Source organism: Novosphingobium sp. 63-713, from assembly GCF_001898925.1.
Lineage (GTDB): Bacteria > Pseudomonadota > Alphaproteobacteria > Sphingomonadales > Sphingomonadaceae > Novosphingobium.
Genome location: NZ_MKVS01000048.1, coordinates 173015 through 223827 on the forward strand (window position 1 = coordinate 173015; position 50813 = coordinate 223827).

At 63.8% G+C, this 50813-nt stretch carries 39 protein-coding genes (1 of these 39 cut by a window edge); 16 read left to right on the top strand and 23 right to left on the bottom strand.

From position 1 onward, the window contains the following. Nucleotides 1–437 carry the start of an L-serine ammonia-lyase gene (locus BGP00_RS23165; RefSeq protein WP_292691870.1) on the bottom strand. The gene continues 931 nt to the left of window position 1, outside the view, so the window shows 437 of its 1368 coding nt (coding positions 1–437); its start codon is at nt 435–437; the stop codon falls past the left edge of the window. 131 nt (nt 438–568) lie between these two features. Between BGP00_RS23165 and BGP00_RS23170 the strand changes: the two genes are divergently transcribed. Continuing rightward, nucleotides 569–1897: an amidohydrolase gene (locus tag BGP00_RS23170; RefSeq protein WP_292691872.1), complete on the top strand. Its 1329-nt coding sequence runs from the start codon at nt 569–571 to the stop codon at nt 1895–1897. A gap of 1 nt (nt 1898) precedes the next feature. Here BGP00_RS23170 and BGP00_RS23175 read toward each other — a convergent pair whose 3' ends face one another. The 18 genes from BGP00_RS23175 to BGP00_RS23260 all read right to left on the bottom strand — a co-directional run bounded on the left by BGP00_RS23175 (nt 1899) and on the right by BGP00_RS23260 (nt 26975). Further along, nucleotides 1899–2522, bottom strand: coding sequence for an ATP-binding cassette domain-containing protein (locus BGP00_RS23175; protein WP_292691874.1), 624 nt, complete (start codon nt 2520–2522; stop codon nt 1899–1901). After that, a complete protein-coding gene (gene modB, locus BGP00_RS23180) occupies nt 2512–3216 on the bottom strand; it encodes a molybdate ABC transporter permease subunit (RefSeq protein WP_292691876.1) in 705 nt (234 codons plus the stop codon). The genes BGP00_RS23175 and modB overlap by 11 nt, the downstream gene beginning before the upstream one ends. Next, nucleotides 3197–3964, bottom strand: a complete 768-nt coding sequence (gene modA, locus BGP00_RS23185; protein WP_292691878.1) for a molybdate ABC transporter substrate-binding protein — start codon at nt 3962–3964, stop codon at nt 3197–3199. Before modA ends, modB begins: the two co-directional genes overlap by 20 nt. Before the next feature lie 58 nt (nt 3965–4022). After that, complete coding sequence (locus BGP00_RS23190; RefSeq protein ID WP_292691879.1) at nt 4023–6050, bottom strand: acyltransferase family protein; 2028 nt, start codon at nt 6048–6050, stop codon at nt 4023–4025. 52 nt (nt 6051–6102) lie between these two features. Further along, nucleotides 6103–6777 (bottom strand): response regulator transcription factor, encoded by a 675-nt coding sequence (locus BGP00_RS23195; protein WP_292691881.1) that lies wholly within the window; start codon nt 6775–6777, stop codon nt 6103–6105. Beyond that, complete coding sequence (locus tag BGP00_RS23200; RefSeq protein WP_292691883.1) at nt 6774–8171, bottom strand: DUF4118 domain-containing protein; 1398 nt, start codon at nt 8169–8171, stop codon at nt 6774–6776. Before BGP00_RS23200 ends, BGP00_RS23195 begins: the two co-directional genes overlap by 4 nt. Before the next feature lie 18 nt (nt 8172–8189). Further along, the gene (locus BGP00_RS23205) at nt 8190–10130 is read right to left on the bottom strand and encodes a potassium transporter Kup (protein WP_292691886.1); all 1941 of its coding nucleotides are present in this window, start codon (nt 10128–10130) and stop codon (nt 8190–8192) included. Between the two features lie 110 nt (nt 10131–10240). Further along, the gene (locus tag BGP00_RS23210) at nt 10241–11410 is read right to left on the bottom strand and encodes a urate hydroxylase PuuD (RefSeq protein ID WP_292691888.1); all 1170 of its coding nucleotides are present in this window, start codon (nt 11408–11410) and stop codon (nt 10241–10243) included. 99 nt (nt 11411–11509) lie between these two features. Continuing rightward, nucleotides 11510–12151, bottom strand: a complete 642-nt coding sequence (locus BGP00_RS23215; protein WP_292691890.1) for a heme-binding beta-barrel domain-containing protein — start codon at nt 12149–12151, stop codon at nt 11510–11512. Nucleotides 12152–12170: 19 nt separating this feature from the next. Further along, complete coding sequence (locus BGP00_RS23220) at nt 12171–12854, bottom strand: Fe2+-dependent dioxygenase (RefSeq protein ID WP_292691892.1); 684 nt, start codon at nt 12852–12854, stop codon at nt 12171–12173. A 1-nt stretch (nt 12855) separates the two neighbouring features. Then, complete coding sequence (locus BGP00_RS23225; RefSeq protein ID WP_292691894.1) at nt 12856–13929, bottom strand: alpha-hydroxy acid oxidase; 1074 nt, start codon at nt 13927–13929, stop codon at nt 12856–12858. A gap of 5 nt (nt 13930–13934) precedes the next feature. Further along, nucleotides 13935–15941, bottom strand: a complete 2007-nt coding sequence (locus tag BGP00_RS23230) for a M3 family metallopeptidase (RefSeq protein WP_292691896.1) — start codon at nt 15939–15941, stop codon at nt 13935–13937. 34 nt (nt 15942–15975) lie between these two features. Further along, a complete protein-coding gene (locus tag BGP00_RS23235; protein WP_292691898.1) occupies nt 15976–17052 on the bottom strand; it encodes a PLP-dependent cysteine synthase family protein in 1077 nt (358 codons plus the stop codon). A gap of 46 nt (nt 17053–17098) precedes the next feature. After that, nucleotides 17099–19147 carry a glycoside hydrolase family 97 protein gene (locus tag BGP00_RS23240; RefSeq protein ID WP_292691900.1) on the bottom strand — a complete coding sequence of 683 codons (2049 nt, stop codon included), beginning with the start codon at nt 19145–19147 and terminating at the stop codon, nt 17099–17101. A 29-nt stretch (nt 19148–19176) separates the two neighbouring features. After that, nucleotides 19177–20781, bottom strand: coding sequence for an alpha-amylase family glycosyl hydrolase (locus tag BGP00_RS23245; RefSeq protein ID WP_292691902.1), 1605 nt, complete (start codon nt 20779–20781; stop codon nt 19177–19179). 12 nt (nt 20782–20793) lie between these two features. Next, nucleotides 20794–22593: an alpha-amylase family glycosyl hydrolase gene (locus BGP00_RS23250; protein ID WP_292691904.1), complete on the bottom strand. Its 1800-nt coding sequence runs from the start codon at nt 22591–22593 to the stop codon at nt 20794–20796. Further along, a complete protein-coding gene (locus BGP00_RS23255; RefSeq protein ID WP_292691906.1) occupies nt 22590–24110 on the bottom strand; it encodes a tryptophan halogenase family protein in 1521 nt (506 codons plus the stop codon). The genes BGP00_RS23250 and BGP00_RS23255 overlap by 4 nt, the downstream gene beginning before the upstream one ends. 72 nt (nt 24111–24182) lie before the next feature. Continuing rightward, entirely contained in the window at nt 24183–26975 is a 2793-nt protein-coding gene (locus BGP00_RS23260; RefSeq protein WP_292691908.1) for a TonB-dependent receptor, read from the bottom strand. Nucleotides 26976–27214: 239 nt separating this feature from the next. Here BGP00_RS23260 and BGP00_RS23265 point away from each other — a divergent pair, with 239 nt between their 5' ends. The 3 genes from BGP00_RS23265 to BGP00_RS23275 all read left to right on the top strand — a co-directional run bounded on the left by BGP00_RS23265 (nt 27215) and on the right by BGP00_RS23275 (nt 31189). Next, nucleotides 27215–28249 (top strand): LacI family DNA-binding transcriptional regulator, encoded by a 1035-nt coding sequence (locus BGP00_RS23265; protein ID WP_292691910.1) that lies wholly within the window; start codon nt 27215–27217, stop codon nt 28247–28249. 196 nt (nt 28250–28445) lie between these two features. Then, nucleotides 28446–29930, top strand: coding sequence for an MFS transporter (locus tag BGP00_RS23270; RefSeq protein ID WP_292691912.1), 1485 nt, complete (start codon nt 28446–28448; stop codon nt 29928–29930). Nucleotides 29931–29986: 56 nt separating this feature from the next. Further along, the gene (locus tag BGP00_RS23275; RefSeq protein ID WP_292691914.1) at nt 29987–31189 is read left to right on the top strand and encodes a patatin-like phospholipase family protein; all 1203 of its coding nucleotides are present in this window, start codon (nt 29987–29989) and stop codon (nt 31187–31189) included. Nucleotides 31190–31324: 135 nt separating this feature from the next. On the opposite strand, the gene BGP00_RS23280 is transcribed toward BGP00_RS23275, so the two are convergent. Beyond that, entirely contained in the window at nt 31325–31696 is a 372-nt protein-coding gene (locus tag BGP00_RS23280; RefSeq protein ID WP_168602173.1) for a hypothetical protein, read from the bottom strand. 279 nt (nt 31697–31975) lie between these two features. Between BGP00_RS23280 and BGP00_RS23285 the strand changes: the two genes are divergently transcribed. From BGP00_RS23285 to BGP00_RS23295, 3 genes are read left to right on the top strand one after another with little or no spacing between them, the layout of a single operon-like run. Beyond that, nucleotides 31976–33892, top strand: coding sequence for a TadE/TadG family type IV pilus assembly protein (locus BGP00_RS23285; protein WP_292691916.1), 1917 nt, complete (start codon nt 31976–31978; stop codon nt 33890–33892). Beyond that, nucleotides 33892–34479, top strand: coding sequence for a TadE/TadG family type IV pilus assembly protein (locus BGP00_RS23290; RefSeq protein WP_292691918.1), 588 nt, complete (start codon nt 33892–33894; stop codon nt 34477–34479). The genes BGP00_RS23285 and BGP00_RS23290 overlap by 1 nt, the downstream gene beginning before the upstream one ends. After that, nucleotides 34476–35099, top strand: a complete 624-nt coding sequence (locus BGP00_RS23295; RefSeq protein ID WP_292691919.1) for a pilus assembly protein TadE — start codon at nt 34476–34478, stop codon at nt 35097–35099. Before BGP00_RS23290 ends, BGP00_RS23295 begins: the two co-directional genes overlap by 4 nt. A gap of 257 nt (nt 35100–35356) precedes the next feature. Here BGP00_RS23295 and BGP00_RS23300 read toward each other — a convergent pair whose 3' ends face one another. Next, a complete protein-coding gene (locus BGP00_RS23300; RefSeq protein ID WP_292691921.1) occupies nt 35357–36358 on the bottom strand; it encodes a LacI family DNA-binding transcriptional regulator in 1002 nt (333 codons plus the stop codon). 166 nt (nt 36359–36524) lie between these two features. Between BGP00_RS23300 and BGP00_RS23305 the strand changes: the two genes are divergently transcribed. From BGP00_RS23305 to BGP00_RS23345, 9 genes are all read left to right on the top strand, one after another. Further along, a complete protein-coding gene (locus BGP00_RS23305) occupies nt 36525–37211 on the top strand; it encodes a response regulator transcription factor (RefSeq protein WP_292691923.1) in 687 nt (228 codons plus the stop codon). Continuing rightward, the gene (locus BGP00_RS23310; protein ID WP_292691925.1) at nt 37199–38578 is read left to right on the top strand and encodes a HAMP domain-containing sensor histidine kinase; all 1380 of its coding nucleotides are present in this window, start codon (nt 37199–37201) and stop codon (nt 38576–38578) included. The genes BGP00_RS23305 and BGP00_RS23310 overlap by 13 nt, the downstream gene beginning before the upstream one ends. 228 nt (nt 38579–38806) lie before the next feature. Then, nucleotides 38807–41281 carry a TonB-dependent receptor gene (locus BGP00_RS23315; RefSeq protein WP_292691927.1) on the top strand — a complete coding sequence of 825 codons (2475 nt, stop codon included), beginning with the start codon at nt 38807–38809 and terminating at the stop codon, nt 41279–41281. A gap of 238 nt (nt 41282–41519) precedes the next feature. After that, on the top strand, nt 41520–43484 hold the full coding sequence (locus tag BGP00_RS23320) for an EAL domain-containing protein (RefSeq protein ID WP_292691929.1): 1965 nt from the start codon (nt 41520–41522) through the stop codon (nt 43482–43484). A gap of 90 nt (nt 43485–43574) precedes the next feature. Further along, a complete protein-coding gene (locus BGP00_RS23325; protein WP_292923475.1) occupies nt 43575–45047 on the top strand; it encodes a hypothetical protein in 1473 nt (490 codons plus the stop codon). 273 nt (nt 45048–45320) lie between these two features. Then, entirely contained in the window at nt 45321–47627 is a 2307-nt protein-coding gene (locus tag BGP00_RS23330) for a TonB-dependent receptor (RefSeq protein ID WP_292691932.1), read from the top strand. Between the two features lie 287 nt (nt 47628–47914). Continuing rightward, the gene (locus tag BGP00_RS23335; protein WP_292691934.1) at nt 47915–48676 is read left to right on the top strand and encodes a hypothetical protein; all 762 of its coding nucleotides are present in this window, start codon (nt 47915–47917) and stop codon (nt 48674–48676) included. A gap of 472 nt (nt 48677–49148) precedes the next feature. Beyond that, nucleotides 49149–49364, top strand: a complete 216-nt coding sequence (locus BGP00_RS23340; RefSeq protein WP_292691936.1) for a hypothetical protein — start codon at nt 49149–49151, stop codon at nt 49362–49364. Beyond that, nucleotides 49361–49822 (top strand): hypothetical protein, encoded by a 462-nt coding sequence (locus tag BGP00_RS23345; RefSeq protein WP_292691938.1) that lies wholly within the window; start codon nt 49361–49363, stop codon nt 49820–49822. Before BGP00_RS23340 ends, BGP00_RS23345 begins: the two co-directional genes overlap by 4 nt. A gap of 153 nt (nt 49823–49975) precedes the next feature. Here the strand turns inward: BGP00_RS23345 and BGP00_RS23350 are convergent, their stop codons facing one another. Next, nucleotides 49976–50278, bottom strand: coding sequence for a hypothetical protein (locus BGP00_RS23350; RefSeq protein ID WP_292691939.1), 303 nt, complete (start codon nt 50276–50278; stop codon nt 49976–49978). Nucleotides 50279–50356: 78 nt separating this feature from the next. Next, nucleotides 50357–50686: a hypothetical protein gene (locus tag BGP00_RS23355; protein WP_292925901.1), complete on the bottom strand. Its 330-nt coding sequence runs from the start codon at nt 50684–50686 to the stop codon at nt 50357–50359. Nucleotides 50687–50813 lie beyond the last annotated feature (127 nt).

The following is a 50813-nucleotide window of genomic DNA, read 5'->3' on the forward strand; positions in this document are numbered from 1 at the left end:
ATGGAGAAATAGGTGCGGGTCAGGACAGGCTCTCCGTCCGCATCAAAAGCGGCAAACCGGATGCCATTGGGATGAAACGGCAGGCTCTCGCGCCCCAGCCACAGAATATCGGCCCGCTCGTCAAAGGCGATATCCTGCACCCTGCCCAGCATCATCCGCCCGCTTTCCCGCACCTGCTGGATCAGCGCGACGGCGGCATCGGGATCGGCCTCCTCGGGCGCGATGCCATGCAGGCCGACGATGGTGGCCGTATCGGTCGCATGGCCCCGCCCAGTCAGCGCGAGGCTGGCATAAAGCGCCACCTCGACCCGAGCCACGCGGCCAATCCCCTCGCCCAGCGCCGTAACAAACCGACACGCCGCCGTCATCGGCCCCATCGTGTGGCTCGACGATGGCCCCACGCCGATCTTGAACAATTCGAATATGCTGACTGCCATCTGGCTTCTCTTCCCGCGTGCCTTGTTGCACGCTTTCCTGCCGCACCATGCCTTGCGCACAATACGCTCCTTGACGCAGCGCGGCCAGTAAAGCCTTATGCAACATAGCACATTCACCTCAGGAGATCCCGATGCGCCGCGCGATGCTGCTTTGCCTGCCCTTGATGATGGCTGCTTTTCCCGCCCTTGCCGCCCCGGTCAAGCCCGGCACCGCCGCCCGGATCGATGCCCAAACCACCAAGAACTGGCCCGAGTTGGAGGCGCTCTACAAGGATCTGCACAGCCACCCGGAGATCGGTTTTACCGAGACTCGCACGGCGGGCATCCTCTCGGAAAAGCTGCGCAAGCTGGGGTTTGAAGTGACCGAGCATGTCGGCAAGACCGGCCTCGTCGGCGTGTTGAAGAATGGCCCCGGCCCGGTGGTGATGGTGCGCGTGGAAATGGACGCGCTGCCGATGGAGGAAAAGACCGGCCTTGCCTGGGCCAGCAAGGCGCAGCAGACCGGGGCCGACGGCAAGACCACCTATGTCATGCACGCCTGCGGCCATGATATTCACATGGCATGGTGGCTGGGCACGGCGCAGGCGCTGGTGGCGATGAAGGATCAGTGGAAGGGCACGCTGATCATGATCGGCCAGCCTTCGGAGGAAATCGGCGAAGGCGCGCGCGCGATGATCGAGGATGGCCTCTTCACCCGCTTCCCCAAGCCCGATTACGCCTTTGCCGCCCATGTGGGCGCGGCCCGCGCGGGCGATGTCGATGTCAAGCAAGGCGTGGCCACGAGCAATTCCGATTCGGTGCGCATCATCTTTCATGGGCAGGGCGCGCATGGCTCGATGCCCAACATGAGCATCGACCCCATCGTCATGGGCGCCCGCTTTGTCGAGGACGTGCAGACCGTCATCAGCCGACAGAAGGACCCGCAGAAATTCGGCGTCGTCACCGTGGGCTATTTCCGTTCGGGGACCGTAGCCAACATCATCCCCGACACCGCCGAACTGGGCCTCTCGCTGCGCTCCTTTGACGATGAAACGCGCAAGCTGCTCAACACCGGCGTCGACATCACCGCCCAATCGGTGGCCGCCATGTCGCGCGCGCCCGCGCCCGGCATCACCCGCGGCCATGGCATTTCCAGCGTGGTCAATGACGAGGCGCTGGCCGCCAGCACCTATGCCGTGCTCTCCAAGGCGGGCCTGCCCGGCGCGGTCAAGCTGGAGCCGGCCTATAAGCCGGGCTGGACCGCCAGCGAGGATTATTCTGAATTCGTGATGGCGGGCGTGCCCAAATCGGTGTTCTTTTCCATCGGCGGCAGCGATCCGGCGATGCTGGAAAAGCTGAAAGCTGAAGGCAAGCCGGTGCCGGTCAACCACTCGCCCTTCTTCGCGCCCGTGGCCCAGCCCGCGATCCGCACAGGGGTCGAGGTGCTGACCCTCTCCGTGTTGTCGGTGGCCGGAAAGTAATTCAGTCCATCTCGACGATCTGGCCCGCGAGGCGCTCCACCTCGCGCCGGTCATGGCTGACATAGAGGATCGGCAGGGCCAGTTCGTCGCGGATGCGCTCGATCACGCGCATGATCTCCTCACGGCGGGCCGCATCCAGCGAGGACAGCGGCTCGTCCATCAACAGGAAACGCGCGCCCGAGAGCAAGGCGCGGCCGATCGCCACCCGCTGCGCCTCGCCCCCCGACAATCGGCGCGGGCGGGCAGATAGCAGCCCGGCAAGGCCAAGAAATTCCACCACCTGCTCAAAGGCGATCCAGCGCGCATCGGGCGCGGCCATGCGCCAGCCATAGCGCAGATTGCTCTCGACGCTCATATGCGGAAACAGGCGGTAATCCTGAAACACATAGCCGCATCCGCGCGCCTCGGGTCGCAGGTCAATCCCCGCCGCCGCATTGAACAGCACCCGCCCATCGACCGCGATCCGCCCCCGGTCAGGCCGCACCAACCCGGCGATCATGTCCAGTACGCTGGTCTTTCCCGCGCCTGATCGGCCAAACAGCGCGGTGATCCCCGGCCCTGCTTCGAAGCTGGCCGCAATCCGTCGCCTGCCCCGCGTGATGCTTACATCGACCTCAAAGGACATGGGCGCGCATCCCCATCCGCCGCGTCAACACCTCCGAGGCAACCAGCGCCGCCAGCGAAAGGCCGACCGAAATCAGCGCCAATCGCGTCACGATCCCCTCCTGCCCCGGCACCTGCAAAGCGGCATAAATCGCCAGCGGCAGGGTCTGGGTCTCGCCCGGAATGTTCGAGACAAAGGTGATCGTCGCACCAAATTCGCCAAGGCTGCGCGCAAAGCCCAGCACCATGCCCGCCAGCACACCGGGCAGCGCCAAAGGCAGCGTAATCGTGGCAAACACGCGCAAGGGCGAGGCCCCCAGCGTGCGCGCCGCCGCCTCCAGCCGCCGGTCCACGCTTTCGAGCGAAAGCCGGATCGCCCGCACCATCAAGGGCAGCGCCATGACCGAGGCCGCCAGCGCCGCCCCGGTCCAGCGAAACATCACCGACACGCCCATCGCCGCCAGCCAGCGCCCCGCCAACCCCTGCGCGCCAAAGCTGAGCAGAAGCAGCCAGCCCGTCACCACCGGCGGCAGCACCAGCGGCAGATGCACCAGCGCGTCGAGCAGCACCCGCCCCGGAAACCGCCCCCGCGCCAGCGCCCATGCCAGCGCAAAACCCACCGGCAGCGTGGCAACCATCGCCGCCCCGCTGACCTTGAGCGAAAGCCAGATGATGCCCCATTCCTCGGGGCTGATGCTATTTGGTGCCAAAGCCATAGGCGCGGAATATCGCTTTGCCTTGCGACGATGCAAGGAAGCGGCGGAAGCCCTCGGCATCCGGGTTGGTCGAGGCCGACAGGCGGGCCAGCGGATAGACAATAGGCTTATGCGAATTGGCCGGAAAAATGCCGACCACGCGCACCTTTTTATCCGCCCGCGCATCGGTGGCGTAAACAATGCCCAGCGGCGCCTCGCCGCGCGAGACCAGCGCCATGGCCGAACGCACACTGTCGGCGCCCGCCACACGGCCCTCGACGCTGGGCCAGACGCGCAACGCAATCAACGCCTCACGCCCATATTTGCCCGCCGGGACAGAGGCCACCTGCCCCATTGCCAGACGCCCGTTCGGCCCCAAGGCGGCGGCAAGCAGGAAACCGGGTGCGATGGTCAGGTGCACCCTGCTCTGCGCAGGCGCGATCAGGGCCAGAGAATTGGTCAGCAGGCTGATCCGCGTGCCCGGCTTGATCCGGCCACCGGGGGCCTTGACCACATGATCCATCCATTCCTCATCGGCCGAGAGGAAAAGATCCGCAGGCGCACCATTCTCGATCTGACGCGCCAGCGCCGAGGAGGCGGCAAAGGACAGCACGGGGCGCGGATGGCCCTGCGCCGCCCATGTGTCGGCGGCAGCATTCAGCGATTCCTGAAGGCTGGCCGCCGCCAGCACCACCGGCCCGCGCGACGCCTGCGCCATGGCCGGGGTGGCGCCTAAAATCAGCGCGGCAAAGATCATCCTGCGAAACATTGGAAGGCGCCCCTTTCAATATCGCTATGTATATCGAAACTGGCGACGGGCAAGCGGTTTACCGATGCATCATCGCCCGGATGGCGTCATGCAGCACCGGCGCCACCGCCCGCGATCCGGCATCGGACAGGTGCAGGCGGTCGCGGTAATACATCTGGCCTCCGCGCCCCCCGCTTGCGGCACGCATCGCATAACACAGCCGCGCATCGCACAGAGGCGCCGCCAGATCGACCAGCACCACGCCGGGGAAATCCTTCGCCACGCGGCGCACCTGCGCGGCATAGGCGTCCTGCGCCTGCTCCAGCGCGCCGCCGCGCGGTTCGCCGCAGGGGTGGCGATAGGCGGGGCCATGCAGAGGCCGCAGGTCGGTCAGGCAATCGGGCGGATCAAACCCCATCCGCCGGTTGGGCAGCGTGATGATCACCCCCTTGCCCGCCGCGCTCAACCGCGCCAACGTCCGGCGCAGCGCGCGTTCGAGGCGGGCCTCGGGCGGGGCGGGCGTGGGGTCGGCGCGGTCGGTCATGTCATGGGCCGAACTGCGCCGCAGCAACTGATCGCCATTGGCATAGGAGAGCACCACCACCCGGATCGAGGGGCTGGCCGCTGCATAGTCCAGCGCCTGATTGGTCAGCTTCCAGTTGTTCAGGCGGGTGCGGTCGAAGCTCTCGGTGGTGGTCGTGTCATAGAAGGGCGCCGCCTCGCTGGCCGAGGCGATCAGCACGTTGAGGTCAGGATAGGAAGCCAGGCCCGGAAACAGGCTGAGATTGAGCGAGTCGCCAATCAGCGCCACATCGGGCGCGCCGCCGCGCGCCAGATAGCAGAAGTCATTGCCCGCCACACCCGGCACCAAAGCGCCCCGCCCCGGCATCAGCGCCACACAGGCACGCCCCTGCGCCTCGTCGGCTACCGGAATGGCCCAGCCGATCTGGCGCGTCAGCGGCTCGACCCGTGCGTGGCTGGCTGAAGGGACATGCGCCCATGCCACGACCAGTCCGCCCAAACCCAGCACAGCCATCGCCGCCAGCAGGCCCTTGACCTTGCGCGCGCTGTCTCCGCCATAGCGCAAAGGCGGCTCGATCCAGCGCGCTGTGGCCCAGGCCAGCCCCGTCGCCACCACCACACAGACCAGCATCGCCCGGCCATCCACCCAGCCCGATGTCCGCGCCAGCACCAGCACCGGCCAATGCCACAGATAAAGCGGATAGGAGATTTGCCCCAGCCAGCGCATCGGCAAAAGCGAGAGCAACCGCGCATTGACCAGCGCCCGCGGCCCCGCCGCCAGCAACAGCACCGCCCCACCCACCGGCGCCAGCGCCGCCCAGCCGGGGAAAGGCACCTTACCCTCGGTGATATAGCGGAAACTGCCCAGCAGCAGTGCGAGGCCGATCAGGCTGAACCCATGCGCCATGCGCAGAGGGATCGCCCCGACCCGGTGGCGCTCGACGCATGCCAGCGCGGCCCCGGCCAGCATTTCCCAGAAACGCGCAGTGGGGATGTAAAACGCCGCCGATGTGTCGATCCGCATCAGGAATTGTTCGTGAGCCATGCTGGCCGCAAAGCCCAGCCCCAGCGCCCAGACCACGCCCCGCGCCCCGCGCCATCGCCAGGCCAGCATGATGGCCAGCGGCCAGAGGATGTAGAATTGCTCCTCCACCCCAAGGCTCCAGAGATGAAGCAGAGGTTTGGCGTCGGAGGAGGCGTCGAAATAACCGCTCTCGGCATAGAGGACGAGGTTGGAGGCAAAGACCGCCGCGCCCGCCAGATGCGCGCCCAATTGCTGAAACCGGTCATCGAACAATTGCACCCAACCGATGGCGAAAGTCGCTAGCAAAACGGTGATCAGCGCGGGATAGATCCGCCGCACCCGCCGCCCGTAAAACGCCGCCAGCGAGAAGCGCCCATCGCGCACATCATCGAAAATCGCGCCCGAGATCAGATAGCCCGAGATGACAAAGAAGATGTCCACCCCGACAAAGCCGCCGAAACCCTGCCGCCACCATGCATGAAAGGCGACGACCACGCCCACGCTGATCGCGCGCAGGCCGTCAATATCGGCGCGGTGAAAGGGTTTGGGACGGGATGCCATGCCGCGCGGCCTTGCACTGATCGCGCCGGGGCGGTCAAGCCCGGTAAGGGGTTCAGGCCTCCATCAAACGATAGCCGATGCCCGGTTCGTTGCGGATCAGGCGGGGGTGGGCCGGATCCTCTTCAACCTTCAGCCGCAAGGCGCGGATCGCCACGCGCAAATATTCGACATCGCCCACATGCGCCCGCCCCCAGACCTTTTCCAGCAAGGCGGCATGAGTGAGAATGCGCCCGCCCGCCTCGACCAGCGCCTGAAGCAGGGCGAATTCCTTGGGCGGCAGGGTCAGCGCGCGGCCCTCGATGCTGGCCTCATGACGGGCGGTGTCGATGCGAAAGGGGCCATGGGCAAGCACTTCCTGCGCCGCCGCTGCGCCCGATTGCCGCAGCGCCACGCGCAGCCGGGCCAGCAATTCCTCGCCGTCAAAGGGCTTGGTGATATAGTCGGATGCGCCCAGATCGAGCGCGGCCACCTTCTCGGCCACATCCTCACGCGCGGAAAGGACGATCACCGGCACCCCCGCCCCGCGCAACATCGGGATCAGTTCCAGCCCGTCGCGATCCGGCAGGCCCAGATCGAGGATCGCCGCCGACAGCCCGCCACCGCGCAACGCCGCCAGCGCCGCCGATGCCGTGGCCGCCGTCGCCGCCTCATAGCCCCCGCGCGCCAGCACCGCGCCCAGCAGGCGCAGGATCGCCGGTTCATCATCCACCACCAGAACCCGGTTCATGCCGCCATCCTCAATATGAAACGCGCGCCGCCCAGCGGGCTGTCCTCGATGCTCACCTGCATCCCCATCGCTTCGGCAAATCCGCGCACGATGGCAAGGCCAAGGCCGCTGCCCTTTGCCCGGTCGCCGCCCTCGATCCGGGCGAAGCGTTCGAAAATACGCGTGCGTTCGGCAAGCGGCACGCCCGGCCCGTCATCCTCGACCCAAAGCGCGACCTGTCCGCCCTGCAAAGCCGCGCCCAGCATCACCCGCGATGCCGCATGGCCCAGCGCATTGTCGATCAGATTGATCAGCACATGATGCAGCAGCACCGCATCGGCCCGCACAAAAGGCAGATCAGCCGGGATCGCATGGCCCAGCGAGAGGCCCGCCGGCACCGCCACCGCGCCAAAGGCGGCATCTGCCGCATCGATCAGATCGAGGCTCTCGGCCTGCGGGCTCAGCGAGCCTTCCTCGATCCGCGCCGCCGCGATCAGGTCGCTCATCGTGCGCTCCAGCCTGCGCGCGGCACTCAGCGCCTCGCCCGCCTCGGGGCTGCGCTTGGCCAGCGCCTCAAGCTGCCCGGTGATGACGGTCAGGGGCGTGCGGAAATCATGGGCGAGGCTGGCCAGAAAGGTCCGTCGCAGCCGGTCGCTCTCGGCCAGAGTTTCGCGCGCGCGGCGCTCCTCGTCCAGCGCGATGCGGTCGCAGCCCTGCCCCAGCAGGAGCGCGACCTGCGCCATATGCTCGATCTGGACCATCGGGCGCGTATGGCCATCGGCGGGCCGCGCCAGAGCCATCAGCGCGTGGGCACCCCGGCCCTTGGGCGAGAGCGGTAGAAAGGTCCATTCCGCCGCCGCCATCACGCCGGTGCCATGGCCGGTGGCGTCGCCATTATGCATCGCCCATGCAAAGGCCGCCTGATCGAGCGAGGAAAAGCCGTCCTGCGCCCCGTCGATCCGCACAGGGCCATAGATCCCGGCCACATAGGAGCGCGCCCGCTCCAGCGCCTCAACCGGCGATCCCTTGGCCAGCAGACGCGAGATCTGGGCCAGTTCCTCGCTGATCGCGGCGCGGGCATTGGCCTCTTCCTCGCGCTCGCGCAGGCGAGTGGCAAGGCGGCTGGTGACCAGCGCGACGAGCACCAGCACGAGGACCGACACCGCATGGTCCGGTCCATGGACATGAAAGCTGAAATAGGGCGGCAGCAGGAAGAAATTATACGCCCCCGCCCCGGCCAGCGCCGCCAGCAGCCCTGGCCCCAGCCCTCCGCGCGCCGCGCCCAGCAGCACCGGCAGCAGGAACAGCAGCGCCGCAGACGCCAGCCCCCATTGCGCCAGCATCGCGCTGGAGATCCATGTCACCAGCGCGATGCCCAACAGGGGAACGCCATAGGAAGTCAGCATGCGCCACATGGGCGGTATCTATAGCGATCAAAGCTCGATCTGTGTGCCCAATTCGACCACGCGGTTCGGGGGAATGGCAAAAAAGGCGGTCGGGTCCGACGCGTTGCGGTGCAGGAACTGATAGAGCAGCACCATCGCGCGCGGCATGCAGGGGCGCGAGCCAAAGCGGATCGCGCTGCGGCCCACGAAGAAGGATGTGCCGCCTGTGCCCGCCAGCAGGCCCGGTTCGCGCGCCAGATCGCTGGGCACGTCGATCTTGTCCATATAGCCGTAGCGCAATTTGGCACGCAGAAAGCGTTCGTCGAGCCGCTCCAGACACAGGCGGTTTTCCGGGTCGACATAGGGCGTGGTCTGGGTTTCCACGGTCAGCATGATGTTGGTGCGGTGCAGCGCCTTGTTATGTTTCAGATTATGCAGCAGCGCCGAAGGGGCCACGCTGGCGTCCTGCGTCAGGAACACCGCCGTGCCCTCGACCACCAGCGGCGGGCGGGCCGCCAGCGCCTTGACCAGTTCGTCCAGCGCCACGCCCTGTTCGCTGGCGCGCAGCAGCGCCATCTTGCGCCCGCGCAGCCATGTGGCGATCACGAGGCCAATGACCCCGGCCACCATCAGCGGCACCCAGCCGCCCTCGGCCACGCGCAGCACATTGGCGCCGAAGAAGAAGATGTCGAGCGCAAGGAAGGGCGCGATCAGCAGGGCGCTGCCCAGCGGGTTCCAGCCCCAGAATTTCCACGCGATGATAAAGGCAAGGCAGGTGGTGACGACCATCGTGCCGGTCACGGCAATGCCATAGGCCGCCGCCATCGCGCTGCTGGAGCGAAAGGCGAAGACGAGGCAGATGACGCCCAGCAGCAGCATCCAGTTGACGCCGGGCATATAGATCTGGCCAATCTGGGCCGCCGAGGTCTGGCGAATGACAAGGCGCGGCATCAGGCCCAGCGCGATGGCCTGCTGCGTCAGAGAATAGGCCCCGGTGATGACCGCCTGGCTGGCGATGATCGTTGCCATCGTGGCCAGCACCACCAGCGGCGCGCGCAGCGAATCCGGCGCCATCAGGAAGAACCAGTCGGCATTTTGCAGCAATTGCCCACTGGCCTGCGCCTGCGCCAAAGCCTTGAGCGCCAGCGCCCCCTGCCCCAGATAGTTCAGCGTCAGCGCGGGCCAGACAAAGGTCAGCCAGCCCAGTTGGATCGGCTGCCGCCCGAAATGGCCCATGTCGGCAATCAGCGCCTCGGCCCCGGTTACGGTCAGGAACACCGCGCCCAGCACGAACAGGCCCGCCACGCCATGGCCCAGCATGAAATTGACCGCCCACATCGGATTAAAGGCGGACAAGACATCGGGCGCCTCGACAATATGCCACAGGCCCAGCGCGCCGATCGCCACGAACCAGAACGCGCAGACCGGCCCGAACAGGCCCGCCACGCTGGCCGTGCCGCGCACCTGAAGGGCGAACAGGCCGATCAGGATGGTGAGCGAAAGGCCAAGGATAACCGGCTCGCTCATCGTCTCAAGGCCGGGGACGGTCTTCATCCCCTCGATGGCCGAGAGCACAGAAAGGGCAGGCGTGATGATGGCATCGCCATAAAACAGCGCCGCGCCGGTCGCGCCCAGCAGCAGCACAATCAGCCACTTGCCCCCCGTCGCCCGCCGCGCCAGCGCCATGAGTGACAGCACACCGCCCTCGCCGTGATTGTCCATCCGGCTGAGGAAGATCACATATTTCATCGTCACCACGATGATCAGCGCCCACAGCGCCAGCGCCAGCACGCCAAGGATCTCGCCCCGGTCGATGCCGCCCTGCGCGGTCTGGGCCAGCGCCTCGCGGAAGGCATAGAGCGGGCTGGTGCCGATATCGCCATAGACCACGCCAATCGCGCCCAGCGTGAGCGCGAAAAGTGAGGAAGGGCCGTGATGGCCGGGATTATGGGCGGAATTCTCGCTGGTGGGGGATGCGTTCATCAACATGATGCGTCGGTTCGCCTAGAGTAAGACAAGCCTGACGCATCGGACATTCGCGCATTAAATCGCCATGGGCAAGGCAGGGGGCGAGCGTAAAGTCCGCGTAAAATCGTCCCCTATGGCCGCGCCCCTCCGGCGATCCATGCGCCCAGTTTTGCGCGCTCTTCCAATGTCATATGGGTCATGTTGCCCAAAGGCATGACCTGCGCGTCCACCGCCACCTTTTTGATGCGCGGCGCGGCGGCCGAGGCATGTTCGGCATTGTCCAGCAACACGCCCAAAGGCGGCGCGGCAAAGGCGGGATTGGTGGGATGGGGCGCATGGCATGTCACGCAATGCCGCTCCAGAATGGGCTGGATCTCGGCATAGGTCGCCTCGCCCGTCGGCTTGGCGGCCTTCTTTTCAAGGCTGACATAAGTGATCGTGGCAATGCCGATCAACGCCGCGATGGCCATGGTCGGGCGCGGATCGGCCCCCTTGTGGCGCAGGTTGAACACATGACGGATCGCCACCCCCATCGCCGAAATCATCGCCAGCACCAGCCAGGGCCGATCCGCGCCAAAGGTCATCGGATAATGATGGCTGATCATGATGAACAGCACCGGCAGCGTCATATAATTGTTATGCAGCGACCTTTGCTTGCCCCGTGCGCCCAGCGTCGGGTCCGGCTCGGCTCCCGCGATCAGAGCGTTCACCACTTTGCGCTGGCCCGGAATGATAATCATGAACACATTGGCCGCCATCACCGTGCCGACAATCGCGCCAATGTGCAGATAGGCCCCGCGCGCGCTGAACACGCTGTTGAGGCCGTAAGCCATGGCCACCAGAAACGCGTACCAGATGACGCCGAGCAGCCGATTATTGCGCCCCAACGCCGACCGGCACAGCCCGTCATAGACCAGCCAGCCCAGCACAATCGCGCCGATCCCAATGCCCGCCGCCTGCCAAGGCTCCAACGCCGCCTTGGCCGTGTCGATCAGGAAAGCCCGCGCGCCGACATAATAGACCAGCACCAGCAGCGAGAACCCGCTGACCCAGGTGAAATAGGCCTCCCATTTGAACCAGTGCAATTCGTCCGGCATCTTGGACGGGGCGACCTGATATTTCTGCTTGTGGTAAAATCCCCCGCCATGGACCGACCAGACCTCGCCCGAAGCCTCACCTTCCTTGGGCGGTTTCAGATGGTTGTCCAGCCAGACGAAATAGAAGGACGAGCCGATCCACGCGATGCCGGTGATCAGATGCAGCCAGCGCAGCCCCAGATTGAGCCATTCGGTGATATCCACGGCGCGTCCCCTAGTCTTAGCCTGATGCCTCCATGCGATTGGCCGTGCGTTCGATAAAGCGCAAAATTTCGCTTATCCTGTCGCAAAAATCAGAACGGCTCAGGCCTCCACATCCTCACGCGCCAGAGGATTGGGCACCGCCGGGCCAACCCGGTGCAGCGTATTGCGGTCGGTATGCGCAAACGGCTCCTCCACCCCGCGGATCTGCAGCATCGTTGTCTGCTCATAACTCCACTGGTCCGGACCATCGATGGTGACGGTGATGGCGAAGCTGTCGGTGCGGAAATTCTCTTCCAGAAACACCGCCGAGATGATGCCGTTCTCGGTGCTGCCCCGCTGCGCCGTCAGGGTAAAGCTGGTGGCATCCGCCGCAGCCTCGCCCTTGGCCAGCGCCGCCTGTCCGCGCGGGATGGTCAGCGTGTGGAGGATGCACCCGGTCGCCGGTTCCCACAGCCAGTAGCCGACCTGATCGTGATACATCTCGACCTCGCCCGGCTTGGTGATCGCCGTGTGATAGCGCAGGCCATAGAGCAATTGCGGCCCGTTCATCTGGGGGTCGATGGGCTGGATGGTCATCCGCTCGATATAGACCTGTTCCTCGGCGCCATCCTCGGTGGGCTTCACATCGCGGCCCTTGATGCCTTCCCACACGCCCGCCATCGGCGCCAGCGGGCCCAGATTGGCCAGCGTATCGACATCGGGTTCGGGTTCGGCAAACAGATGGGCGGGAAATTTCGACATGTGTTTTCAGACCCTTTGGCTAAATTTGCGCCCAGCGGCGCAACAGGTTGTGATAGACCTGCATCAAACGGTCAATATCCGCATCATCCTTGCCCCGGCCCGGCGCTAATCCCTGAATCGAGCGGTCAAGGTCATAGAGCATGGTCCGCGCGCCTTCGTCCGGCACCGCGCTCTGCATCCAGAAAAAGCTGGCGATCCGCATCCCGCGCGTCACGGGCGTGACCTTGTGCAGGCTGGAGCTGGGATAAAGCACCATGTCACCCGCGGGCAATTTGACGCTTTGCCCGCCGAATTGGCCCTCGATGGTCAATTCGCCGCCCTCGTAATCCTCCGGATCATTCAGGAACAAGGTGGCCGACAGATCGGTGCGCAGCAGGCGATCCTCCCCCGGCATACGCATCAGCGCGCCATCGACATGCGCGCCGTAATGGCCGCCATCGCGATAGAGGTTGAAACGCGGCGGATGGATCGTCACCGGCAGCGCGGCAGCAAGGAATTGCGGATTTTGCCCCAGCCGGGTCAGGATCACCTGCCCGACCTCCCTGGCCACCGGATCGTCCATCGGCACCTGCAGGTTCTGCTTCACCTGCACCGCCCGCTCGCCCGCCGTGGCCGCACCATCGGCCCATGGCGCGGCCAGCAGACGTTCGCGCAGCGCGGCAATCTCGGCGGGGGCAAAGAGTTTCTCGATCACGATCAGCATATTACACCCCCGTCAGCGCATCCGGTCCGATGGCATCCAGCGTGGCGCATCCCGCCAGCACCATCGCCAGTTCCAGTTCCTCGCGCAGAATTTTCAGCATATGGGCCACGCCCAGAGCGCCCCCCACGGCCAGCCCATGCAATTGCGGCCGCCCCACCATCACCGCATCGGCCCCCAGCGCCAGCGCCCGAAACGCATCCGCCCCGGTCCGCACTGAACCATCAAGCAGGATCGCGCGATCCCGCCCCAGCGCCGCGCGCATCGCGGGCAGCAGCGTCAGAGGCGCCGCCGCCGCCTCCATCGCCCGCCCGCCATGGGTGGAGAGCACCAGCCCATCCCAGCCCAGCGCCATCAACCGCACCGCATCATCGGCCCGCGACAGGCCCTTGGCCAGCAGCGGCAAATCGGTTTGCCCGCGCAACCATGCCATATCTTCCCACCCCGGCGCAGCGGCGGCCAGGCGGGACAGGGCGGGATTGTACCAATCGCCCGGTGCCTCAGGCGCGGGCGCGAAACCGGAGAGATGCACCGCCGCAATGCCCGGCGGCATGACGAAACCAGCGCGCAGGGCCTGCGGGCTGGCGGGCTGAGCGGGCGTGTCTAGTGTCACAACGATCGCCCTTGCCCCCGCCGCCTCGGCCCGGCGGATCAGGCGCAGCGTATCCTCGCGCCGGGGCTGGACATAGAGCTGGAACCACAGCGGACCGGCGGCCACCTGCGCGATGGCCTCGATAGGCTGGCTGGCCATAGTCGAAACGGTCATCACCGTCTCAAGGCAGCCCTGCGCGGTCGCCAACTCGCCTTCGGGATGGATCAGCCCATGATAGCCCAGCGGCGAGAGCAGCACCGGATGCGCCAAATCCAGCCCCAACAGGCGCCGCCTTGTATGACCCCCGCGCAGATCGGCCAGCGGGCGGTTAAGCAGCGCATGGGCGGCAAAGCTGGCCTCCTCACGCCGCCGCGCCGCGCCATCTCCGCTGGCCCCTTCGAGCCATGCCCAGACCGCCGGATCCATCCGCGCCTGCGCAGCGCGCGCATAATCGGCCAGCGTATAGAGATGCGGCGGCAGAGACACCCGGTTTAGGCCGCGATTCCCCAGCTTTCCAGCAGCGGCTCATTCTCCGGCTCACGCCCGCGAAACGCGGTGAAGTTTTCGATCGCCGGGCGCGTGCCTCCACGCGAGAGGACTTCGGCGCGGAAACGTTCGCCCAATTCGGCGCGCGAGGCATCGCCTTCCTCAAACGCGGCATAGGCATCGGCGGAAAGGCGCTCGGCCCAGAGATAGGAATAATAGCCCGCCGCATAGCCACCGGCGAAAATATGGCTGAAGCTGGTGGGGAAGCGGTGCCATTCGGGATAGTCGATAACGGCCACTTCGCTACGCACCTGCGCCAGAATGTCACGGTAATCAGGCGCATTGTCGCCGCCCGCCGCGCGGTGCAGCCGCAGGTCGAACAGCGCAAATTCCGCCTGTCGCACCAAGCCCATCGCGCCAAGGAACTTGCGCGCGCCCAACATCCGGTCGATCATCGCATCGGGCAAGGCCTCGCCGCTTTCCTCATGCGCGCTGGCGGCCTTCAGCGTGGCCGGTTCCCATGCAAAGTTCTCAAGGAACTGGCTGGGCAATTCGACCGCATCCCATTCCACACCGGCAATCCCGCCCACGCTGGGCAGATCGACCTCGCCCAGCAGGTGATGCAGGCAGTGGCCCATTTCGTGGAACAGCGTCACCATATCATTATGCGTGATAAAGGCGGGTGCATCGCCCACCGGCGGCGCAAAATTCGTGACCAGATAGGCGACCGGGGTGATGCCATGTTGACGCGGACGGGCCGAATCCATCCATGCCCCGCCGCGCTTGCCCTCGCGCGCAAAGAAATCGGCATAGAGCGAGGCGACCTCATGCCCATCGCGGTGCAGGGTGAAATAGCGCACATCGTCATGCCAGACCGGCACGCCCTGCGCGGCGCGGAATTCAACGCCGAAGAGTTCGCGCACCAGTGCGAACAAAGCCTCCATCACGCGGGGCAGCGGCAGATAGCGGCGGATTTCCGACGTATCGAGATCGTGCAGCTTGCGCCGCATCCGTTCACTGGCAAAGCCGACATCCCAAGGGCGCAGGTCGGCTATGTTCAATTCGTCCCGCGCAAATTCGGCCAAAGAGGCCAGATCGCGCGCTGCCTGAGGCCGCGCCGCGCCGCCAAGGCTGGAGAGGAACGCATCCACGTCGGCCCCGTCGCGCGCCATTTTCGCGGCCAGCGACACCGCCACCGGATCCTCAAACCCCAGCGCCAGCGCTGCCTTGCCCCGGCGCGACAGGATTTCGGCGATGCGCGGGCCATTGTCGAACTGGCCCGCATTCGGCCCCTGATCCGAGGCGCGGGTGTTCCATGCGCGATAGGCTTCCTCGCGCAGCGCCCGGTCCTCGGCATGAGACAGCACCGCCATCACGCTGGGCGCGTGGAGCGTGATCAGCCAGCCTTCTTTGCCCGCGCGCTGGGCCGCCGCGCGCATGCCCGCCCGGTCGGCCTCGGGGACCCCGGCAAGGCGCGCCTCGTCGGTGATTTCCAGCGTCCACGCTTCGGTCGCGTCCAGCACAGCATTGGAAAATTCGGTCGACAGGCGGCCCATTTCGATGCGGTTTTCGGCAAAATCCTTCGCCGCCAGCCCTTCCAATGCCACGCCCGACAGTTCGAAATCCTGCAAGGCCAGCTTCAAAGCGCGGCGCTCATCTTCGGGCAGTGCCTGCGGATCAATCGCCTTCAACGCCTGATACAGCGCCTTGTCCTGACCCACGGCGCTGAAATGCGCGTCGATCAGGGACTGGGCCTGTCCATGGGCCTCGCGCAGTTCCACCGTGGTGGCCACCATCACCAGATGGCTGACCACGCCCCACACGCGCGAGATGGCAACGTCCGCCGCATCCTTGTCGGCCAACAGCGCCGGATCGCCCGGCCGCGCGGCCAAAGCCTTCATCGCCTCGGCATGGGCGGCAATCGCGGCCTCAACCGCAGGCACGACATGTTCGGGCCGGATCGCGGCAAAATCGGGCAGATCAGTGGCGGCCAGCAGCGGATTGTTCGACATAGGATCCTGCAAATGAGAATTGTTGGCAGATAACTTAGGAAGCGTAACGCCCGCTGGCAAGGAAGGCGGCCATGCGCTCTTCCTCCGCTTCGTCCAAAAGCCCCTGCGCGGTCAGCCATTCTTCATTGTAATAGGTCGAGCCATAGCGCTCGCCGCTGTCGCACAGGATCGAGACAATCGAGCCTTTCTCGCCCGCATCGGCCATTTGCGTGGCAATGCGCGCAATCGCCACCAGATTGGTGCCGGTCGACCCGCCCACGCGCCGCCCCAGATAGCGCGAGAGCACCCGCGCGGCGGCGATGGAGGCGCGATCCTCGACCACTTCCATCCGGTCGATCACGCTGCGGATAAAGCTGGGCTCGACGCGGGGGCGGCCGATGCCTTCGATCCGGCTGGTGGGGCCATCGGCGGTGATGACGGCTGCGTCATGCCAGTTGCGGTGAAACACCGAGGCCGCCGGATCGGCCACGCAGACCTGTGTGGCATGGCGGTTGTAATGGACATAGCGGCCGATGGTGGCCGAGGTGCCCCCCGTGCCCGCGCCGGTCACGATCCATGCCGGGATCGGGTGGGGTTCGCGGGCCATCTGGCTGAAAATGCTGTCGGCAATGTTGTTGTTGCCGCGCCAGTCGGTGGCGCGCTCAGCATAGGTAAACTGGTCCATGTAATGCCCGTTCAATTCCGCAGCCAGACGCGACGCCTCGCCGTAAACCGCGCCCGCGCCGTCAACCTTGTGGCATTGGCCGCCCAGTGCCTCGATGGCCGCGATCTTTTCGGGCGCCGTGCTGCGCGGCACCACCGCGATGAAGGGCAGGCCCAGCATCCGCGCGAAATAGGCCTCGGACACGGCGGTCGAGCCGGAGGAGGCCTCGACAATCGTCATCCCCTGCGCGATCCAGCCGTTGCACAGGGCATAAAGAAACAGCGAGCGCGCGAGGCGATGCTTCAGGCTGCCGGTAGGGTGGCTCGATTCATCCTTCAGATAAATCGCGATATGCGGCAGGGCGGGCAGCGGCACCGGGATCAGATGGGTATCGGCGCTGCGGGTATAATCCGCATCGATGCGCCCGATGGCCCAGCTGACCCAGTTGGGACAGGGTTTTTGGCTCATCACCCTTCCCTATCCCGTGACGCGCCCGCGTCAACCGGGCCGGGCCTTATTTCACCGGGGTGAGACGAATTGCCCCGCCCCCGCCCGGCGCCAGCCACAGTTTGATGGTGTCGCCCTTGGCCACTTTGCGCGTTTCATAGGCGATCCTGTGCCGCGCCTCAGTCAGATAGGTCGCGCCCTCGCCGTCCTTATAGATGGTGGCGGTATAGGTCTTGCCGGGATCGAGGAAATCAAGCTTCAGATCCACATCGCGCGCTGTGGCGTCATTGACCCCGCCGACATACCAGTCGGGGCTGTTGCGATCCTGACGGGCGAAAATCGCATATTCGCCCACCGCGCCCGCGATCAGATGGCTCTGCGCCCAATCGGCGGGCACCTGGCGGATGAAGGCCAGTTCGCGCGGGTGTGCCTCAAGGCTCTCGATAAAATCGGCCGCCATCTGGATCGGGGAATAGAGCGCAAGATAAAGGCCCAATTGCTTGGCCAGCGTCGAGGCCAGAGGCGCATGGTTGGCGCCCTCAAGGCTGAGGATACCGGGGGTGAAATCCATCGGGCCGGACAGCATACGGGTGTAAACCAGAGTCGGCTCATGGTTCGGCCCATTGGCGAAGGCGCCCCATGCGTTATATTCCATGCCGCGCGCGCCTTCCCGCGCGATCCAGTTGGGATAGGTGCGCCGCAGGCCGGTGTCCTTCACCGGCTCATGCGCATTGACGGCAATGTGATACTTCGCCGCCACCTGCACCACGCGCAGGTGATGCTGCACCTGACGCTGGCCATCGTGATATTCCATGCAGATCTTGGCCGGATCATTCCCGCAGGGCGCCTGAATGCCGCCCGCATCCGCCACATAGCCGGTCTTGACCGCCGGCACGCCGAGGCGGTTATACAGCTTCATCGCATCCTCAAGCTGGGCCTCGTAATTGGCGATATTGCCGCCCGTTTCGTGATGGCCGATGATGTTGACGCCCTTCTTGTGGCCATAGGCGGTGACAGCCTCCAGATCGAAACCATCGGCCGGTTTGGTAAAGCTGAAATCGCCCCCCGTGCCCAGCCAGTTACCGTTCCAGCCCTTGTCCCAGCCCTCGATCAGCACGCTGGAAAAGCCGTTCTTGGCGGCAAAGTCGATGTACTGCTTGGCCCGCTCGGTGGTGGCGCCATGCTTTGGCCCTTCGGCCCATGTCCAGTCGCCCCGGATCATGCCCCACCAGATGCCGATATATTTTTGCGGCTTGAACCAGCTTACATCGCCGATCTTGTTCGGTTCGTTGAGGTTCAGTTCAAGGTCGTTTTCCACCAGCCCTGCTGCATCATCGGCCATGCGGATCGCGCGCCAAGGCGTGTTGAAGGGCAGATCGCGCACAACCCGCGCGCCCTGCCCCGAAGGCGCAAGGGTGGTGCGGAACTTCTGCCCATCGGCCCGCTTGAACCACATGGCCGAATAATCGACCAGCGCAGCCTCGTGGAACGACAGATGCGTGCCATCCTCAAGGCGCATGGTGATGGGCGTATGCGCGGTGGAGACGGCATCGATCGGGGTCTTTTGATAGACCTGTTCATAGCGGTTCCATTCGCCGCCGGGGATCCACCATGCGGTGCCGCGCGGAGCGATGTCGAATTCGGTGACCTCGTCGGCGATGCGCATCGTGGTCATCGCGGCCTGTTTGGGGATTTCATAGCGAAAGCCCACGCCATTGTCGAAAATGCGGAAATGGACATCCATCAACCGCTCGCCCTGCTCCTTGGACTGGCGCAGGTGGACGGTGATCTCGTTATAATGGTCGCGGACATAGCGGCGCTCGCCCCAGGGCTGCTCCCACGTGTCATCGCCCTTGGCCGTATCGGCGCCAGTGATGTCCCATCCGCGCACCATGTTGACGCCATCGGTCAGGATAAAGCCCATCAGCGAGGGCGCGATCAGCGCCTTGCCCTTGCGGGTGATGCTGTAGCGGGCGCGGTGATCGCTGTCGGTGGTGATGGCAATGGCGATGGTGCCATCGGGCGATGTGGCCGAATAGCTGGCGGGCGCGGTCTGGGCATAAGCTGAGGTTGCCGTCAGCAAAAGGGCGGCAAGGGGGGCAAGCGAGCGGGCCATGTTGGTCTCTCTCCGGGGGAAGAAGGGGGTTAAGCAGACAGGATAAAATGCGCGGCATAAGGCGGTAATTGCCCGCCATCCGCGCCGTTCAATGCCAGCAGGATCTGCCCCTCCGGCGCGGCATGCGCGATGGTTTCGCCGCCAAGGTTAAAGGTGCAGGCCACCGCCTCGCCCCCCTCGCGCCGGGTGAAGGTGAGCAGATCGCCTTCCACGCGCAGATCCTCCATCGCCCCCACCGCCAGCGCCCGATGCGCGCGGCGCAGGGCGATAATTTGGCGGGTGATGGCCAATTGACTTTGCGGGTCGGCCTCCTGCCGGTCCACCGCGCGGGCGATGTTTTCCGGCGAGAGCGGCAGCCAGGGCGCGCCCTTGGTGAACCCGCCCTGTTCGTCCTGCACCTGCCACGGCATCGGTGTGCGCACGCCGTCGCGGCTCAGCGTCAGCGGCCAGTTGGCGATGGCTTCGGGGTCCTGAAGCAGGTGGAACGGGATATCATCCTGCGTCAGGCCCAGCTCCTGCCCCTGATACAGAAACGCATTGCCGCGCAGCGCCATCAGCAGCGCCATGGTCATCCGCGCATAGGCATCACGATGCTCCGCCCCGACCCAGCGCGAGACATGGCGCGGCGCATCGTGGTTTTCAAAGGCCCAGCTTGGCCAACCCTGCGCGCGGCCATCGGCATCCGGCGCGCCATCCCACAGCGCCTGCGTGCGCGCCACCAGATCGGCGGTCAGGCGCTCGGCATAGAGGAAGTCGAAGCTGTAGGCGCTCGAAAGCCGCCCCTCGCCCGCCGTATAGGCCTTCATCAGCGGATCGGCATCATCCCCACCGATTTCGGCCACGGTAAAGGTCGCGCCTGCCGCCTGACAGACCGCCGCGATGCGTTCGACAAAGCCGACCACATCGGGGTGGTTCATGCTGTTGACCTTGGCCTGAAAATCATAAGGCCGGGTGCGTGGCTTGCCATTGTCGGCCGCCACCGGATTATCGGCAAAGCCCGGATCGAACATCGCATGGTTGAGCGCATCGAGCCGGAACCCATCCACCCCGCGATCCAGCCAGAAACGCAGCACATCAAGGCAGGCCTCCTGCACCGCCGGATTATGGCCGTTCAATTGCGGCTGCTCTTTCAGGAACTGGTGCATGTAATATTGCTGGCGGCGCGCATCCCACGTCCAGGCCGGGCCGCCGAACACCGACTGCCAGTTGTTGGGCGGCGTCCCATCGGGGTTCGCATCGCGCCAGACATACCAGTCGGCGTGAGCGTTGGTCTTGTCCGCCCGGCTTTGCGCGAACCATGGATGGGCGTCGCTGGTATGGGCGAAGACCATGTCGATCATCACCTTCAGGCCCGATCCATGCGCGCGCGCCACCAAGGCGTCGAAATCGCTCAACGTGCCAAAGATCGGATCGACATCGCGGTAATCGGCCACATCATAGCCGAAATCAGCCATCGGGCTAGTGAAGAACGGGCTGATCCAGATGGCATCCACGCCCAGCGAGGCGATATGATCGAGATGCGCGGTGATGCCCGGAAGATCGCCAATGCCGTCGCCATTGCTGTCGGCAAAGCTGCGCGGATAGATCTGATAGATGGTGGCGCCGCGCCACCATGGGCCTTGCGAAAGGGTCATTATCGGGGGTCCTTACTGGGTGGCGGCGCAGATGGCATAGCCGAAAGCGGGCAGGCTGATGGTCGCGCTGCCCGGTGCGGCGGGCGCGGCGGGGCATGGGCCGGACAGGGCGTTAAAGCGCCCGGTGGCGGCCGCGACGGAAACCTGCGCGGTGATGGGTCGGTCGGAGGTGTTGAAGGCCAGCAGCACCTCGGCCCCGGTCTTGGGATCGAGGCGCGAGACGGCAAATAGGCCCGGCCCCTCGCCCGAGGCGCGCAGGATCGTCCGCCCGCCCCAGAGCGCCGGGGTAGACTGGCGGATCTGCGCAAGGCGGGCGATGGCCTGATACAGCGGGTGGCCGGGCGTGAAATTGGCGGCGGCGGTGGTGGAGGCGGTGCCCACCAGCACATCCTGATTATATTCCGCCACCTTGCTGGCGAACATATCCTGACGCGAGGATTGATCGCCCCCGCGCCCGGCAAATCCCTGTTCATCGCCATAATAGATGGTCGGCACGCCGCGCAGCGTCAGCAGCATCGCATGGCCCAGCAGGTCGCGCGCCAGCCATTCCTGCGCGCCAATCCCCGGCCTGGCCTCACGCAGGGCCATGGCGAAACGGCCATTGTCGTGATTGCCAAGGAAAGTGGGCAGGCGCAGCGCGCCCCTTGGCCCATAGAGCGCATCGTCATCGACCATGCGGGCCAGTTCCTGCGTGCCGGTCCTGCCGCTTGCCGCATCGGTGGCCGCGCGCATGAAGGCAAAATCCAGCACCGCAGGCAGGCCCGCGCGATACACCCATCCGGCCAGCAGCGCCGGATCATAATCGCCCGTCGCCACCTCGCCAAAGATGTGGAAATTGGGGATGCCGCGCGCCCGCGCCCGCGCCTGTATGGCGGGGACAAAGGCGCGCCAGAATTGCGGGTTCACATGCTTGGCCGTGTCGATCCGATAGCCGTCAATGCCGAAACGGTCGATCCAGCTGCCGTAGATCTCGATGAACCCTTTGACCACGCGCGGGTTTTCCGTGGCCAGATCGTCCAGCCCGACGAAATCGCCATATTGCGCGCTCTCGCCCTTCCAGTCGGTGTCGCCGCGATTGTGATACCAGATGGGATTGTTGAGCCAGGCCGGGTTCTTCACCCTCTCCTCGCCGCGCGGCACATAAGGCGTATAGGCAAAACCCGGATCGGTCATATGCACCCAGTTGGCGGGGCGCGCATCATCATCGCCCGCAAACCCAGCATTGATCGGCGCGCCCGCAACCCCGCCCCGGCGCGAAAAGGGATAATCGGCCTTCGAACGATAGGGCGCGGCGGCATCGCCCGCCTCGCGGTATTGGATGACATCGGCGGTGTGGTTGACGATGATGTCCATATAGACCTTCATCCCCCGCGCATGGGCCGCCTCTACCAGCGCGGCGAAATCGGCATCGCTGCCGAAATGCGGATCGACATGCAGGAAATCGGTGATCCAATAGCCGTGATAACCCGCGCTTTCATGGCCCTTGGCCCCCTGCACCGGCTTGTTCCTGAAAATCGGTCCGACCCAGATCGCGCTGGCGCCCAGCCCCTGAATATAATCAAGCCGCGCGGTCAGCCCTTTGAGGTCGCCGCCATGATAGAAGCCCTTGTCCGCAGGGTCGAACCCATGGGTCAGCCGATCGCCCGCGATGCCGCCCGTATCATTGGCCGGATCGCCATTGGCAAAACGGTCGGGCAGCACGAAATAGATCACTTCCTGTTCCGGCGTGCGAGCGCGCAGGTCGGACAGGGGCGTGCCTTGCGCGGCGGACGCCGCCAGCGCGGCCAGAGCCATGGTCAAAGCGCGCCTCATGCCATCACCTTTTGCGCCATGGGGGCCGCGCAATGGCGGGCGATATAGTCGGCATGGGAAGGATATTGCCCCACCTCTCTGGTATAGAGCGCCGAGATGAGTTCGAGATAATCGCGCAAATCCGCCTCCGGAATGGCCTCGGCCATGGCATGGCTGGCGGCCGGAATGATGCCCTGTGCGGCCATCACCTGAAACCAGCCCACCTCGCTGAACAATTCCTCGCCCTCGCGGAAAATCTGGCCCGAAGCGGCGAAGAGGTCGATCTTGGCGCGCAGGCTGTCGGGCAAGTCCACCGCGCGGCAGGCCTGCCAGAACGGCTCCTCGCGCCGGTTGGCCCAGTAATGCAGGATGATAAAATCGCGGATGCGCTGCATTTCAAAGGCGAACTGGGCGTTGAAGGCATCGCGCGTGACCTGCGCCACCGGCCCGCCGGGCAGGAATTTGAGCAGGCGCGCAATCCCCGTCTGGATCAGATGGATCGAGGTCGATTCCAGAGGTTCAAGGAAACCGGAGGACAGGCCGATGGCGATGACATTGGCCTTCCACGCCTCGCGGCGGCGGCCGGTGGTAAAGCGGATCGGGCGGGGCGCGGTGATCGCGCCGCCTTCGAGGCTGCTGACCAGTTCGTCATGCACCGCATCATCGGTTATGAAATCGCTGCAATAAACGCGGCCATTGCCGGTGCGATGCTGCAAGGGAATGCGCCATTGCCAGCCCACCGGATGGGCGATGGCGCGCGTGTAGGGCACAAGATCGGCCAGACGCGGGCTTTGCACCGCCATCGCGCGGTCGCAGGGCAGCCAGCGGCGCCAATCCTCATAGGTCCCGCCCAGCGCATCGCCGATCAACAGGCCCCGCTGGCCGGAGCAGTCAATGAACAGATCGCCCGCAATCTCGCGCCCATCGGCAAGGCGCAGCACCGTGACATCCCCGGTCAGGCCATGACGGCGCACATCGGCAATCATCCCCTCGGTGCGCTTGACGCCCCGCGCCTCGGCATGGTCGCGCAGAAAGGCGGCATAGAGCCCCGCGTCGAAATGAAACGCATGGGGCATGGCGGGCACGGTCTGGGCCGTCAGCGGCGCGCCGTCATGCATCCGCCCGGCTCGCGCGGCGATGGTGTTGAGCGTGTAGGCCCCGGTCTCCTTGGCAAAACCCAGCCGCTTCGCCCGCGACCAGAAATGCTGAAACGCGCAAAGGCCCACATCGCGGCCCACATCGCCAAAAGCGTGGATATAACTGTGCTCCGGATGCAGCCAGCCATCAAAGGCGATGCCCAATTTATAGGTTGCCTGCGTGGCGCGCATGAAGGCTTTTTCATCAATGCCCAACGCCTTGTTGAACACATTGATATGCGGGATGGTCGCCTCGCCCACGCCGATCGTGCCGATCGCGTCGCTTTCCACCAGCTCGACAGTAAAGCCGTCATCCAGAAAATGACCCAGCGCAGCAGCCGTCATCCAGCCCGCCGTGCCGCCGCCCACAATGACGATGCGCTGTTGTGGCCTTTGGCTCATCCCGCAATTCCCGTTGGCTTATTATTGTAAAAGACGGGCGGAGCATCGCGCCCCGCCCGCGTCCTGTCGCGATCAGAACTTGTAGCTGACGCTCAGGTAATAGTCGCGGCCATAGCGCTGATAGTCGATCAACTGGCGCACATCATTGTTCTGATAGGTGATGAAAGGCCGGTCGGTCAGGTTCTTGGCCTGAAGCATGACCGCGAGGCCGTAGAGCTTCGATCCGGGCTGGAACTCATAGCCGATCTGGGCGTCCACAATCGCTTCGGCCTTGGCCTGACGATAGGTGGGGTTGGCCGAAAGGCCCGCCACTTCGGCCAGGAAGGTCGAGCGGAAGCGATAGTTCACCCGCGCCTGGAACCCGTGCTTTTCATAATAAAGCGCCGCGTTCTGCACCCAGTCCGACAGGCCCGGCAGGGTGATCGCCTGCCCCGGATTGCTGGCCAGATAGATCGTGCTGTCGGTATAGGACAGGCTGCCATAGAAGCCGAAACCATCCAGCTTGGGCGTCAGCAGCGAGAAGGGCAGCGAGAGCGTGCCTTCCACACCCTTTACATCGCCATGCCCGGTGTTGGCCGGCGCGTTGACCGTCCCCAGCGTGGTGCCCACCGCCGCGCGCTGGGCGGGCGTCAGGCTGCTGAGCGCAGAGGAGAAATCATAGATAAAATTGTTCGACGGATCGACGAACTGGGTCAGCTTCTTGTAATAGCCCGCCACCGAGACATAGCCGCCCTTGCGGAAATAGCGCTCCAGCGAGAGGTCGATGTTGGTCGAGTGATAGGGGCGAAGCTGGGCATTGCCGCCGGTCGAGCTGAACACCGATTGGCCCGGCGTGGTCGAACCCAGACGGGTGGGGTCGATGTTGAACTCCTGATTGACGCGCAACTGATCAAGGCGCGCGCGCACCATCGTGTGCGAGGCCGAGAACTTGACGAACATCGAAGGGTCCATTTCCAGCGACAGGTTCAGGCTGGGCAGGAAATTGGTGTATTTCGCGCCGCCTGTGGCCGGATAAAGCGTGACCGCGCCATTCGAGAAGTTCGAGATCGAACCATCCGAGCTCTGGTTGGTGTGGACCACCTGTGCGCCGATGCTGCCTGTCAGGCGCTTGCCCGCCACATCGCCGTCCAGCTTGAGCATGGCATAGCCGGTGATGACATTTTCGGTCACCGAATTGTCGCGCACCAGCGAGACGGGGCGATTGTCATAGGCCGCATTAAAGCTGTTGTTATACAGATACATCGGATCGAGCGCGAGCATCTTGGGCACGCCCAGATAATCCAGCGCCACCGAACCGAGCACCGCCGCGCTGGGCACCGGGGCAAAGGTGGTGGTGCCGCTCGACACGGTGCAATTGGTGCCCGCGCCCTTGGGGCAGAGGAAGTAGGAGAGGAAGTTCGACACCTTCTTGCGGCGCGAATAGTTCACACCCACTTCCCAGCCGGAAATGACATTGCCGCCGCCGAATTTGCCATCCAGGCTGGCGCGCAGGGCCAGCAGGTCATCCTTGAAATTGGGCTTGTTGAGGAAGCCCGCCTGAACCACGGCGGTCGTGCCGTTATAGCCCCAGCCGCGCGGGTCGGTGATGCCGAACAGGCCGGTGTTCGAATAATCCAGCGTCGGCACGATCGAGAAAGTGCCGTTGGGATTGGCGCTGATCTTGAGCGTGTCGGAGGCGCCCGCCGAATTGTATCCGGTGCCGGTATAGGTTTCGAGCAGGAAGTCGGTGCGCTTGGCCGTGCTGTAGCTGGCGTCGAGCGTGATGTGGGTGTCCTCGGCCACCGTCCACACGCCGTTCCACCCGGCCGAGAAATTGTCCGCAGTGCGCTCGTTCAGGTCATTGCGCTGCACCGCATGGACGCCGGTAAGCGTGGCGTTGGTGACCAGACCGTTGGTGGTGGTATAGCCCGGCTGGATCGTGGCGCCCGAACCCCATGTCGGGGCAATCGGGAATTCGATACCGCGCAGGTGCTGGGTTTCCTTGAACTTGGAATAGAGCAGGTCGAGCGTGGAATGGAAATTGTCGCTGGGCGCCCATTCGACCGTCACCACGCCGCCATAGCGCTTGAGCATGTTCGACTGCACATAGGGCTTGGCCCCGCCAAGGAACAGCGCGCCGCCCGCAGCCGGGTCATTGGGGAAGCCCCAGGCGTTGTAGCGCTCGTTCTGCGAAGGGGCCTGGGTGGCCGACAGGCCGATGGCGATGCCCCACTTGTCGTCGGCAAACTTGTCGACATAGGCGGCCGAGGCGCGGAAGCCCTTGTTGTCGCTGTCAGGGTTGAGCGCCTTGATGCCGTTCATCTGACCGCGCAGCTGCACCGCGATGATGCGGTCCTTCTGCGCCAGCGGGCGCAGCATGCGCAGGTCCACCGTGCCCGACACGCCCGCCGCGATCAGCCCGGCATTGGCGGCCTTGTAAACCACCACATTCTTGAAGAATTCCGACGGATACTGGTCATATTCCACGCCGCGATTGTCGCCCACGGTCACCTGTTCGCGGCCGTTGAGCAGCGTGGTGCCGAAATCGGGGCCAAGGCCGCGGATCGAGAGGCGCTGGTCGCGCCCTTCCAGACGCTGGGCCGTGACGCCGGGCAGACGGGCCAGCGAATCCGCAATCGACACGTCAGGCAATTTGCCGATGTCTTCGGCCGAAATGGATTCCACGATCACCGGCGAACGGCGCTTGAGCGAGGCCGAGGCATCGAGCGAGGCGCGGATGCCCGTCACCACGATCGCCTGGTCATTGGCCGCCGGCTCAGGCGCGGCCTGCTGGGCCTCGGCCAGCGCCGGAAAGATGAAAGCAGACACGGCAATGCATGCGGCGGACGCACCAAGGCGCCCCGCCTTGAAGCTGCGGAAGCTCATGATATTCCTCTCCTGATCATACCGGCTGCGCATGGATGACACACGGTCCATGCGCGCAGGCTTCGTCCCGGCATAGGGCACCCCTGCCCCTTGGTTCCGGTCAACGTGGAGCCCGTTTACAGCGGGGACGGCCGAGAACAAAAGATGGCATACGTATACCCATATTATGCGCAATCGGGTAATGTTGCTCTAAGGCCACGCAAGAGCCAGTCGGGAAGCACACGCATCATGGGGGGATCATGGGGCAAAAACGATCGAACAAACCTACCAGCTTTGACATCGCCTATCGCGCGGGCGTGTCCCAGCCCACGGTCAGCCGGGCGCTGCGCGGGTCGCGTTCGGTCAGCGCCGAGACGCGCGCGAGGATCGAGGCGATTGCCCGCGAACTGAATTACACGGTCGACAAAAACGCCTCCTCGCTGCGTTCACAGCGGGCCAACACGATTGCGCTGCTCTTCTTTGAAGAGCCCAGCGAGGATGATTCGCGCATCAATCCCTTCTTCCTCGCCATGCTCGGCTCGATCACACGCCAATGCGCCAATCGCGGGTTCGACCTGTTGATTTCGTTCCAGAAAATGGAGGATGACTGGCACACGCGCTATCAGGACAGCCACCGCGCGGATGGGCTGATCCTGCTCGGCTATGGCGATTACACGCAATACGAACAGCGCCTGACGGGGCTGGTGGCACAGGGCACGCGCTTTGTCCGCTGGGGCTCGGTGCGGCCCGACAATATCGGCGCGACCGTGGGCAGCGACAATTTCGGCGCGGGGCAGATGGCGGGCGAACACCTGATCGCGCAGGGCCGCCGCGACATCGCCTTTCTGGGGCAGGCCGACGAGCATTACCCTGAATTTTCCGACCGTTATCGCGGGCTTCAGGCGGCGCTGGCGCAAAGCGGACTGCCGGTGAACCCGGATTTGCAGATCGACGCGCTGACCACGGAGGAATCGGGCTATCTGGCCGCAAAGGCGCTGATTGCGCGGGGCGCGCGGTTTGACGCGATCTTTGCCGGATCAGACCTCATCGCCATCGGCGCGATGCGCGCGCTGTCCGAGGCGGGCCTGTCGGTGCCGGGCGATGTGGCGCTGATGGGCTTTGACGATATTCCGGCGGCGGGCATGACCAATCCTCCCCTGACCACGATGATGCAGGATCTGAAAGCGGCGGGCGCGTTGCTGATCGAAACCCTGCTGGCCCAGATCGAGGATCGCGCACTGCCCTCGCCCGTTCTGCCCACGCGGCTGGTGCGGCGCAAGAGTTGCGGGGGGTAAACGGCGCCGGGGGAAAGGGCCGGTGCCGCAAGCCTTGGCCGGATGGCCAAGGCGCACCTTACAAAGACTCGCCGCAGGCAAATCGCGAAGGCGATTTGCCAATCGAACATAAGGTATTCGTATACGTGATTGCCCCGCGCCCCGGTCCATGCAACGCCGGGCGCAACAAACAGACCACCACGCGGAAGGGGAAATCATGTCGGGCAAGCCCAAACTTGGCTGGGCCGGGCTGTGCAATGTCAGCTTTGGCTTTTTCGGCATCCAGATCGGCTTTGCCCTGCAAAATGCCAATATGAGCCGCGTTTTTCAGTCGCTTGGCTCCTCGATCGATGATCTGCCCGCGTTGTGGATCGCCGCGCCTTTGACGGGCCTGCTGGTGCAGCCGGTGATCGGGCATCTGTCGGACCGCACATGGCTGGGGCGGCTGGGACGGCGGCGGCCCTATTTTCTGGCGGGCGCCGTGCTGGCCTGTCTGGCGCTGCTGGTCATGCCGCTGCAAGGCATGTTGCTGGGCGCGGCCATGCTGCTCTGGCTGCTCGACGCCAGTCTGAATGTGGCGATGGAACCGTTCCGGGCCTTTGTCGGCGATATGCTGGACAAGAGCCAGCATACGGCGGGCTATGCGGTGCAGACCGCTTTTATCGGCGCGGGCGCGGTGGTGGGGTCGCTGTTTCCCTCGCTGCTCGATGCGCTGGGCGTGGCCAATGTCGCGCCGACGGGGCAGATCCCCGACACGGTGCGCTACAGTTTCTGGGCGGGCGGCGCGATCCTGCTGGCGGCGGTCTTGTGGACTGTGCTGAACACGCAGGAATATTCGCCCGCGCAAATGGAGGCTTTCGGCGAGGAGTCCGCCCTCGACACCGGCCCCGACCTTGCGTTGGCGGCGCGTTCGCCGGTTGGGGCGCTGCCGTGGATCGGCGCCGGGGGCGTACTGGCGGGTTGCGTCGCACATTGGGCGCTGGCCAAGGAGCTTTATCTGCTGGCCGGGTTGATGGCCGCCTATGGCGTCGCGCTGGCCACCGCGATCCTGCTGGCGCGCGCGGGGCGCACCACTCTGCTCTCCAGCGTGGTGGGCGATTTTGCCGGTATGCCGCCGCTGATGAAGCGCCTCGCGCTGGTGCAGTTCTTCAGTTGGTCGGCGCTGTTCATCATGTGGATCTATACCACGCCCATCGTCGCCCAATATCATTTCGGCGCCACCGACCCGGCCAGTCCGGCCTATCAGGCGGCGGCCAATTATGTCGGGCGGCTGTTCTCGATCTATAATGGCGTGGCCGCGCCCGCCGCGCTGATCGTGCTGCCATGGCTCGCCCGGCGCATCGGCAAGGCGCGCACCCATGCGGTCAGCCTGATCGCCGGGGCGGCGGGCTTTGGCTCCTATCTGGTCCTGCGCGATCCGGCGTGGTTGCAGGTCAGCGAAGTGGCCATCGGTCTGGCATGGGCTTCTATTCTGGCGATGCCCTATGCGATGCTGGCCTCCAGCCTGCCGCAGTCCAAGCTTGGCGTGTCGATGGGCCTGTTCAATGTCTTTGTCGTGGTGCCGCAATTGCTGGTGGCAACGGTGATGCATACGGTGATGAACGCGTTTTTCCCCGGCGCGCCGGTGTGGACCATGGCTTTTGCCGCCGCCACGCTGATGCTGGCCGCGCTGGCCACGCTGACCTTACGCGGAGTGGATTGAATAGCGGCCATTAACCGCTACCTTGAAAGGCGCGATCATCAAGGAGCCGCCCGCCCATGCCCCGAATGCGCCGCTGGAAAGCCCCCGTCACCCATGCCAGAGGCAATGGCACGCCCTTTGAAACCGTGGCGCTGCTGCTGCAAGGCGGGGGCGCCTTGGGGGCCTATCAGGCGGGCGTTTACGAGGCCTTGGCCGAACGGGACATCGAGCCGGGCTGGATCGCGGGCATTTCCATCGGCGCAATCAACAGCGCGATCATCGCGGGCAATGCGCCCCATGCGCGCGTGGGCCAATTGCGCCGCTTTTGGGAAGGCGTGTCGGGCCGCTCAACCGCATGGGCGCCATGGCTGGCAACGCTTGGCTTGTCGCATCTGGCGGTGAACCCGCATCTGCGCGGCGCGATCAACCAGATGGCGGCGGGGCAAGTGTTGATGCAGGGCGCGCCGGGCTTCTTCAGCCCCCGCCTGATCCCACCCTTTTTCCAGCCCGACAAGACCGCCGAGGCGACCAGTTGGTATGACACCAGCCATCTGTATTCGACGCTGGAAAGTCTGGTCGATTTCGACCGCATCAACGCACGCCAAACCCGGTTCAGCGTGGGCGCGGTCAATGTGCGCACCGGCAATTTCAAATATTTCGACAATGCCCAATGCACGATCCGGCCCGAACATATCATCGCCTCGGGCGCGCTGCCGCCCGGTTTTCCGGCGGTGGAAGTCGATGGCGAATATTACTGGGACGGCGGGCTGGTGTCGAACACGCCGCTCGACTGGGTTTTGTCGTCCGACTCGCGGCTCGACACGCTGGTGTTTCAGGTCGATCTGTGGAGCGCGCGCGGCCATATGCCCGGCGACATGGCGGCCGTCGCCTCGCGCATGAAGGAAATCCAATATTCCAGCCGCACCCGCGCCGCCACCGACATGTTTCGCGAGCGGCAGGAATTGCGCAACGCCTTTCGCAAGCTGGCCGCAACGATGACGCCCGAGCAACTGGCCAGCGCCGAGGGCAAGCTGTTGATGGAGGCCACCGATCCGGCGCGCTATAATATCGTGCAGATGGTCTATCAGTCGCCCAATTACGAAGGCGATTACAAGGACTATGAATTCAGCCGCCAGACGATGGAGGACCATTGGCGCAGCGGCTATGAGGACGCCGCCCATACGCTGGCCCAGCGCGAGGTGCTGGAATTGCCAACCGACCCTTCCGGGCTGGCGGTGTATGATTTCACCAGTCCGGGAGGACATGCGGGGCGGCATTAACATGCATCCGGCGGGTGCTTTTTGAATGCCTCCGGCGGGCAAAGGGACTTGTCCCTTTGCAATCCCGTTACTGTCCTTGCGCCTTGACGGCAGCGTGAGACGCTATGGGATTAAAAGCCGCTTTGCGGCAGAGGGTCAGCGCTGTTCGACGCTGCGCTCGACATTAACGGCGGCCACCTTGTCGCCGCTCAGGTTGAGCTGCATGTCCCAGGTTGCATAAGTATCCACCACATCGTCGACCGAAATGCGTTCACGGTAAAAGCAATCGACCGTATCGCCGCGCACCGCGCCGCAATGCGCGCCCGCCTGACGCAGCATCGCCACGCCGCCGCGCGCATCCGCGCCCACCGGCACCGCGCGGCGCACCGCGTCATAGCCGGCCTCGGGCACGCCATTGCGAACATATTCATTTTCAAAGAGGTGGAAATCCAGACCCGGCCCGGCCGCCTGCACAGGCGCGCCAGACAGCAGCGACACGGCAAAAGCCCAAGCCAACAGGTTCTTCATGATGATCTCCATGTAAGGAAGCCGACTCCGACGATATGCGGGGTGGCGGCCAATCGGGGTGGCGCCGATTTACGCCTATTCCGGCCATACTCAAACTCGATTCCTGCATCCGCAGTTGCAAAACCGGTGCATGTCCGGGGTCGTCAATAGGCCCGCAATACAGCCTCGCGACGCCCAAGTTCCGATAATTTATGAATCTTTAAGCGTTAACCACTAGGGGAAACCATCAGGCGTCCTTCCGGGTGCGCATCTTGTCCGCTGAAACAAGGCCCGATTTTCATGCTGCAACCCCAGCCCTTCCTGCGCCGACTGGCCCATGACCGGCGCGGCAATGTGCTGATGCTGGCCTCCGCGATCATGTTCGTGCTGACCGCGCTGATCGGCGGGGCGGTGGATCTGAGCCTTGTCTATCGCGCACAGAACCGGCTTCAGGGCGCGTGCGATGCCGGTGTGCTGGCCGCCCGGCGCGCGGTCACCACCAATGGGCTGGACGCCACCGCGATCGCGCAGGGCAAATCCTATTTCAACGTCAACTATACCGACGCCCAGCAAGGCACCAAGAGCACCGCCTTTGCCCTGACCACGCCGGATAACGGCATCACCGTCAACGGCACGGCCAGCACCACCGTACCGCTGCGGATCATGGCGCTCTTCGGGCGCTACACCTATAATGTCAGCCTGACCTGCGGATCGACGCAGAGCATCGGCAATTCCGATATCGTCTTCGTGCTGGACACCACTGGGTCGATGTCGGATTCCTATAACGGCACGGTCAAGATCACCGGCCTGCAGACCGCGCTCAAGAATTTCAACACGACCATCATCAATGCCACGGCGGGCACAAATGCCCGCGTGCGCTATGGCTTTGTGCCCTACAGCAGCTCGGTCAATGTCGGGCGCCTGCTCTACAATCTGAACCCGTCCTATCTGGTCAACACCTACGGCGTCCAAAGCCGGGTGCCACAGTTCGAGACGGTCAATTACGGCGTTTACAACGGGCGCACGATAAAAACCTCGGAGGAGGTCTACAGCGCCAACAGCACGCCCGCCCTCTATTCCAGCAGCGCCTATGGCAGCCAGAGCGCCTGCCTCTCGGCCCTGCCCGCCGCCACGGCATGGGCCAACAATGGTTCATCCACCGCAACCAGCGGTTATGTGGCCACGGGCAATTATTCCTATTATGCCAATATCAGCAACCAGCCCAAGCGGCGGACTTTATATACTTGCACACGTTCGGGTGACAGCTATTACCAATATTATTACTACGCCAATCTGACGCTCAAGACCTACAGCTACACCGGCTTCACCACCCCGGCGACCACTTCCAGCGCCAGCGTCTTCGACCATTTCGACTATATGCTGGTCAATATGGATGTCAGCACGTTCAAGACCTTTGCCAACGCCACCACCAATACCGGCTCGAACGGCACATCGCTGACATCCTCGTGGGATGGCTGCATCGAGGAGCGCTATACTGTCTCGGACCCGACCTTTACCTACAGTTCGCTGACCGACCGCATTTCACCCACCAGTGCCACCGACCTCAACATAGACATGGCGCCCACCAGCGATGATGCCACCAAATGGGCGCCGATGTGGCCCGATGTGGCCTATTATCGCGGCACCAGCAGCAGCAGTTCCATTCTGAGCACATCGGGGTCGCAAGCCTATTCCTATTGCCCGGCGGCGGCGCGCACGCTCGCAACGATGACCCAGACCGATTTCACCAATTACGTCAACTCACTGACCCCGGCGGGCAGCACCTATCACGACATCGGCATGCTGTGGGGCGCGCGGCTGATTTCGGCGACCGGGATCTTTGCCAGCAATGTGACCGAAGTGCCCACCAACGGCGGCAATGTCACGCGCCACATCATCTATATGACCGACGGCGAACCCAATGCGAACTATTCGATCCAGCAGGCCTATGGGATCGAATACCATGACCGTCGCATCACCGACGATGGTTACAGCAATGATGACAACCGCCATATCGCCCGTTTCCGCGCGCTGTGCGATGCGATCAAGGGACGCGGGGTGCGCATCTGGGTGATCGGCTACTCCACCAGCCTATCGAGCGACCTATCCTATTGCGCCTCGCCCGACAGCGGCTTTACCGCCAACAGCGCCAGCGAACTCAACAGCGCGTTTCAGCAGATCGCCAAGACCGCCAGCGCCTTGCGGGTGGCCAGTTGATGACACGGCGGCTTGCCCATCTCTGGCGCGACCGGCGCGGGGCCACGGCGGTGGAATATGCCTTCGTCCTGCCGATCCTGTTGGTGATGATGATGGGCATCGGCTATTTCGGCCAGATGTTCTATGGCCGCGCGCTGCTCAATGGCGCGGTGCGTCAGGCCGCGCGCGATGCCACGCTGGAAAACGCCAACACCACCACGCTGGACCAGAACGTGGCCAAGGTCCTGGCCCCGGCGCTGCCCGGGGTGACGGTCACCTCGACCCGCAAGTCCTATTATGATTTCACCGACATCGGCCGCGCGGAAAAATGGACCGATTCCAATGCCAACGGCCGCTGTGACAATGGCGAGCCCTATACGGACGAGAACGGCGACGGATCGTGGAATTCGGACATTGGCGCAGCGGGCAATGGCGCAGCGGGCGACATCATCGTCTATACCGCCACGGCCAGCTATACGCCGATGTTCAGCGTCCCTTTCATGAAAAGCATGTGGGGCAAGGTCACGCTGAACGCCACGGCGGTGCGCCGCAACCAGCCCTGGGCCGCGCAGGTCGCCTATGGTTCGGCCACAAGGACCTGCACATGAAATGGTGCGCCCTCCTGCGCCGCCTGCGCCGCGATTGCTCGGGCGTCTCGATCATCGAGCTGGGCGCCACCATGCCCGTGCTGCTGGTCATCGGCCTCTATGGCATCGAGATGGCGAACATGACCATCACGAGCCTCCAGGTAAACCAGATCGCCATGTCCACCGCCGACAATGCCTCGCGCCTTGAACAGAGCAGCACGTCGAGCGTCAGCCCGACCGTGACCGAAACCGAGGTCAATTCGGTGCTGACCGGCGCGGTGCAGGAAGGCAAGAGCATCAACCTGAGCACCAAAGGCAAGGTCATCATCTCCAGCCTCGAACTCAATTCGAGCACCGGCAAGCAATATATCCACTGGCAACGCTGCACCGGCAGCATGACCGCCGCATCTGCCTATGGCGCCGAAAGTGCGGTGGTGACCGGCATGGGCCCAACCGGCAACCAGGTGACAGCCGCCAGCGGCATGGCCGTAATGTTCGTCGAGGTCTATTACCAGCAATCCGGCCTGTTCGGATCGATGTTCGTCAAGCCGATGACTTTGCGTCAAGAAGCGGCCTTCCTCATCCGCGATTCACGCAATCTGACGGCGGGGTTGTCGGGGACCAAGACGGCGACTTGTTGATCGCAGGTTTGGTTTTTTTGGAGGTGCCTCCGGCGGGCAAAGGGACTGGTCCCTTTGCAATCCCGTTACTGTCTATGTTGCGCTATGGGTTCAGGCATAGCTGATATGCGCAAGGTTGAAAATGAAAGCCTGCGGCGATTTAAACAGCACCTCGCCGCGCCGCAGGCTTTAAAACCCCGCCCGAAACCCAACCCCGCCCCCCATTAATGGGATTGCAAAGGGCCCCCGCCCTTTGCCCGCCGGAGGCATAAACCCCCTCAAGCCGACATCCGCTCCACCAGTTCCGGCTCCATCACCACGCTCTGCGTCTCCTCGCCCGCGATGCGGCGCATCAGCATGTCGACCAGATGCTCTGCCCCGGCAACCAGATCCTGGCTGATGGTGGTCAGGCTGGGCACGGTATGTTCGGAGAGCGGCAGGTTGTCATAGCCCACCACGCGCACGTCGCCGGGCACCGAGAGGCCCACTTCGGCGAGCCCGCGCAGCGTCGTCATCGCGATCACGTCGGAGGCGGCCACGATCCCGTCGGGTCGGTGCGAAGCATCGCCCAGATAACGGGCAATATCGGCATAGGCCAATTCGGCCACCAGATGGGCTGGGACCACGTCGGCCTGATCCAGCCCGGCCTGCGCCAGCGCAGCTTGCACACCGTCCAGTCGCTGGGTTATTTCCAGCGCGCGCGGATCGCCGAAAAAGGCGATCTTACGACACCCATGCGCAATCAGATGCCGCGCCGCCATCTGCCCGCCCAGATAGTTGTCGCTGCCGACGCTGCAATGGACCTGCCCTTCCTTATGCCCGCCCCAGACCACCAGCGCGCGATAATCGCGCGCCACCTCGTCAAGGGTCGCGGCCTGATCCGATTGGCCCAGCACGATCAGCCCATCGACCCGCCCCGATGTCGCCACCCTTTCCAGCCAGCCGGTATCCTGCGGAATCACCCGGCTGAGCAGCAGATCATAGCCCCGCTCGGTCAGTTTATCGGCCAGCATCGCCAGCATGGTGATGAAGAAAGGATCGGAAATCGGCTGTCCCGCCTCATGGCCCAGCGGGATCAGCACGCCGATCGCCCCGGTCTTCTGGATGCGCAGGTTGCGCGCCATCACATTGGGGCGAAAGCCATATTCGCGCGCCAATGCCTGAATCCGCTCGCGCGTGGCCTGGCTGATCAGTTCAGAGCCTGCCAGCGCGCGCGATACCGTACCGGCCGAAACCCCGGCCAGTTCGGCCAGTTCCTTGATGTTCCTAACCCTCTGCATGGCTTTTCCCACCCTGCCCCACACGCCAACTCAACAGGAAATCTGCCCCTTGGCAAGCAAAAGCGCGGATCGCCGCCGCGCGGCATGGGCAAAGAAAATGCGCGCCTGCATCCCACGCGTCCATGCGCATCCGCGAAAATGTCACAAAACCGTCGCATCAGGGGCCATGACTCAAAAACCTGTTCTTGTTGTCGAGGATGATCCGATCATTGCGGGGGTGATCTGCCGCAGTCTGGCGGCATGGGGTCACCCCTCGCTCCACGCGCTGACCGGGCGCGAGGCGCTGGCGCTCGAACGCGAAGGCGCGGTGGGCGCGATCATTCTGGACCGGATGCTGCCCGATATCGGCGGGATAGAGATCCTGTCGCAATGGCGCGCATCGGGGTGCAACACACCGGTGCTGATGCTTTCCGCGCTCGGCTCGGTGCAGGACCGGGTCGAAGGGCTGAAAGCGGGGGCCGACGATTATCTGACCAAGCCCTTTGACGATGCCGAACTGGAGGCGCGCCTTGCCGCGATCTGTCGGCGCAACCAGCGCAAGGGCGATGATCTGGCCGTGGGGCGTCTGCGGCTGGACAATGCCGCGCACCGGGCCTTTCTGGGCGATGCGGGCATTGATCTCAACCGCAAGCAGTTTTCGATGCTGGCCTATCTGATGCGCCATGCCGACCGGGTGGTGACGCGGGCGATGCTGCTGGAAAATGTCTGGGGCTATGCCTTTGATCCGGCCACCAATATCGTGGAAAGCAACCTGTCGCGCCTGCGCGGGCGGCTTCAGGCGCTGGGCTGCGATGCGGTCGAAACGCTGCGCGGCGAAGGCTATGTTCTGCGTTCGGCCAAATGCGGGGCCTGACCTTTCTGGCCCAGCCGCGCATCGGGCGACTGGCAGGGCAATTCGGGCTGGCCTTTGCGCTGGCGATGGCGGGGGCCGGCGCGCTGCTCTACTGGCAGGCGCGCGCGCAGATCGACGATGAGGTCGAAACCTCGCTGCGCCGCGAACAGGCGCGCATTCTGGTGCCCGGCGCGCCGCAGGACACCGCCAGCATCGCCCGCCGCCTCAATGCCCTGACCGGCGGGCGCGTGATCAGCGACAAGGGGCATATGCTGCTGGCCCCCGATGGCCGCGCGATCTGGGGCCGGATCGAGATGGCCCCGCCGCTGTCTCTGCCCCTGCCGGGCTTTACCGATGTGCGCTTCCGCGATGGCCGCCCCGATTGGCGCGAGGGCCATGCGCTGACCGCGCGCCTGCCCGACGGCGCGCGGCTGGTCATCATCGAACATTCCGAGGCGGTGGAAAATATCCACGCCATGCTGCCGCGCACCGCGCTCATTCTGGTCATCATCAGCATCGTCGTGGGCAGCGGGGCAGCATGGCTGTTTTCCGCGCTGATCGCCCAGCGATTGGCCCGCACGATGGCCGCCGCCGATGCGCTGGCGCGCGGAGACCTCGGCCAGCGCATTCCCGATGCCGGGCTGGACGGCGTGTTTGCGCAACAGGTGGCTGGGCTCAACCGGATGATCGAACGCATGGCCGATATGGTCCACAGCCAGCGCCAGTTCGCCAGCCATCTGGCCCATGACCTGCGCACGCCGCTGACGCGCCTGCGCGCCCTGTTGCAGGCCGACAGGGAGCATACGGACGCCGCCGGGCGGCAATTGCTGGAGCGGGCGGAGCGTGAATGCCGCTCGATCATCGCCATTTTCGATGCGCTGCTGCGCCTGTCCGAAATCGAGGCCGGGCGCCATCCCACCGCCATGGCCCCGCTGCCCTTGGCCCCGATCATCGAGGATGTGGCCGAAACCATGGAGCCAGTGATTGCGGATGCGGGCAGCAGGCTGGAGATCGGCGCGCTGTTTCCCGCCACGATCCGGGGCGACGTTGGGCTGGTGCATCAATTGCTGGTCAATCTGCTCGACAATGTGGCGCTTCACACACCCGCGCAGACCTGCGCCACCATCAGCCTCGGCCTTGCCGGAGACGAGGCGATCATCACCATCGCCGACAATGGCCCCGGCATCGCCGAGGCCCAGCGCGACCGGGTCATGCAGCCCTTTGAACGGGGTGCGGCCTCGAATCGGCCGGGCAGCGGGCTGGGGCTGGCGATTGCCGACGCCATCATGCGTTTTCACGACGGATCGCTCGAACTGGCCGACAATGGGCCGGGGCTGGCGGTACGGTTGCATTTTCCGCTGTTGGTCGCGGGCGTGACAACATTCTAAATTTGCAATCTTGCCCGCTTTGCGGGCCTGCCCCGTTGCTTCGTCACATATCCGTCATCGCTCGCACCTAACCGCCGCTCGTGTCCGGTGGGTTCAAGGATCGGGCAAAACGACAGCATGGATCATCCTCCCTCGCGCCCGTCCCGCTTCGGGCGGCGATGGCGGCTGCCTGTCCGGTCTGTGAGCCCGCCGCCGGAATAGAGATCATATCGTTCAAGGGGCCGTAACATGAGCAAACATTCCATCCAGACGCTGCTGGCGACCAGCACCGCGCTTGCCGTCTGCCTGATCGCCAATATCGGCTATGCCGCAGCCGCCGAAGTGCCGGCCGACGTGCCCGCCGCCGCCGGGACCGCCGATGACCAGTCCACCTCCGCCAATCAGGCCGGGCAGGCCAATGACCGCCAGTCGCTGACCACCTCGGACATCATCGTCACCGGATCGCGCACCGCCGAGGCCGCCCCGCTGACCGCCTCGCTGACCACCACCCAGCCGCAGGCTGCGATCAGCCGCGAATTCATCGACAATGCCAATGCCGCCTCAGACTTTAACGAGCTGATCGCGCTGACGCCGGGCGTGTCGATTTCGGGTACCGGCAACGGTCAGGGCTTCTCCGAAACCAAGGCGACGATCCGCGGTTTTCAGGATGGCGAATATAACGTCACCTATGACAGCATCCCCTTTGCCGACACTAACAACCCCACCCACCACTCGACCTCGTTCTTTCCCACCACGACGATTGAAACCATCGTGGTCGATCGCGGCCCGGGCAATGCCAGCCAGTTGGGCCAGGCCACCTATGGCGGCAACATCAACATGTATTCGCGCGCCGTTTCCGACAAGCAGGGCGTGATGGGCGAGGCGCTGCTGGGCAACTGGAACAGCTTTATCGGCCGCGCCGAGGTGCAGACCGGCAAGATCGACAAGTGGAACGGCGCCAAGTTCACGCTTTCAGGCCAGTATCTGAAGTCGGACGGCGCGCTCACCTATTCGCCGGTGATGTCGAAGAACCTGTTCTTCAAGGGCGTGATCCCGATCGGCACGTCGAGCAAGCTGACCATCCTCTCGACGTGGAACCGCAACTACTATTATCAGTCCGACGTGCTGAAGGGCACGACCTGCGGCGCAATGCAGCCGGGCAATGTCACGCTCAAGGCCACCAATTGCACGGCCACCTCGAACATCGGCATGTACGGCCTGAACTATGGCCTGAGCAATGATCCGACGCGTCAGGACTATTGGAAGTACAACCGCACCGACAAGACCACCGACTTCTCCTATCTGCGCCTGCAGAGCGATCTGTCGAGCAACCTCAGCCTCGACAACCGCGTTTATATGTATGGCTATACCAACAACACGATGAGCGGAAACACCAGCACGGTCGTCACCGGTTTTTCGGGCGCGGGCACGGCCGCCTCGCCATACAAGGCCATCACCGACCCCAGCCAGATGCCCGGCTACAACAAGCTGAACAAGTATCGCGTAATCGGTTATATCGGTCAGGCGGATTACGCCTTCGGTTTCGGCAAGGCCAAGATCGGCGGATGGTATGAACACGCCAACACCTGGCGCCACACCTGGGATTTCAGCTGGACCACCGGCCTGCCCAGCTATGACCAGAAGTTCTACAGCGGCGCGGCCAGCACGGCGGGCTATCCCTCAACGGCTCTGGCCAACATCAAGTATGAGCAGAATTCGAGCTGGGACCAGTTCCAGCTGTTCGGCGAACTGGAACTGCGCCCGGTCAGCAATCTGGCGATCACGCCCGGCGTGAAATATGTGAACTTCAAGCGCGGCGTGAATGCGCTGGTCAACGCCGACAGCTATCGTTCGCCCGCCAACTCCTCGGCCACCTGGACCAAGGCGCTGCCCTTCGGCACGATCAACTGGCAGCCCAAGACCAACTGGTCCTTCTATGGCCAGTATGCGCAGGGCATGTATGTGCCCGACCTGTCGAGCTTCTATACGCCTTCGTTTGACGCGACCACCGCCGCCCAGTCGGCCACCGCCGCCGCCGCCGTCAAGCCCCAGACCAGCACCAATTATCAGGTCGGCACGGTCTGGCATGGCCGCAAGGTCTCGGTTGATCTTGATGGCTATATCATCAATGTGAACAACAAGATCGCCAGCGCCACCGACACCACCGCCTTTTCCGGTACGCTGGTCAACATCGGCACCGTCCATTACAAGGGCGTCGAGGGCCAGATCGCCTATATGCCGATCGAGGGCCTGACCGTGTTCGGCAACGGCTCGTATAACTATGCCCATTCCGGCACCACCAGCGCCCAGATCGCCAAGGCGCCCTTCAGCACGGCGGCCGCCGGTTTCATCTACAAACGCAAGGGCCTGCGCGTGTCCTTCAGCCAGAAGTTCACCGGCCCGCAATATGCCACCGAACTCTTCACCGTGAAGCAGTCGGTGAACGGCGTTCCCACCACGGTCACGCAATACACCACCACGGACGGCATCCGTCTCTATCGCATCAGCCCCTATTCGACCGGGGAATTCGCGATCAGCCAGGATATCGGCGAGCACTTCCGCATCGGCGCCACCGTGTCGAACGTGTTCAACAGCCGCGCGATCACAGCCATCGCCAATGGCGGCACCACGCTGGTGGGCGGCAAGACCTATTATGCCGGCGCCGACCAGTTCAGCTTCCTGCCTCCGCGCTCGTTCATGGTCGATGTCCGCGTGAAATATTGATGCAGCCACCGCGTCGGGCCGGTTGAGGCCCTGATCCGGCGAAAGCCAAGGTGAAACCCCCGCTCCGGCCACGGCGCGGGGGTTTTACTTTTCCGGGTCGGCGCCCTTGCTGGACATATTACTCTTTTCTCTCCAATATCATCCGCGATCCAACCTAGGCCGTCGCTAGAGGCCTTTTCACCAATGGCGGCCCATAATGCTGACGATCTGGCTGGCGCGCACGAAAAGGAGAGGACGCTTGCTGCTATCGCGTCTGATCCGGTGGTTTGCAGATATCGGAACCGATCCGGACCTGGCGGTCTATCAGGCAGCGTATCTGCAAAGGCAGGTTCCGCTGCTCTATGGTCTGTTGCTGATCAACTCGTTGGCCGTGGCCATCACCCATCGCGCGCAGGCCCCCCTGTCGCTGACATTCATCGCGCCCGCCGTGCTTTTCCCGATCACGCTGATCCGCATGGTCCACTGGCTGCGCACCTCGCGCAGCGGGCTGCCCAGCCCTGCGTCGGCCAAGCGTCAACTGCGTCTGGTCACCATGGTGGCGGCGCCGATTGCGGCGGCCTATGCGGGGTGGTCGCTGTCGCTGGCCCCCTATGGCGGGCCGTTTGAACAGGCGCATGTCGCGCTTTACATTTCCACCACGGTGATCGGCTGCATCTTCTGTCTGGTGGTCCTGCCCCAAGCGGCGCTGCTGGTGGCGATATCGGTGCTCCCGGCCTTCATCATCTTCTGCTTCAGCAAGCGCCTGCTGACCTTTGCCACCATCGGGATCAATGTCACGCTGGTGCTGGGGGTGCTGTTGCGGGTGCTGTTCAACAGTTTCGAACATTTCCGCAGACAGGTGGAAGCCGGCTGCCTGCTTTCGACCCAGCATCACGAACTGCAGCGGCTGAACGAGGAAAACCGCAAGCTGGCGATGACCGACAGCCTGACCGGCCTGCCCAACCGGCGCCAGTTCTATGCCGATCTGGACGCCTGGACGCAGCAGTCCACCGGGCCGTCCTTTGCGGTGGGCGTGCTCGATCTGGATCGATTCAAGCCAATCAACGACACCTATGGCCATCAGGTCGGCGACCGGCTGCTCGAAGCCATAGGGCGGCGCCTGCGGGCCACCGCCGGGCCGTCTGTGCAGGTCTATCGGCTGGGCGGGGATGAATTCGGGCTGATCGACACCCAGGTCGATGACTTCGCGCGCACCTGCGAGCGCCTGCTGCAGCAGGTGCGCGCGCCGCTGCGCATCGGCGAGATCGTGCTCTCGGTGGGCGGCTCGCTGGGCGTGGCGCAATATCCCGATGCCGGGACAAAGGCGTCCGACCTGTTCGACCGGGCCGATTATGCGCTCTATCATGCCAAACATGTCCATGGCGGCGGGGTCTGCCTGTTCACCCCCAGCCTTGAAACCGCCGTGCGCGCCGACCGCGCCATCGAGGCCGCGCTTCAGGCCAGTTCCTTTGAGGAGGAATTGTCCATCGTGCTCCAACCCATCGTCGAATTGGCCAGCGGGCGGCTGAGCGCCGTCGAGGTGCTGGCGCGCTGGTCGAACCCGATGCTGGGCGAGATTTCCGCGATGGAATTCATCGCCATTGCCGAACGTTCGACCGCGATCCATTCGATCACCCGCGCCGTGTTCAAAAAGGGACTGAAGGCCGCGCGGCAATTGCCCGATTGCGTGGCCGTGTCCTTCAACATCTCGGCCTGCGACCTCACCTCGGCCAGCACGCTGGCCTTTATCCGCGACGAGATCGCATCGGCGGGCATCGCGCCGTGCCGGATCTGGATCGAGGTGACCGAAACCGCCGTGATGCGCAATGCCGAGGCCGCCGCGCAGGCCTTGCAGGCGTTTCGTGATCTGGGCGTGGGCATCGCGCTGGATGATTTCGGCACCGGCTATTCCAGCCTCGGCTATGTGCAACGCCTGCCGCTCGACAAGATCAAGATCGACCGCAGCTTTGTGCGCGCGATGGACACCAGCGAAGGCAGCACGATCACCTCGGCGGTCATCACCCTGTGCCACACGATCGGCCTGACCTGCGTGGCCGAGGGCGTGGAAACCGAAGCCCAGCGCCAGACGCTGGCCGAGGCCGGATGCGAACATGCGCAGGGCTATCTCTTCAGCAAGCCCCTGCCGCTGAGCGAACTCCTGCTGCGCTGCGCCGATGTGCAGGCGTCCTGGCTCAATCCCGACCAGCGATCCGCCGTCGCCTGAGAATTTCCGCGCCTCGACATGCCTGACGGCGCGTTAACCTAATTTGCGCAAGCCTTCCCTTATGCTGGGCCCATGGATGGGAATGGCGTCTTGGCGCAAAGGAATGGCGGACTGTCGCTGCACTGGCTGATGCTGGTCCTGCTGGGGCTGCTCGGCCTGATGCAGGTGGGTCTTTGGGCCTTTCTGGGGCTGCCGTTGTGGTGGTGGCTGGCGGGCAGCGCGCTGGGGCTGGCTGCCATAGTGGGCGTGGCGCGCGCACCGGGCTGGAGCGGATATGTTGCATGGCGCGAACTGGCGGTCTGCGCGGCGGTGGCCATGGCGGTGCTGCTGTTGGGGGGCGAAGGGCGGCTGACCTATGCCAACACCGACTGGCAGGTGCGACTGGCGGTGCTGCGCGATCTGACGGTGAACCCATGGCCCTTTGCCTATGATGTCGCGGGCGGGCCGATGGTGCTGCGTGCTCCGCTGGGCATGTATCTGGGGCCTGCGCTGACGGGCAATGTCCGCGCCGCCGAATGGGCCTTGTGGGCGCAAAACAGCCTGTTGCTGACGCTGGTGCTGGCGGCCGGATCGACACTGTTCGAGGGCGGGCGGGCCAAGGCTGTCGCGCTTGGGGTGTTTCTGGGTTTCAGCGGCATGGACATCGTCGGTCAGGCGTTGGCGGGCCAGCCCCTGACCCTGCATCTGGAGCAATGGGCCGGGTTTCAGTTCAGCGCCCCAGTCACGCAAATGTTCTGGGTGCCGCAGCATGGGCTGGCGGGCTGGATCTTTGCGGCGGCCTATCTGGCATGGCGACGGGGCAAGGCGCCGCGCCTGCTGCTTGCGGTGATGATGCCGTTTCTGCCGCTGCTTTCGCCATTGGCGGCGATCGGCTGCGTGCCCTTTGCGCTTCATGCCTGCGGCCGGTCGTTGTTGTCGCGCGATATCCTTTGGGCGGCATCTGCGGCGGGGGCCGCGCTGCCGGGGCTGGCCTATCTGGTGGTGGCGGGCGATTCGGTCGGCGCTTCGGCCACGCCCCTGCCCTTGCATTCCTATCCGATCTTCATCCTGCTGGAGATTGGCGCCTATCTGCTGGCTCTGCGGCTGCGGCCCTCGTCCGGGGCCTATGGCGCGGCGACAGCATGGATCGTGGTCGCCTCGCTTTTGCTGATCCCCTTTGGCCGGGTGGGCGGCGGCATGGATTTCGCCATGCGCGCCAGCATTCCGGCACTGGCCATTCTGGCGGTGCTGATCGCGGAAATCCTGGTTCAGCCTGCCAAGGGGGCGGCAAGGCTGGTCGCCCTTTGCGCATTAACCATCGGATTGGCCACACCGATAGGCGAGATCGCCCGCGCCATCGCATGGCCACGGGCGCCGGAAGTGGTCTGCGGCTATTACGGCGTGGTGCCCTCCGGCGCTGCCACCTATGTTGCGCCGCTGGCGCGTTTTCCCGCCGCGATCAGGCCCGGTGGTGAACAAGGCGCCATTTTGCACCGCCCTCATGACCCCGCTTCCTGCTGGCAAGGCCCATGGCCCGATGCGGTGACAGGGCAGAATGTGCAGACCCATCCCGGACGCGGATAGGCACACATCGGACCAATGCATTAACCTTTGCAAGCCCTTGCTCCGTTGCACAAATGATACGCTGTTGCAGCAAAGCGACGGCGTTGCGGCGAAATAACGGGGAAAATGCGTGGAATGCTCCTAACGCGCGACGGGAATGTCATAATCCCAGGCCAAGTCTGCATCCGCAATGGCGGAGCGGCCGCAGCCGCGATTGTGCCATTTCATTGAAACGCGCCGGTGCGACACAGCCCGACGCCGTATCGGTTTTCGAATTTGTTGAGGGAGCAATCCATGAAAACTTCGCTTCATAAAGGCGTGATCTCGCGCCGGGCTCTGGCTCTGGCCGGGCTGATCGCGCTGGCCCCCGCCCATGCGCAGGCCGCCGAGACGACCGAGGGCGCCAATGACCCCAATGTCATCACCGTGACCGCCCAGCGCCGCAGCGAAAACCTCCAGAATGTGCCGATCAGCGTGGCCGTGCTGCGCAGCGACGATCTGGCCGCGCCGCGCGCGGGCGGCGCCGATTCGCTGCTCAGCCTGTCGGGCAAAGTGCCCAGCCTCTATGTGGAATCGACCACCGGGCGCATCTTCCCCCGCTTCTATATCCGCGGCCTTGGCAACGTGGACTTCTACCTCGGCGCCAGCCAGCCGGTCTCGATCATTCAGGACGATGTCGTGCTTGAGCATGTCGTGCTCAAGTCGAACCCGGCCTATGACGTGGCCCAGGTCGAAGTGCTGCGCGGGCCGCAGGGTTCGCTCTTTGGCCGCAACACCACGGCGGGCATCATCAAGTTCGACAATGCCAAGCCGACCAAGAACTGGACCAGCCATGTCGACGCCAGCTGGGGCAGCTATAACACGCAGAGCATCGAGAGCGCCGTGTCGGGCCCGATCGCCAAGGACGGCACGGTCTCCTTCCGCCTCTCCTCGCTCTATCAGCACCGCGACAATTGGGTGACCAACACCTACACCGGCCCCAGCGCCGACGGCACCGTGGGCGGCGGCAAGACGATGGGCCGCTTTACCGAAAGCGACACCCGCTTCCAGCTGCAATTCGACCCCGATTCCGACACCAGCATCAACCTGACCACCAATTACCGCCTCTATCAGGGCACCTCGACCCTGTTCTATCGCGGCTCGCTGGCCAAGGGCAGCAACAAGACCGTGGCGGGATGGAACCAGAAGCAGGTTGCCTATGACGAGGCGCAGAACAACCCGCAGAACTATTCCACCTATGGCCAGACGCTGCGCGTGCGCCACGATTACGGGAATGTGTCGCTGACCTCGATCACGTCCTATCAGGGCGCCGATGGCTGGTCGCGCGGCGATACCGATGGCGGCGCGGCGGCCAATTTCCCCGTCAATGGCGCGCCCAACGGCTATGGCCAGTCGCAGGGCCGCCTGCGCGGGCTTGATCAGTGGACGCAGGAAGTGCGCCTGGCCAGCAAGGACAATGCGCGCTTCAAATGGCAGGTGGGCGGCATCTATTTCGATGCGCGTGATGACACCGAATTTGACCAGCGCGGCTATTTCCTGAACACGGCGGCCTATAACCCGAACAACTGGGTGCTGCTGCACAATATCAACACCAGCTGGGGCGTGTTCGGTCAGGCTTCGTACAAGCTGGACGACCGCCTGACGGTGACGGGCGGCATCCGCGTGACCAATGACACGAAGAAGACCGCGCTGCTGAAAACCGCCAATACGGCCGCGGGCGTCTCGACCTATACGGGCCGCACCTATGTCCGTCTGGCCGACACCCAGCCGAGCTGGGATCTGAGCCTGCTGTATAAGGCCAGCGATGATGTGAACCTTTACGCCCGCGTGGCGCGCGGTTTCCGCGGCCCCACGATTCAGGGCCGCTCGGCCGTGTTCAACAGCGATTTCACCACCGCCGGCAGCGAAACCAACACCAGCTGGGAAGCGGGCATCAAGACCACCGCCCTTGGCGGCGCGCTGCACTTCAACCTCACCGGCTTCTACTACACCGTCAACAACATCCAGCTCAACGGCAATGACAGCAACGGCAACGGCGTGCTGTTCAACGCCAACAAGGCGGTGGGCTATGGCGGCGAGGCCGATCTGAGCCTGAAGGCGGGCAACCTGACGCTCAGCTCGGGCCTGTCGCTGCTGCATACCGAAATCAAGGACAGCAACGTCTATGCCCAGACCTGCGGGCTGAACGGGGTGCAGGTCTGCACCGTGTACAACACCGGCGGCTTCACCAAGGGCACCGGCACCGGCACATCCTATTTCGTGCCGATCAACGGCAATCCGCTGCCCAATGCGCCGACCTATAACCTGAACCTCTCGGCCCGCTATGACGTGCCGGTGGCCGCCGACCGCAAGCTCTATGTGGCCGGCGATTGGAACATTCAGGGCAAGACCAGCTTTGTGCTTTACCGTTCGGCGGAATTTACCGCCAACGGCAACAATGAACTGGGCGCGCGCATCGGCTATGCCACGCCGCATTACGAGATCGCGGCCTTTGCCCGCAATCTGCTCAACAAGCACAATCTGATCGGTGTGATCGAAAACTATATGGCGGGCGTTTACAACGAACCGCGCATCTTCGGCGTCTCGCTCAGCCTGCGCTGAGATCGGGCGTTAAAGCCATAGGAAAGCCGGGGTGGGTTTGGACCTGCCCCGGCTTTTTTTGTGCGATAGGTGGCCGATACACCCGCCGGGCATGACATGGCGCTCCCCGGAAGGGGAAGATCAAGCCAGTTTCAAAATCAAGGGATTGGTGGTGAGCCCAGCTGTTCCCCTGTCATCCCATTTAATCAATCGCTTAATCCGGCAAATTGCCCAAATCGCCCTGACGCATTTCTGCGGGTTTCCGGGAAAAATGGCGAACCGTTTTCCGGCCGATTTGGACCCCGCGCATGAGCGGCTATGCCATCGGCGACCTGGTAGGCTGGCAGGTCAAGGCGCTGGAAAAAGGCGGGCGGATCAGTGATCGCGTGCGCCGCGAGAGCTATGACGAAAACGACCGGCGCGCGCGGATCTTCCGCCCCATTTGCGGCGGGCGTACCGCCGACGCGCTGCGCTGGCGCGACAAACTGCTCCAGGTCGCGCGCGAATATAACACGCTGCACAAGCGCAAGGGCGAACGGGAAGGCCCGTTGGGCAGCAATGGCCTTTGGGTGCTCGAGATCCTGCTCTCGCTGGTCGATTTCACCTCGGGCCGATGTGATCCCGCGCTCGACACGATCTGCGCCAAGGCCAAGCTGGCCCGCGCCACGGTGGTGCGCGCGATCGATGCGTTGCAGGACCATGGCTTCCTGCAAAAGGTCCGCCGCACACGCAAAACCGGCATGGCCCCGACCGAAGGCCCGCAACGCCAGCAGATCAGCAACGCCTATGCCTTCGCCGTCGCGCTGAGAGACAAGGTGCGCCAGCGCTTTCAGCAACTCGTCGGCGGGCACAAGCGGGCGCAGGAGATCCGCGAGGCCAAGGAACGCGAGGCGCAAGAGCGCGCCGAAGCGTTGGCCGCCCCCACCTCGCGCCTGGGCAGCATTCTCCTGCCCGATGATCCCAGACTGGCGCGTGAACTCGACCGCCTCGGCGCCCACTTTGAGGCCCAGACTGCGAGTTCAGTCACTGGGGAGTACCCCGCCCTAGAATCTAAGGGAGAAAAGGAATGATGCAGCTCAGGGCTGCATCATGCGTCATTGGACGATAAAGCGCGCGCGGACAGGTCAAATTAGGCCCCTGCGGCGGTGCTTGCGGCACCGTTGAACGGAGCGGCATAGCCGCTCCTGAGCTTCCCAGAGGGGAAGCGGGCAAAGTTTGCGCCAGAGCGGCGGGCGTTACCGATGCGGAGAGGTTTTGCGCACAGAAACGCACGGATGGCCCGCACCGGCCATCACATCGAAATGTGCGGATTTCGGGCATTTCCGGCCGTATGGCTGCCGCCCATTATGCACATTTTCCGATGAAAAAGGCGAAAGCGAGGCGTGGGGGCGAGGGCGTTTCGGCAGGAGGCATGGCGCGCGAAGAGGCGCGGCGACGGGCGCGCGCCGCCGACCGGCCAGCGCAACCGGCTGATGGGATTGAGGGCGCTTGTAGACCTCGCGCGGTCCCGCCAGTGAAAGCGATCGCCCTTGGAATTACGCCATGATCTTCAGACCCAGCTTGGTGGCTTGCCGGGAGTATGAACAACCGGCGGCTTTCGGTCCTTACCGCGAACAGTTCGAGGCGGCAGGAACGTTAGGGGGAGCGGACATTCAAAAGCCAGCTTTGATCATTGCGCCAAGAGTCGCGGTTCCGGAAACGACACCTTCACGGAAATTTATTGGCAACCAGCTCAAAAACGATACATTTTTAGCATGATCAAAGCTCTGCTATTGCCCGCCATCGCCACCCTTGCTTCCGCTTCACCTGTTATTGCCGGACAGGATGCCGCGCTGCGAGAATATGCAAGGTCCACCCTTTACCTTGAGAATTACGACTGGACGGAGCACGACCTGAACGGAGATGGTCGCCCGGAACAGTTCCTATATGCCAATACTCCCGAATGGTGTGGAAGCGGCGGCTGCACCCTTTTTATCGTGGAAAAGCAATCTCAAAAGTTTCGTGTCGTTATGCGCTCGACGGTGACTCGGCTTCCTGTCGGAGTCCTGCCAGAAAGCACGAAGGGATGGTCCGACATTGCCGTTAAGGTTGGCGGCGGCGGGATTCCTGCGCACATGGTCCGCTTGCGCTTCAATGGCGTAAAGTATCCGAGCAACCCTTCATTGGCGCCCACGCTTCCACAAAAATCAGAACCCATGCTCTTGATTGAGAAATGAATGAATGGCGGAAATGTTGTCGGCACCGGAAAGGCATTTTTCCTGCCTAAGGGGCCGATAGCTACCCTCCTCGACAAATCTAACCCACTGGCAGCTATGCCTTATGCCTCCGGGATAGGTCATGGGCGGAAAGGTTAGGGGGAGCGGACAACCTCATCGAGATGGAAATGGACAAACTGGGATGCCAATAACAAGAAACATCAAAATGTATCCAAATATCCAAAGTGGAATAAATGAGTTTCTCATTTTTTGACGATCGGCAATTGGCTGAACAGATCGCCAAAGCAAGTTTGCTGCAGTAAGAAGAGATCCTGCGGCTACACTTCCTATGCCGACATTAAAGTCATTAATGCCACAATGCCACTCGCCCCATCCCACCACTAAAAACATTGCGACAAAGGCTGCTAACACGCCGCCAAGAACATATATTATGACCGCGATGGATTTCCTCAGCATGGTGTATGTTTGCCGCCAAACTCAAACGTCCGCAATCGTGTCGTGTCCGGAACGGCGCTTATCGTCGGAATATGATGGTTAGCTGCCACTCTGCCTTAAACGAGCAAACCAACCGATCATGGATGCACACACGGCAAGCGCGACGACCCACACTATGTAATCAGCTTTGAAGGAAAACTGCAGAGCCAATGGGATAACCGTGAAACCAATCAGCATCAGCGCCCCAGGGAGCCACCATAAACCGCGAGCAATCAGAACGATAAGCGAGGCAAGCGCGAATACCACAAACAGCATCAATGCCGTCGGAACTTTCGTTTGATCGGACCGCCAATCAAGGTTCAGATAGAAGATCCAGTAGCTTATCGTGAGCACTACGGCATAGGTGACGAGAAATGCGATCCGTTTCATCCAAAGATGATTGCAGCCGATCCGATTGTCCGCAAGTGATGTCGTGGACGGCTCTCCATCCCCGCGGAGTCGATCTAATCTGCTCCGGTAGAATGGAGGAGAAGTGCCATGACGGAAGTACATGTGG

What these genes read in the sequence shown, in the direction of transcription:
- BGP00_RS23170 (WP_292691872.1), top strand. Translation starts at nt 569, where the DNA reads ATGCGCCGCGCGATGCTGCTTTGCCTGCCCTTGATGATGGCTGCTTTT.
- BGP00_RS23175 (WP_292691874.1), bottom strand. Translation starts at nt 2,522, where the DNA reads ATGTCCTTTGAGGTCGATGTAAGCATCACGCGGGGCAGGCGACGGATT.
- modB (WP_292691876.1), bottom strand. Translation starts at nt 3,216, where the DNA reads ATGGCTTTGGCACCAAATAGCATCAGCCCCGAGGAATGGGGCATCATC.
- modA (WP_292691878.1), bottom strand. Translation starts at nt 3,964, where the DNA reads ATGTTTCGCAGGATGATCTTTGCCGCGCTGATTTTAGGCGCCACCCCG.
- BGP00_RS23190 (WP_292691879.1), bottom strand. Translation starts at nt 6,050, where the DNA reads ATGGCATCCCGTCCCAAACCCTTTCACCGCGCCGATATTGACGGCCTG.
- BGP00_RS23195 (WP_292691881.1), bottom strand. Translation starts at nt 6,777, where the DNA reads ATGAACCGGGTTCTGGTGGTGGATGATGAACCGGCGATCCTGCGCCTG.
- BGP00_RS23200 (WP_292691883.1), bottom strand. Translation starts at nt 8,171, where the DNA reads ATGTGGCGCATGCTGACTTCCTATGGCGTTCCCCTGTTGGGCATCGCG.
- BGP00_RS23205 (WP_292691886.1), bottom strand. Translation starts at nt 10,130, where the DNA reads ATGTTGATGAACGCATCCCCCACCAGCGAGAATTCCGCCCATAATCCC.
- BGP00_RS23215 (WP_292691890.1), bottom strand. Translation starts at nt 12,151, where the DNA reads ATGTCGAAATTTCCCGCCCATCTGTTTGCCGAACCCGAACCCGATGTC.
- BGP00_RS23220 (WP_292691892.1), bottom strand. Translation starts at nt 12,854, where the DNA reads ATGCTGATCGTGATCGAGAAACTCTTTGCCCCCGCCGAGATTGCCGCG.
- BGP00_RS23230 (WP_292691896.1), bottom strand. Translation starts at nt 15,941, where the DNA reads ATGTCGAACAATCCGCTGCTGGCCGCCACTGATCTGCCCGATTTTGCC.
- BGP00_RS23235 (WP_292691898.1), bottom strand. Translation starts at nt 17,052, where the DNA reads ATGAGCCAAAAACCCTGTCCCAACTGGGTCAGCTGGGCCATCGGGCGC.
- BGP00_RS23240 (WP_292691900.1), bottom strand. Translation starts at nt 19,147, where the DNA reads ATGGCCCGCTCGCTTGCCCCCCTTGCCGCCCTTTTGCTGACGGCAACC.
- BGP00_RS23245 (WP_292691902.1), bottom strand. Translation starts at nt 20,781, where the DNA reads ATGACCCTTTCGCAAGGCCCATGGTGGCGCGGCGCCACCATCTATCAG.
- BGP00_RS23250 (WP_292691904.1), bottom strand. Translation starts at nt 22,593, where the DNA reads ATGAGGCGCGCTTTGACCATGGCTCTGGCCGCGCTGGCGGCGTCCGCC.
- BGP00_RS23255 (WP_292691906.1), bottom strand. Translation starts at nt 24,110, where the DNA reads ATGAGCCAAAGGCCACAACAGCGCATCGTCATTGTGGGCGGCGGCACG.
- BGP00_RS23260 (WP_292691908.1), bottom strand. Translation starts at nt 26,975, where the DNA reads ATGAGCTTCCGCAGCTTCAAGGCGGGGCGCCTTGGTGCGTCCGCCGCA.
- BGP00_RS23265 (WP_292691910.1), top strand. Translation starts at nt 27,215, where the DNA reads ATGGGGCAAAAACGATCGAACAAACCTACCAGCTTTGACATCGCCTAT.
- BGP00_RS23270 (WP_292691912.1), top strand. Translation starts at nt 28,446, where the DNA reads ATGTCGGGCAAGCCCAAACTTGGCTGGGCCGGGCTGTGCAATGTCAGC.
- BGP00_RS23275 (WP_292691914.1), top strand. Translation starts at nt 29,987, where the DNA reads ATGCCCCGAATGCGCCGCTGGAAAGCCCCCGTCACCCATGCCAGAGGC.
- BGP00_RS23280 (WP_168602173.1), bottom strand. Translation starts at nt 31,696, where the DNA reads ATGAAGAACCTGTTGGCTTGGGCTTTTGCCGTGTCGCTGCTGTCTGGC.
- BGP00_RS23285 (WP_292691916.1), top strand. Translation starts at nt 31,976, where the DNA reads ATGCTGCAACCCCAGCCCTTCCTGCGCCGACTGGCCCATGACCGGCGC.
- BGP00_RS23290 (WP_292691918.1), top strand. Translation starts at nt 33,892, where the DNA reads ATGACACGGCGGCTTGCCCATCTCTGGCGCGACCGGCGCGGGGCCACG.
- BGP00_RS23295 (WP_292691919.1), top strand. Translation starts at nt 34,476, where the DNA reads ATGAAATGGTGCGCCCTCCTGCGCCGCCTGCGCCGCGATTGCTCGGGC.
- BGP00_RS23300 (WP_292691921.1), bottom strand. Translation starts at nt 36,358, where the DNA reads ATGCAGAGGGTTAGGAACATCAAGGAACTGGCCGAACTGGCCGGGGTT.
- BGP00_RS23305 (WP_292691923.1), top strand. Translation starts at nt 36,525, where the DNA reads ATGACTCAAAAACCTGTTCTTGTTGTCGAGGATGATCCGATCATTGCG.
- BGP00_RS23310 (WP_292691925.1), top strand. Translation starts at nt 37,199, where the DNA reads ATGCGGGGCCTGACCTTTCTGGCCCAGCCGCGCATCGGGCGACTGGCA.
- BGP00_RS23315 (WP_292691927.1), top strand. Translation starts at nt 38,807, where the DNA reads ATGAGCAAACATTCCATCCAGACGCTGCTGGCGACCAGCACCGCGCTT.
- BGP00_RS23330 (WP_292691932.1), top strand. Translation starts at nt 45,321, where the DNA reads ATGAAAACTTCGCTTCATAAAGGCGTGATCTCGCGCCGGGCTCTGGCT.
- BGP00_RS23335 (WP_292691934.1), top strand. Translation starts at nt 47,915, where the DNA reads ATGAGCGGCTATGCCATCGGCGACCTGGTAGGCTGGCAGGTCAAGGCG.
- BGP00_RS23340 (WP_292691936.1), top strand. Translation starts at nt 49,149, where the DNA reads ATGATCTTCAGACCCAGCTTGGTGGCTTGCCGGGAGTATGAACAACCG.
- BGP00_RS23345 (WP_292691938.1), top strand. Translation starts at nt 49,361, where the DNA reads ATGATCAAAGCTCTGCTATTGCCCGCCATCGCCACCCTTGCTTCCGCT.
- BGP00_RS23350 (WP_292691939.1), bottom strand. Translation starts at nt 50,278, where the DNA reads ATGCTGAGGAAATCCATCGCGGTCATAATATATGTTCTTGGCGGCGTG.
- BGP00_RS23355 (WP_292925901.1), bottom strand. Translation starts at nt 50,686, where the DNA reads ATGAAACGGATCGCATTTCTCGTCACCTATGCCGTAGTGCTCACGATA.